Origin of the sequence: Sphingomonas rubra, from assembly GCF_900115745.1 — a bacterium.
Lineage (GTDB): Bacteria > Pseudomonadota > Alphaproteobacteria > Sphingomonadales > Sphingomonadaceae > Sphingomonas > Sphingomonas rubra.
The window spans coordinates 232,572-290,242 of sequence record NZ_FOXP01000003.1; the positions used below are offsets into that span (position 1 = coordinate 232,572).

A 57,671-nucleotide genomic window follows, 5' to 3' on the forward strand; every position below is an offset into this window, starting at 1 on the left:
GTCGGGCTGGGACGCAGCCACCATTATTTCCACTCCGGCTATGTCGATCTCGTCCTCGGCGGGCTCGTCGGCATCCGACCGCGCGCGGACGACGTGCTGGAGGTGAACCCGCTGCTGCCCGACGCGGGCGACCGCGAGGCGCTGGCGTGGTTCCGCGTGCAGGACGTGCCCTATCACGGGCGCCGCGTCGCCGTGACCTGGGACGCCGACGGGCGGCACTACGGTCGTGGAGCCGGTCTGGCGATCGAGGTCGACGGGGTCGAGGTCGCGCGTCGTCCGACGCTCGGCCGGTTGACCGTGCCGGTCGCTCGCGCCGCGACGCCGCCGATCGCGCGGCCGATCGACCGTGCCGTGCAGCTGGTACGCGGTCAGTTCCCCAAGGGAAGCGCCTCCACCGCGACGGGCGAGGAGAACGTCCACGACGCGATCGACGGACGCGTCTGGTTCTTTCCCGAACTCGGCAATGGCTGGTCGTCCGAGCCTGGTCCCGTGCGGCAATGGTACGCGATCGATTTCGGCAAAGCGATGCGGCTGGAACGGGCGGAGCTCGCCTTCTTCGCCGACGGTGGCCGCTTCGCCGCGCCCGCCGCGTACCGGTTGCAGGCGTGGAACGGCCGCGACTGGGCGGATCTGCCCGCGCGCGCCGACGCGCCCGTCGCCAACGGCATCACCCACGCGCGCTGGCCGAGCATGACGACGACCCGCGTCCGCATCCTCTTCGACCAGCAGCCCAACCGGGCGCTGCGGCTGGTCGAGGCGAAGCTGTTCTAGCGATCCGCGCCGCCGCCCGGCGCTGCCTCCTCTTGTCGTACAAGCCGTTAACAAGGCTTGCGTTCATCTGCATCTTCCTCATACATATGTCCGATCAATAGCCGCGATCGACGGCAATCAAGGGCAGGGGTAGGCCGCATGGCACGCACATCACTCATTCTCGGCACCGCCTCGGCGATGGCAATGCTGATCGCGAACGGCGCGGCCGCGCAGACGCCGCCGCAGACCGGTGGCGTCGTTCGCGACGGCGCCGAGCAGCCGTCGGACGGCACGCCCGCGCGCGGCACCGGCAGCGCCGCGCAGGATCAGGCGGGCGGCGCGGTCAGCGACGCCGCCGCCAGCCAGGCCGCGAACCCCGCCGCGGCGGCGGCCGATGCGCCGGAGGCGGCGGAAACGGGCGACGAGATCGTCGTCACCGGCGTGCGCGCGTCCATCGTCGGCGCGCTCAACGTCAAGCGCAACGCCGTGCAGGTGGTCGACTCGGTCGTCGCGGAGGACGTCGGCAAGCTGCCCGACAATAACGTCGTCGAGGCGCTGCAACGCATTACCGGTGTCCAGGTAACCAACCGTTCCGGCGGCGAGGCGGCAGGCATCGCGATCCGCGGCCTGCCCGACGCGCTGACGACGCTCAACGGACGCAACATCTTTACCGCGGCGGGCCAAGCCTTCGCGTTGCAGGACATCCCCGCCAACCTCGTCAAACGCATCGACGTGTACAAGACGCGCGCCGCCGAGCAGATCGAGACGGGCATCGCCGGGCAGATCGACGTGTTTACGCGGCGACCGTTCGATTTCGACGGTTTCGCGATCTCGGGCTTCGCGCGCGGCATCTACAACGAGCAGGCCGACACCTATAACCCCAACGTCTCCGCGCTCGTCAGCGACCGACGGACCACAGCGATCGGCGACATCGGCATCCTCGTCAACGCCAGCTACGCGCGTACCAAATATCGCGACATGGCGGTGACGTCGGGCGCCCAGGTCCCGTTCGCTAACGCCACGCCGACCGCCGGAACCGGGCTGGTGCCGTTCCAGCGCATCTTCCCAGGCGAGGGACCAGGCTTGGGTGCTTGGATGCCTGGAAGCGAACGCGGTCTTCCCGACACGGCCGGCTCGACGATGCTCGTGAACGGCATTTCCACGCCCTATTTGCTGTCGCGCGACGCGATCTTCTCGTCCGACCTGCGCGGCAAGCGCGAGCGGCCGTCGGCGAACATCGCGCTGCAATGGGCGCCGAACAGCTCGTCGGTCTACACCGCCGAGATGTTCTACTCGGGCTTCCGGGGTAACACCTTCAACAGCCTGCAGTTCAGCTTCGTCGATTTCTGGGTGCCGCCGCCCACCTCGGTCGAGTTGTACGAGGGCACCAACATCGTCCGCGCCCGCAACGCGTTCAACGTGTTCGGCTTCCAGAGCGGCGACTATGCCAGCAACAAGACCGACGGCTTCGTCTACGCGCTGAACGGCAAATGGGACGTGGGCGAGGGCGGCAAGATCGTCGCCGACCTGTCGCGCCAGACCAGCACCAACAAGACGACCTTCATCGCGCAGCGGCTGACGCGCGTCGCCGACCGGATCGACGTCAACTTCAACACGGGCAACGGCATTCCGTCGTACCATTTCGCTGACGACGCGCTGCTGACCCAGCCGGGGACGTGGACGGTCGGCGAGCTGTTCGACAACGCCGATACCAACAAGGGCGGCGCCTACACGCTGCACCTGGACGGCGAGTACAAGTGGGACCAGGGCTTCGTACGGCAGGTCAAGGCGGGCATCCGCTACGACGATCGCAGCGCGCGCTCCTTCTCGCGCACCGCCGATGCGGGCGTGCTGGGCGTGAACTTCGCGACGCTCGACCCGCAGTTCCAATACACCAACAGCGGCTTCTTCGACGGCCGCGCCGACATCCCGACGTCGTGGATCGCCCCCAACGGCTACGCGCTCTCCGCGAACGCCGACGCGATCCGCCAGCTCTATCTCGATCGCCAGGCCACCGCGACCAATCCGGGCGGCATCCGCGTCAACAACCTTCGCCTGAGCAACAATCTCGACTTCATCCCCGTGTTCCGGGTGAGCGAGGTCAACATGGCCGCCTACATCCAGGCGGATACGGAGGTGTCGATCTTCGGCCGGCCGCTCCAAGGGCAGTTCGGCCTGCGCTACGTTGACGTCGACACGAACGTTACCTTTACCGATCGGCTGCCGCCCCGGGCGACCACCGAGACGTCGGTCAACGCCAACCGCTTCCTGCCCGCGGTGACGCTGCGGTTCGAGCCGTTCGACGGCGTGCGGCTGCGCGCCAATTACGGCGAGACGCTGCGCCGCGCGGCGTTCGGCGACCTCAATCCGAACTTCACGCTGACCGGCGACCTGACGCAGATCGGCCGCGGGACGGGGTCGCAAGGCAACCCCACGCTTCAGCCGACCCGGTCCAAGAACTACGATCTCGGCGCCGAATGGTATTTCGACCGTGACGCCGCGATCTATACGACGCTGTTCCGGCGCGAGATCCAGGGGTTGGTGGTGCCGATCAGCTCGCTGTTCGTGATCCCCAACACCGGCCTCAATACCGACCGCTTCGTCATCACCCGGCCGGAGAACGCCTCGAATGGCGTCCTCAAGGGCGCCGAGGTGGGCTTCACGCTGTTCCCGCGCGGGCTGCCCGGTATCCTGAAGGGGTTCGGCGCGCAGGGGAGCCTCACCTTCCTCGACTCGCGCCAGAACATTCCGCAGGTCGACAGCGCCGGCAACATCACCGGCCAAACCAGCTCCGCCTTCTTCAACGTGTCGGACTTCTCGTACAATCTGACGGCTGCCTACGACCGCGGGCCGATCGGCGCGCGCCTGTCCTACGTGTGGCGCAAGGCGTTCCTGACGCGTAACGAGGCGCGGCTGTTCGCCAATCCGATCGGCGTGTGGCGCCGGCCGGAGAAGAGCCTCGATTTCCAGCTGACCGCGAACCTCACCGATCGGCTCGGCCTGACGTTCGACGCGGTCAACCTGACCAAGGCCAAGCAGCAGGAATATTACAAGTTCGAGGAAGCCGGCGGGTTCGAGCAGTATAATCTCGGCACCGTCCTCCTCGCGCGTACCTTCGCCCTGGGCATCCGCTACGCCTATGACTGATCGGGGCTGACGGGCGGAGGACGCGCCGTGGTGCGCCGCGCCCTCGGCTCACCCGCATATTGCCCCGGCTCGTCGTGCTGCTATACCTTGGTACAACACCGAGGAGAGAAGCATGCCGTCGAAGTTCGCCGCACTGTCGGGTGCCGCCGTGATCGCGCTGGCCGTACCGGCCGTCGCCCAGCAGCGGGCCGCCACTCCGGCGGCGGGCAAGCCGGCGCCGGTGGCGTCGCTGGTCGCGAAGGTCGACATTCCATATCAGCAGTTCACGCTGTCCAACGGCCTGCGCGTCATCGTCCATACCGACCGAAAGGCGCCGGTCGTCGCGGTCAGCGTGTGGTACGACGTCGGCTCCAAGAACGAGCCGAAGGGCAAGACCGGTTTCGCGCATCTGTTCGAGCATCTGATGTTCAACGGGTCGGAGAACGCGCCCGACGACTTCTTCGAGCCGCTGAAGCAGGTCGGCGCCACCAACTATAACGGCACGACCTTCTACGATCGGACCAACTATTTCGAGACCGTGCCCAAGGCGGCGCTGGAGCGGGCGCTGTTCCTGGAATCGGATCGGATGGGTTATCTGCTCGGCGCGGTGACGCAGGCCAAGCTCGACGAGCAGCGCGGCGTGGTGCAGAACGAGAAGCGGCAGGGCGACAACCAGCCCTATGGCCTGGTCGACTACAAGATCACCGAGGGGCTGTTCCCGGCGACCCACCCTTACGGCCACGATACGATCGGATCGATGGCCGATCTCGACGCGGCGTCGCTGCAGACGGTGAAGGACTGGTTCACCGACCATTACGGCCCCAACAACGCGGTGCTGGTGCTGGCCGGCGACATCGACGTCGCGACCGCGCGGCCGTTGGTGGAGAAATATTTCAGCGCGATCAAGCGCGGCCCGCAGAGCAAGGCGCCGCCCGCGCCGATCCCGACGCTGCCCGCACCCAAGGCCGAGACGATGACCGACCGGGTCGCGGCGGTGATGATTACCCGCAACTGGGCGGTCCCCGGCCTGAACGACAAGGACGCGGTACTGCTGGACGTCGCCGCGGGCGTGCTCGGCGGCCTGTCGTCGTCGCGCTTCGACAACATCCTGGTCAAGCAGGAGAAGCTGGCGGTGAGCGCCAGCGCGTCGAACAACAGCTACGCGCAGGTCGGCACCTTCGGCGTTAACGTGATCGTGCGGCCGGGCGTCGACCCGGCGCTGGTGTCGCGCCGGGTGGACGAGATCATGGCCGATTTCCTGAAGAACGGTCCCACCGCGGACGAGGTCAGTCGCTATGCCACCACCTCGGCGGCGCGGACGATCCGTGGGCTGGAGTCGGTCGGCGGCTTCCAGGGCAAGGCGGTGACGCTGGCCGAGGGGGCACTCTACTCGAACGATCCGGGCTTCTACAAGAAACAGCTGGAGCAGCTCGCCGCCGCGACGCCCGCCAGCGTCAAGGCGGCGGCCGACAAGTGGCTGTCGCGCCCCCCCTACGCGCTCACCGTGCTTCAAGGGCCGCGGGCCGCATACGAGGAGGCCGAGGTGCCGGCCAAGGCGGAGGTCGCGGTCGCGCCGGAGACGCCGGTCAAGGGCACGCGCGGGCCGCTGCCGGCGGTCGGCGAGATCGCCGGGCTGAGCTTCCCGGCGGTGCAGCGCGCGCGCCTTTCCAACGGTATGGAGCTGGTCTACGCGCAGCGCACCGCCGTGCCGGTCACGCAGCTGGCGCTGTCGTTCGACGCCGGCGTCGCCGCGGACGTGACCGGCAAGCTCGGCACGCAGCAGCTCGCGCTGAGCATGCTGGACGAGGGCACCACCACCCGCGACTCGATCCGCATCGCCGAGGAGAAGGAGCGGCTGGGCGCCAATATCGGCTCGGGCTTCAACAGCGACCGGACGACGCTCAACCTGGACGTGCCGAGCGCCAATCTCGGCCTCGCGCTCGACCTGTTCGCCGACATCGCGCGCAACCCGCGCTTCGATCCGGCCGAGACCGCGCGCGTGCGTAACCAGCAGCTGGCGCAGATCCAGCAGGAACTGACCAGCCCGGAAGGGTTGAGCGGCCGCGTCGTTCCCAAGCTCGTCTACGGCGCCGCCTCGCCCTACGCGAAGGCGCAAGGAGCGGGCGATCCGCGCGCGGTGGCGACGCTGACCCCCGCCGACCTGCGCGCCTTCCAGCAGGCGTGGCTGCGGCCCGACAAGGCCAAGGTCTTCGTGGTCAGCGACCGGCCGCTCGCCGAGGTGCGCGCCGCGCTCGATGCCCGGTTCGGCGACTGGCGCGCGACCGGCGCGGCGGGGACCAAGGACTTCTCGGCACCGTCGCGGCCCACGAGCCCCAAGGTGGTGCTGATCGATCGTCCCGACAGCCCGCAGTCGCTGATCGCCGCGGCGATCCCGACGGGGCTGCGCGGCACGCAGGACCTGCTGCCGGTCGCCACCGCCAACGACGCGCTCGGCGGCAGCTTCCTCGGTCGCATCAACATGGACCTGCGTGAGCGGCGGCACTGGTCGTACGGCGCGGGCGGCAGCTTCGTGCAGTCCGAACAGGCCGCGCCCTTCCTCCTCAACGCGCCCGTTCAGGCCGACAAGACCGGCCCGTCGATCGTCTCGGCGCGCGACGACATCGTGGCGTTCCTGGGCAAGGAGCCGATGACGCGGGTCGAGTTCGACCGCGCGATCACCGGCGCGACGCGCTCGCTGTCGGGCAATTTCGAGACCGCGGGCGCGGTGCTCTCGGCGATGCAGGCCAACGACCGCTTCAAGCGCCCCGACGATTATTACGCGACGATCACGCAGCGCTATCGCGGGTTCACGCTGCCGCAGCTCAACGCCGCGATCCAGGGTGCCCTCGATCCGGCCAAGACGATCTGGGTCGTGGTCGGCGACGCCAAGACGGTACGGCCGCAGCTCGACGCGGTGGGGCTGCCGGTCGAGCTGATGCCGGCGAGCGCGGTGGCCGGCGTGCCGGCGCAGCCCGCGGGCGCATCCGCCGCGGGGAACTGAGGAGACGGTCCTGTTTCCCGGCCTTTACCGGGGAACAGGATCGGAGCGAAGGAGTGAGAGTGGATCGACGTCAGGTCATCATGCTCTAGGTCGGATCGACATTCGGCATTTTTCCAACCCGGCGAAGGCAAGACCTCTGCGAAAGACGTTGTGTCTGGCGTTTTGGGCGAGATGGGCGAGCGTTGCATTTGCCAGGAGGAGTACTGCGAGTTGGTTCCTCGGTCTTGATGGGGGGTGGCGTCAGTTGGGTGGCGTGTTCGGGCGATCACCCGGCGGCACGTCGCAGATTGTAGGCGATGACCGAAAGGTCGAAATGCAGACGGCAGCGTGTCAGGCCGCGATAGCGCATTCGCACAAAGCCGTAAGGTCCGCGTTTCAGTTCGCTGAAGGTGCGCTCGACGGCGGTGCGCACACGGCCGATGAGCTTGTTGCGAATGGCTTGCCAGGGCGGCAGCGCGGGCTGGCCGCGTACGCGGCGATGCTGGATGCGGTCCTTAATGCCGCGCGCTTTCAGCGTCTCGTGCCGTGCCCGCTTCTCGTACGCCTTGTCGGCGTAGACCGCCTTCTCGTCGCCGATCACGAGATCATCGGCGACCTCGCTTTCATAGACCTTGGCCGGCGTCACCGTCCGGCTGCGGATGATCCCCGAGCCCTGGTCCACGCCGACATGCACCTTGTAGCCGAAGAACCGCTTCGTGCCGCATGCCGTGCGCGTCCAGTTGGCATCCGGGTCATGCGGCGAACGGCTCTCCTGCCCCATGGGGCTCGAGCCGTTCGGCGGTTGGCGTACCGTGGCCTGGACCAGCGAGGCGTCGATCAGCGTACCGGCCTTGACCATGAAACCTGCCGTCTCGAGCTGGCGCGACACCTCGGCGAACAAGGCATCGCCCAGACCCGCTTTCACCAGCGCCAGCCGGAACCGGCACAAGGTCGTCTCGTCCGGCGTCGGCTCCTCCAGCGCTAGCCCGCAGAAGCGCCGGAACGACACCCGGTCGGACAAGGCCTCCTCCAGCCCTGGGTCGGACAAGCCGTACCATTGCTGGAGCAAAAGCGCCCGCAGCATCGCGAGCGCCCTGTAAGGCGGGCGCCCCGTCTCCCCAGGCCGCACCTGTCGCACCAAAGCCTCCAGCGGTGCCCAGTCGATCAGCGCCGCGATCCGCTCCAGCCGCGCATTGCGCCCGAAGCCTGTCGGCAGAAACGCCTCAACAAACCGTCGCTGATCCATGACCCAGCCCTCCACTCCACGGACCATCGAATCACTTCCGTCTACATTCGTCAGCTACTTTCGCAGAGGTCTCGCGAAGGCCGGGGTCCAGTCGGGAAGGTCGTGGAAGAGGTGCGACGACCGATTGTTCGCGTCTCCCAGCGGGACCCCGGCCTTCGCCGGGGTGGATGATGAGGTGAAGCGTTGAATGTCGATCCGCCCTAGCTGCCCAGGCCGCGACGGAAGCGTGCGCGTCGCGCATCTACCCGGACAAGAGGGGCGAATGGGCACGTCGACGGTCTTGGTGGCATGGGTGGCGCGGCACGTTCTGCCGGCGGAGCCGGCCCTGCGCCGCTGGCTGCGCGGCGTCTTTCCGGGATGTGACGTGGACGACGTGGTGCAGGAGACATATTGCCGGCTGGCGGCCGTCCGCGATCTCGACCGGATCGAGGATCCGCGCCGTTACCTGTTCCAGACCGCGCGCAACGTCGTGCTCGTCGAGCTGCGGCGCCAGCGGGTGGTGCGGATCGAGGCGGCGGGGTCGGCCGCCGACATGGAGGCCGCGCTCGCCGCCGACGAGCTGTCGCCCGATCGCGTCGTCGGCGGGCGCTGGCTGCTGGAGCGGGTCGACGCGCTGCTTGCCGCCCTGCCGGAGCGGGCGCGCACCGCGATCCGCCTGCGCAAGCTCGACGGCCTGTCGCAGCGCCAGATCGCCGAGCGGCTGGGCGTCACCGAGACGGTGGTCGAGAACGACCTGTCGCGCGGCCTGCGCGCGCTGCTCGCCGGGCTAAGCGAGGGCGAGCGGGCCGAACTGCCGATGCGCCCGCGCGCGGGGAGGCGCGTTCGTGTCCGCCGTTGACGCGAGCGCCGCCGAGTGGGCGGTACGGCTCGACCGCGCGCCGCTCGACGACGAGGCGCGCGCCGAGCTCGACGCGTGGCTGGCGGACGATCCGCGCCATCGCGGCGCGCTGCTGCGCGCGCAGGCCGCCTGGGCGACGCTGGTGCCCGATCCGCTGCCGGCCGAGGAGCCGCGCGCGCCCGACCGCCGCCGCTGGCTGGCCGGTGCGATGCGCGGTGCCGCGCTGACGGCGGTCGCCGCGGTGGGGGCGTTCCTGTGGTGGCAACCGGGCGAGGACGACGTGGTGGCGACGCTACGCGGCGAGCAGCGTCGCGCTCGGCTCGCCGATGGGTCGACCATGCTGCTCAACACCGACAGCCGCTCGCGCGTCGCCTACACGGCCGAGCGGCGGCAGGTGACGCTCGACCGCGGCGAGGCGTGGTTCGAGGTGGCCAAGGATCGTGCCCGGCCGTTCGTGGTGGAGGTGGGGGCCGTGCGCGTCGAGGCGGTGGGCACCGCCTTCGCCGTCCGCCGCATCGCCGGCCGTGCCGAGGTGGCGGTGACCGAGGGGCGGGTGCGGATCTGGTCGCTCGCCGACCCGGCGCGCTTCCTGTTCCTGGACGCTGGCCGCCGCGCGAGCGTCGCCGAGGAGGCGGGCGCCGGCGCGGCGGTGGTGCGCGACGGCGGCGTCGCCGACGCACTCGCCTGGCGGCGCGGCGAGATCGTGCTGGACGGCATGACGCTGGGCGACGCGGCGGCCGAGTTCAACCGCTACAACGACCGGCAGCTGGCGGTGGAGGCGGCGCTGGCCGAGCGACGCATCGTCGGCTGGTTCCGGACACGCGACGTGGAGGGATTCGCCCGCTCCGCCGCGGCGATGACGGGCGCACGCATCGAGCAGCACGCCGAGGCGATCCGTATCGTGCAATAAATCTCGGTCGGCACCGACGGAAATGCGGCCCCCGCGCATCCGAGCAACGACAGGCGTGCCGCAGACGCGCCGAACAACGGGGAGTCTATATCATGCGCCTTCACACCTCGCTCACCATGGCCTCCGTCGTCGCCATGGTCGCCGCGACGCCGGCCGTCGCCTATGCCCAGTCGCGCAGCTTCGACGTCGCCTCGCAGGCCGCCGCCAGCGGCATCGTCAGCTTCGCGCGGCAGGCCGGCATCCAGATCATCGCGCCGGAGGATGCGACGCGCGGTCGCCGCGTCGCCGGGTTGCGCGGCACCATGCCGGTGGCGTCCGCCTTGCGCCGGCTGACCGCGGGAGCGGGCCTGCGCCTGGTCTCGTTCGACGGCCGCACCGCGGTGCTCGCCGCCGCGGCCCCCCGTGTCGCCGCGCAGCAGCCGCCGGCACAGAGCGCGACGCAGACCAGCCCGGCCGAGAACGCCGCCCAGCCGCAGGCCGACAACGTCAATCAACCGGGCGAGGCACCGACCGAGCAGGTCAACGACGAGCTGAACGAGATCGTCGTCACCGGCACCCGCGCACGCGGCACCACCGTGCTCACTTCCTCCTCGGCGATCACCGTGGCGACGCGCGAGGACCTGGACCGCAAGGCGCCCCGCTCGACCGCCCAGGCGCTGGAGCTGATCCCCGGCATCTTCGTCGAGGGGTCGGGCGGCGAGGTGTCGAACAACTTCTCGGTCCGCGGCCTCGCCGGCGGCGGCCAGCAGTTCGTGCAGTTGCAGGAGGACGGGCTGCCCGTCTTCTACATCAACGCGCTCAGCGACACGATCCTGAAGCAGGAGGTGTTCATCGACCGGCTGGAGGCGGTGCGCTCCGGCTCGTCGGGCATCCTGACGGTCAACGGCGCCGGCGCGACGATCAACTTCATCACCCGCAAACCGGATTTCGATAGGGCGGGCGGCACGTTCCAGCTGACCACCTCGTCCTTCGGCACCGCGCGCGTCGACGCGTTCATGACCAAGCCGATCGGCGAGAACACCGCGATCGCGCTCGGTGGCTTCTACCGCAAGGACGATGGCATCCGCGATCCCGGCTACGACGCCAATCACGGCTTCATCTTCCGCGGGGCGGTGTCGCAGCGGTGGAACACCGGCAAGCTGACGCTGTCGGCGAAAGTGGTCGACGACCACAACACCTTCTTCGTGCCGATCCCGGTCACCGGCGTCGGCAACCCCCGCTCGATCCCCGGCCTGTCGGCGCAGCACGGCCTGCTCCAGAGCCGCGACTTCGCGCTGGTCCGCACCCGCACAACGCCGACCACCGGGCGATCGTTCGAGGACATCGACCTGGAGGACGGCGTCCACACCCGCTCGCAATCCTACGGCTACGACCTGACGCAGGATTTCGGCGAGGACGTCAACTTCTTCGCGCGCGGCCGCTACACGCGGTTCCGCACCAACTTCAACTCGATCTTCTCCTACGACAATTCCGCGCTCCAGCTCGCCTCGGAGCGGCTCAACACCAACCCGCTCGCCGGGTCGGTCAACGCCACCTCGGCGCTGGCGCTCAGCACCTTCGCGCCGCGCGGGGCGGGCAGCCTGGCGCTCCGCTACGTCGACACCGGCCAGATCATCCAGGGCACGGCGGCGCTCAACGCGCTCAACGGCAACGGCCTGATCGCCGAGAGCGTGATCGGCGACAACAAGGCGCGGGTGAAGGAGTTCAACAGCGACACCGGCGTGACGTGGGAGACGCGCGGCGACAGCGTCAGCAACTCGCTGACGCTGGGCGGCCTGTTCACTCGCTCCAGCCGCTACAACGACGCGATCGGCGCAGCGACGTTCCTCTCCGACGTGCAGGACCGTGCGCGCCGGGTCGACGTGGTGGCGCTGAACGCGGTGGGCGGCGTCGTCGGGTCGCTGACGGAGAACGGCTTCCTCAACTACGGCACCTTCGGCGAGGGGGCGAGCATCGCCAAATTCACCTCGATCTCCGGCTACGCGACCGATCAGCTGACCCTGTGGGACCGGTTGCGCATCGACGGCGGCATCCGCTTCGAGCATTTCGTCTTCAACCGCCGCGGCGGCAACACGGTCGGCGCGACGCCGATCGTCACGGCGGGAACGTTCGCTCCAGGACCCGGCTGCGCGATCATCCAGGACAACGACAACATCATCGCCAACAACTGTATCGCGCAGTTCGGCGGCGGCAGCTTCGACGGGACCTTCTCGCGGCAGCGGCGCGAGTTCAACAAGATCGCCTGGACGCTGGGCGCCAATTACCTGCTGACCGATCGGCTGGCGGTGTACGGCCGCTACGCCACCGGCTTCCAGGCGCAGGAGCAGAACCGCCCGACCAACCTGCGCTTCGCCGAGGGCGGCGTGCGCTACGCGAGCCGCCTGGTCCAGGCATCGGTGACCGGTTTCTACACCAAGTTCCTCGATTACCCGCAGTCGCGCGACGTGCAGACGGTGGTGAACGGCGCCAGCGTGCTCCAGCAGCTCACCGCCAACGCCGGCATCAAGGTCTATGGCGGCGAGTTCGACGTGACGCTGCGCCCGGTCGACTGGTTCCGCATCCAGGCGACCGGCGTGATCCAGGATTCGAGCATCGACATCCGCTCGCTTACCGCCTTCCAGGCCGGCAACCCGATCGACGTCGGCCAGATCGCGCAATCCTTGCGCGACCAGGTCAACGGCTTCGACGGCAACAAGCCGGAGCGGACGCCGGCGGTGAACGTCAACGTCACGCCCTCCATCGTGCTGCCGAACGACATCGGCGAGATCTACGGCAGCTGGAAGCATATCGGGAAGATCTACGCCGACATCTCCAACTCGCTGGTGCTGCCCAGCTACGACGTGTTCGGCGCGGGCGTGCTGCTCAAGGTGACGCAAGGGGTGACGTTCAACGCCTCGGTCGAGAACATCGGCAACGCGGTCGGCCTGACGGAGGGCAATCCGCGCGCCGGCTTCGTCGAGAACACCGGCTCCAACTTCTACTTCGCACGGCCCATCAACGGCACCAACGCCATCGCGAGCCTGCGTTTCGATTTCTGATGATCGCTACCGGCCCCCGTCATGCCGGGCTCGTCCGGCATCCAGCGCGGCAGCCAATGCCGCCGCTTGGCCCTGGACCCCTGGAACAAGCCCGGGGTGACGATGGTGGATAGGCGATCGATCCTTTCGTAGCGGGGCGAGTGGTATCGTGTCGCGTCTCGTTATAGCAATTCGGGAGCTTCCATGATCCGTCTCGCCGCCGCGCTTCTCCTCATCGGAACCGGGGTCGCCGGGTCGGCGCAGCGTCCCGCGTCCGCGCCGCTCGCCTTCCGCATCGACGAGGGGCGCAACATCAACGCCTTCTTCCGGCAAGGCCCGATCGCCGCGCACCTGCTGCTGCGCGCCGGCACCGATCCGCGCATCCTGGTGGGGTTCCCCGCCGGCAACAGTGGTGTGGCCTTGTGGTTCGAGAAGACGGCCCGACCGGTGACGTGGACGCTGGACGCGCCGCCGCGCGTGTGGCCGGCCGGCGATGCCCGTGGCCGGCCGTTACGGGGCATTCGGGCCAGTGTCTCGGTCGACGCGCGCGAGTTGCGGTTCCGGCAGGGACTCGGCACCTCGATCCGCATCCTGCGCGACTATGAACTGCTCCGCCGTGCACCGGCTGAGGTGATCGTCGCGCCGAGGTTGCTCGGTGGTATGCACGGCGGCGGCGCCTCCGTGACCTGGGCGCGAGATCGGCTGGACGGTGCGCCGGGTTATCTCCTCCAGATCATCGGCCGTGGCGACACGGTGGTGACGGAGAGCGGGATCACCGCCGGGACGTCGGGGCGGATCAGCATCGACGTCGTGGCGCAAACCGGCGAGACGCCGCTGACGCCGCTGGCCGGCGCGGCGCTGCTCAACGATCGCGCGCGCGACGACCAGCGCACCCGCAACGCGCTGCAATTCCTGTCCTACGGCGAGAAGTATCTCGCGGGATCGTGGCGGTTCGATACCTATTTCGGGCGCGACACGCTGATGTCGCTGCGCCTGCTGATGCCGGTGCTGCAACCCGCCGCGGTGGAGGACGGACTGTCGTCGGTGCTCGTCCGGCTCGCCGCCAATGGCGAGGTCGCGCACGAGGAAGACATCGGCGAGTTCGCGGTGCTGCGCAATGCCAGGGAAGGGCGCGGTCGCACGGACGCGCCGATCTACGACTATGCCATGGTCGATGACGATTTCATGCTGGCGCCCGTCGCCCGTGCCTGGCTGCTCGAGCGCGGGCGGCCGCGTGCGGCGGCGTTCCTGGCGAGCCGTACCGCGGGTGGGGAGCGGCGCGGCGACCTGCTCGCGCGCAATTTCGCCTGGGTGGTCGGCCGCACCGCCGCCTTCGCCGCCGATCCCGGTTATCGCCGGCTGGTCGCGATCAAGGACGGTCGCCTGACCGGGCAGTGGCGCGACAGCGAGGAGGGGCTGGGCCGCGGTCGCTACGCCTACGACGTCAACGCGGTATGGGTGCCGGCCGCGCTCGGCGCGATCGGCGAGCTGGCGCCGCTGCTCCGCCCCTACGGCACTCAGGCCGAGCGCGCGGCGATCGCCCGTGCGGCGGCGCAGGCGCAGGTCTGGACAAGGGCTGCCCCACCGTTGTTCGCGCTGACGCTGCCCGCGGCGGAGGCGCGCGAGGACGTCCGGCGCTACGCCGCCAAGGTCGGCGTGCCCGCCGCGCCCGCGCTGGCCGCGCTCGGCACCGCACCGCTGTCGTTCAACGCGCTGTCGCTCGACGCGGCAGGACGGCCGGTGCCGGTGGTGCATTCCGACGACGGTTTCGCGCTGCTCTTCACCCGGCCGGACGCCGGTAGCCTGGACCGGTCGGTGGAGGCGATCGCCCGGCCGTTCCCGGCGGGGCTGATGACCGATGTCGGGCTGCTCGTCGCCAATCCCGCTTATGCTTCGGCCGAGGTGCAGGGGCGGTTCGGGGCGAACGCCTATCACGGTACGGTTGTCTGGTCGTGGCAGCAGGCGATCCTGGCGGCCGGGCTCGACCGGCAGCTGGCGCGTGCCGACCTGCCGGCGGCGACGCGGGCGCGGCTGGTGGCGCTGCGCACCCGGCTGTGGCGCGCCATCGGCGCGGCCGGGGAGGTACGGACGTCCGAACTCTGGTCTTGGGCCTATGCCGACGGCCGCTACCGTGTCGCGCCCTTCGGTGCCTCGGGCGCCGACGTCGACGAATCGAACGCGGCGCAGCTGTGGAGCACGGTGTTCCTGGCGCTCCGCCCGCCCACCCAATGACGTCCACCCGATGACCATCGATCGCCGATCGCTGCTCGTCCGCGCGGGGTGGCTCGCCGCGGGAGCGGCGATGCCGATGCCGGCGGGAGCGGCGGCGCGGCGGATCGACGACCTCCTCGCCGCCATGACGATCGAGGAGAAGGCGGGGCAGCTGTCCTGCTTCAACGACGAGATCAGGCCGGTCGGCGCCGTGTTCAACCCGGTGGTCAACGCGAGCGGGGCCGAGGCGCAGCTCGCCGCGATCCGTGCCGGGCGGGTCGGCATGCTGTTCAACGGCTACGGCGTGGCCGGTGCCCGCCGCGCGCAGGCGGCGGCGCTGGAGAGCCGCCTCGGCATACCGCTGGTCTTCGCCGCCGACGTGATCCACGGCTGCCGCACCATCTTCCCCATCCCGCTGGCCGAGGCCGCCGCCTTCGATCCCGATCTGTCCGGGCGCACGGCGCGGGCGATCGCGCGGGAAACCGCGGCGGGTGGCTTGCACTGGACCTTCGCACCCGTGGTCGACGTCGCGCGCGACCAGCGCTGGGGGCGCGTGGCAGAGGGGGCGGGCGAGGACGTCTACCTGAACCGCCTGCTCGCCGCCGCGCGCGTGCGCGGCTTTCAGGGCACCGACCTGTCGCGTGCCGACGCCCTTGCCGCCACGCCCAAGCATTTCGCTGGCTACGGCGCGGTCGTGGGCGGCATGGAATACGGCGCCGTCGACCTGTCCGACGCGCAGATGCGCGAGGTTTTCCTGCCGCCCTTCGCCGCCGCCTTTCGTGCGGGCGCGGCGGCGACCATCGCCTCCTTCACCGCGGTCAACGGCGTGCCCGCCACCGCCAATCGGCCGCTGCTGACCGACACGCTGCGCGAGGGCCTCGGCTTCGCGGGCGTTTGCGTCTCCGACTATGATGCCGATCGCGAGCTGATCGCGCACGGTGTCGCCGCGGACGAGGCGGACGCCGCCCGGCTCGCCATCCTCGCCGGGATCGACGTGTCGATGCAGAGCGGGCTGTTCAACGCGCACCTGCCCGGCCTGGTCGCCGCCGGCGCGGTGCCGATGGTGCGCGTCGACCAGGCGGTGCGGCGCGTGCTGGCGCTCAAGACCGCGCTCGGCCTGTTCGACGATCCCTATCGCTCGCTCGACATCTCGGCGGAGCGGCGGGAGACGCGCGCGCCCGCGATCCGCCGGATGGCGCGCGAGGTCGCCGCGCGCTCGATGGTGCTGCTGCGCAACGAGGGCGATCTCCTGCCCTTGTCGCCGGGCACGCGCGCCGCGCTGATCGGCCCCTTCGCCGAGGACACCGCGAACCTCAACGGTCCCTGGTCGTTCGCGGGTGCGACGGACGGCGTGTCGCTGGCGGCGGGATTGCGCCGTCGCATTCGTGACCTCGTGGTGGAGCCCGGCAGCGGCATCCACGATCCTCGACCGGGCGGGATCGACCGCGCCGTCGCCGCCGCCCGCGCCGCCGACGTGGTGCTGCTCGCGATCGGCGAGGCGGCGGACATGTCGGGCGAGGGCAACAGTCGCGTCGCGATCACCGTCCCGCCCGCGCAGCAGGCCCTGGCGGAGGCGGTCGCCGCGACCGGCACGCCCGTCGTCGTGCTGCTGCGCCACGGCCGCGCGCTGGCACTGGAAGGCGCGGTGCGCGACGCGCGCGCGATCCTCGCCTGCTGGTTCCTGGGTGAGGCGACCGGCGACGTGGTCGCCGACATGGTCACCGGCCGCGTCGCGCCGAGCGGCCGCCTGCCCGTCAGTTTCCCGCTCGCGACCGGGCAGCAGCCCTGGAGCTACGACCGTCCGCCCACCGGCCGGCCCGCCCCCGACGACGCGCCGATGCAGCCCGGCCGCGCCCATTGGAACGACGCACCCGACCGCCCGCTCTACGGCTTCGGTCACGGGCTGACCTATACCCGCTTCGCACTGGACGACGCGCAGCTGACGGTGCGGTCGCGCACTGCCGAGGTCGCCGTAACGGTCCGCAACCTGACTGCGCGGGCCGGGACGGCGGTGCTCCAGCTCTTTGTCCACGACCGCGTCGCCAGCCGTACCCAGCCGCGCCGCCGCCTCATCGCCCTCGCGCGCGTCGAGGTCGCGGGCGGCGCCTCCGCGCGGGAGACCCTGTCGCTGCCCCTCGCCGAGCTGGCGATCGTCACCGCCGACGGCCGCCGCCTGGTCGAGTCCGGCGAGTTCGACCTGATCGTCGCGCAGTCGAGCGCCGATCCCGGCGCGACCGTGCGGCTCGACGTGGACGCGGCCACCGCCGACGCCGTGTCGCGCGGCTTGCCGGCACTTGGTTAACCCTCTCGACGGACCAGCGCTCCGGGGAAGGTCAGGATTCTGCGAAGCGCAGCTCCTGGCGGGATTTCGCTCGATGATTAATCCAGGACATCGGTCCAACCGGTCGCACGTGCGTTGTAGCGCCGCGACGTCCTTGACGGACGAGGCGGATGCATGGGGACGATGATGACCGACACGTTCAAGCCGACGGCGAAGATGGCGGCGAACGCCAAGAAGGGGCTGAAGCTCCGCGAGGAGTTCCATCGCGGTGGCACGGACGTCGGCAAGCACCGGGCCGAACAGCTCGCCGCGCAGGAGGAGCTGACGGTGGAGGACGTCAAGTCGATGCACAGCTACTTCGCGCGGCACGAGGTCGACAAGAAGGGTAAGTCGCATGAGTGGGGATCGGACAGCGATCCGTCCGCCGGTTACGTCGCCTGGCTGCTATGGGGCGGCGACGAGGGCAAGGAGTGGGCCGACCGGCACGCGGCCCAACTCGATTGATCGCCTGAGCCGGACACCCGCTTCACGCTCACGTCTCGCGAAGATCCGGAAAGCCGAACGCGGACGGCTCGTCATCGGCGGTTCCGCGCGCGAACACTGCCACGTCGCCGGGCATCACCTCCAGCTTCGCCCAGCGGTCCCAGCCGATATGGATGAAGTCGGGCTCGCCGAAGACGCGGACGGCACGGCTGTATTCGTCCCCGCGAAAGCCGATGAAGTGCAGTGCCACCCGGTCGCCTAAGCGCCGCGTCGGCGTCCCCGGTTCCTCAGCGGCTCGGCCGCGCGAGCAGGCGCGATAGGCCGAACCCGGCGAGCGCGCCGATGCCGGCGATGCCACCGCCGACGCCTAGCTTGAGCAGGTCGCGCTGCCGCGAGGTGAAGAATTCGCGCCGGTTGTCGATCGCGCGGTCGGTCGCGTCGCCGTCGATGCGGGCGGGCCCCGGTACCGGCTGGTCGAGATTGCCCGGCTTGTCGCCGATCGGCCCGGCGAGCTGGCTCTCGCCGAAACCGCTCGCCTGCCGGTCGGCGAAGCCCGGCGCCAGCGCCTGCGCGACGGCCATCTTCAAGGTCGAGCGGCCGACCCAGATCTCCCGCTGGGGCTGGTCGATCGCGGACACGATCGCCTCCGCGCACAGTCGTGGGTCGAACAGCGGATCGGGCAGCACCTGTTCCCGACCCGTGTGATTGCGCGCCCAGCCGGGCTGCGGCGTGTTGACCGCGGGGAGGTAGACGACGGTGAGCGTCACCGGCACCTCGTCGGCGATCAACTCGGCGCGCAGCGAGTCCGTGAAGCCGGACACCGCGAACTTGGCCGCGCAATAGGCCGCCTGGAGCGGCACCGCGCGGATGCCGAGCCCCGATGATATTTGTACAATGGCGCCGCGCCCGCGCGGCTTCATGTGCCGGAGCGCCGCCAGCGTGCCGTGTACCTGGCTGAGATAGGTGGTGGCGGTCACGCGCTCATACTCGGCGGCGCTGATTCGATCGGCGGGCGCGACCACCGTCGACATGGCGTTGTTGACCCACGCGTCGATGGGGCCGAGCTCGCGCTCGATCCGCTCGGCGGCGGCGTCGATCGCGGCGGCGTCGGCCACGTCGGCGCCGATCGCCAGCACCCGTCCGCCCTGCCGCTCCAGCATGGCGCGCGCGTCCTCCAGCCGCGCCGCGTCGCGCGCGATGATCGCGACGTTCCATCCGGCATTTGCCAGTCGCTCCGCGGTTGCCAGGCCGATCCCCGCGCTGCCGCCCGTCACCACTGCCGTGCCAGCCATCATCCATCCTTTGCGCCGTTGCGTTCGTCGGACGCGCGGTGGCGCCGTTGGTTGCAGGCCGCGCGCGGCTACCTGCGACGAAGCTAACGCTGGTGCACCGGTCAGAAGGCGTAGCGGACCTCGCAATAGGGAAGCGCCTCGGCCAGCCAGCCGAGATACCGGTCGAGCCACTGCCGCTTCCAGCCGGCCTTGTAGCGGAGGTTGCGCATGCCCGACTGGCTCCACTTCGCCTCCTGGATGTCGGGCCGCCACAGCCACTCCTCCGCCCTGGGGTGCCAGCGCAGGTTGAGGTCGTGCAACCCTTCGTTGTGGGTCAGGAAGATCACCTCGCACTTGAGCTGCGCCCGCGCGGCCGGCGACAGCGCGGCGTCGAGTTGGGCGAACAACGCCTTCCACTCGGCTTCCCATCCTTCGTGGACGATGACGGGCGAGAAATTGACATGGACCTCGTACCTGGCGGCGACGAAGTCGTTGATGGCGGCGATCCGCTCGCTCATCGGCGAGGTGCGGACATCGACCACCCTGGCGATCGTCTCCGGCATCAGGCTGAAGCGGATGCGCGTCCGCCCTTGCGGGTCGTAGCCGAGCAGGTCGCGGTTGACGTATTTGGTCGCGAACGAGCCCTTGGCCCCCGGGATGCCGCGGAACGCGGCGACGAGGTCGCGAACGTTGTCGGACAGCGACGCGTCGACCGACAGGTCGCCGTTCTCGCCCAGGTCGTAGACCCAGTCGACCGGATCGATCGTGTTCGGCTCCGGCTTGAGACCAAGCTTGGCGGCGTGACGGGCGAGCGCGCGGGTGACGTCGTCGATGTTGACGAAGATGCTGATCGGATTGGCGTAGCCCTTGCGCCGCCCGACATAGCAATAGGCGCACGCCATCGCGCAGCCGTTCGACGACGATGGTGCGATGAAGTCCGCCGACCGGCCGTTGGGGCGCATCTGCATGCCCTTCTTGACCCCCAGCACCAGAATCTCGCGCTTCACCCGCAGCCAATCTTCGGCAAGTGCGGGATCGGCCAGCTGCGGGATCTTCCAATGGCTCGCCACTTCGACCAGCTCGGCATCGGGGAAGCGCGCCAGCACCTCCCGCCCGCGGCGATAGTCACGGATAGCCGGCTCCAGGTAGATCAGTCTGGGATCGATCAGCGTTCGCGGCAGCGCCATGGCAGGCATATGGGATCGCGGCCGCGCCGCGACCATGTCAGCCTGCCGCCCGCGGAACCCCGTCCGGCTGCAAGCGTCGTCCCGGCATGATCGCGATCGTCGCTCCGGGCACCGCCGCAAGCAGGCGAACCATGCACGCCGCCGGTTGCGCGCACCTGGCAGATCGGCCGTGAGCGACGCCCGCGCGCTCGGCTTGCCGGAACATGCCTTCGACAAGCAGGACGACGGCGCCGATCTCGATTTCTACGCGCCGCCCCGCCTGGTCACGCACATCGACGAGGACGCGGTGGCAGCGCTCACGCGCCATTATGCCGCGCTGCTGAAGGACGGGGACCGCGTCCTCGACCTGATGTCGAGCTGGGTCAGCCATCTGCCCGACGATCTCGACGCGGACGTCGTCGGCCACGGCATGAACGCGCAGGAGCTCGCGTCCAACCCGCGTCTCCGGCGCTGGTTCGTGCAGGACCTCAACCGCGACCCGACGCTCCCCGAACCGGACGCCGGTTTCGACGCCGTCCTGATCTGCGTCGGCGTGCAGTACCTGCAGCAGCCGCTCGCCGTCTTCCGCGAGGTGCACCGCGTCCTCAGGCCGGGGGGCCTGGTGATCGCCAGCTACGCCAACCGCTGCTTCCCGACCAAGGCGGTCGCGATCTGGCGCGCGCTCGACATGGAGGGTCAGGCCGCGCTCATCCGGCGCTACCTCGACGCGGCCGGTTTCCACGACGTCGCGGCGACGCTGCTGGCGGACGGCTGCGCGGGCGATCCACTCGTCGCCGTTACGGCCCGTGTGCCTTGCGGTCGATCGCGCTGATCTTGCGGCGAGCTACGAGGGGCATGTCGCGCTCGATCTCACCCGGCCGCCCCTCTGCCACTCCGCTGGCCGGGTTCAATGGTGCCGTCCTGCCGCTCGGCGCCCCGCCCGTTCCCGCGGACAGGCGCTCTGACGTGAAGTCGATCTCGAAGACGCGATGACGCCGGAGACCGGCACCCCTCCGAGATCGCGAGCTGTGGCGCTGCGTGGAAGAGCTACCGGAGCGGCGGCACCGATGCGCGCGTTACGTCGGCGAGGTCAGTCAATGCCCGGATCGGCTCAGCCTTCGGGATCGCGGCGGGCAGCGTTGCGCGCCGCGATCGTTTCCGCGAACTTAGCGCGTCGCTCGTCGGACCAGCCGCGAGACACGCCGGCGTCCGATCGCCGGGCGCGTTGACGCGGTTGCTTCAGCTCGCGTGCCGGCAGGCTCGCACCGGCGGGCGTGCTGCCTTCCAACTGGTTGTCGATCTCGCCGGCCCGCACCGCAGCTTCGAACGCGTCGAGGATGGAGGGAAAGTCGGCCGCTGGCCAGAAGGTCACCGACTGCCCGTCGATGACGATCGGCTGCCCGTCGACGCGGGTCGGGGTAAAGGCCACCATCGCGTTGTTGCCGATCTCGAACCACTTGCCGCCGCGAACCTTCTTGGAGGGATCGGCGAATGCCTCGCGGTTCTTGGCGATACGCTCCAGAACAGGCCGGCGGTCGGCGTCGGGATCGTGGTGGAAGAGCTTCTCGTTGTCCGGCGACAGCTTGGCGATAATGTCTTTCAGGGCCACTGCTAATTCCTTGCTGCTACCATGATACTTTCCCTGACAAGTAGTCCGATTAGCTGATAGAGCAAGGCCATTCGCGAAGTTCTTGGGGTCGAGGCATAACCATCGAAACTGCTCCGGCTCGGGCCCTCGTGCGTCACCTCGGTCCCGCTGCGGCGAGATTCGGAAAGGTGTTCGCCGGAAGCTTCGTCACCACCTCGCCGTCGCGCACCGTCACGTCGGACCATGGCAGCCGGTGCAGCGTCTCGGCGATACCTGCCAGGCCGCCGACGCGCACTACGAGATAGTCTATTCCGCCGCCCGCGCAGCTGGCGAGCGCGTCCACTGCGTGGGCTGCGACCGTGCCGTCAGCTGCCTTGACCGGCAGGCCATCGAGCGACGCGACCGAGAACAGCGTTTCTCCGGGCCGGGCCGTGCTGCGGTCTTCCTCCGCGCGGGACGCGTCGCTGATGCGGGCGCGGCGGCCCAGCCACCGCCAGACGCCGAACAGGTCGACCAGCCCGAGGAACAGGTTGGAGTAGAGCAGCTGCTGCTGACCGGTCGCGAACCCGACGACGATCCAGCCCACCGCACCGACGGTGAAGATGACGAAGCCCCAGCCGGTGACGCGCGCGCCGAGGTTGGACGCGGTCATCAGTGCCGCGACACAGGTCGCGACCAGCGCGACCCAGCCCGCCATATCCGCCATCCATCTTCTCCCGGTTCGAGCGACACACAACGCCCGCGACCGCCTCGACGCTCCCGCCGGTACGACGCCCGATCAGCCGCAGCAGCGCTTGTGCTTCCGGCCGGACCCGCAGGGGCAGGGGTCGTTGCGGCCGACCTTCGTCGTGGGCGTTGCGACCGCGGCGATCGCGGTCCCGCTCGCGACGCCATCGGCCGCCGCGTACAGGCGCTGAACGGCATCGGTGAGGTCGCTCACCGCACCGTCATGCAACGCGTTGACCGCGACGCTGTCGAGGTCGCTCTCGCCCTGCGCCACCTCGATCAGCGTCGCCAGGCGCGACCACGGTGCCGACCGTTCCGGATTGTCCGCCAGCGCCTGCCAGGCGTCCGGCCGCAACCCGATCGCCTCGGCGAAGCCGTCCACCCAATATTCCCACAACACCTCGCCGTCGCGCTCGTCAACGTCGAGGATCGGCTGGAGCTTGCCGCGGGCGAGGTCGCGCGCGATCTCGTCGTGCCGCGCCGCCACCGCGGCCGCGAACCATTGCACGTCCAGCGGGTCCTCGAACGGCGGGACACCGTCCGCCTCCATGCCCCAGACGACCGTCATCCACTCGGCCGGCGGGATCGCCTCGGGACAGACCAGCAGCCCGGTGAGGAAACCGTCGAGTTCGGTGAGCAGCATTGGCTCCTCGACCGGCAGGTCGGCGAGCGCGCCGTCGAGGCGCCGGAAGCGCGACGGAAGCCGCTTCACAAGGTGAGGCCGCGTCGATGCATCTCGGCCGCCGCCATCTCGCGCAGCGGCGTCGGATCGCCCGCCGCGAAGATGTCGGCGAGGTCGAGCAGATCCTCGTCGCCGAGCGCCGCCACCGACATCTCGACGGCGGCGAGGCGGTCGATCGCCCGCTCGGTCCGAGCATTCAAGCGTTTGATCCGCATCCTGAGCATGGACGTCCGCTAGCAGGATCGATCAGGCTTGGCAGCGCTCATTATACCACCACCTGGTCATCGCACGAGCGCGGGAGCATCGGGATCATGTGGCGCCGTTTCCGGCTGACGCTACGCTGGTCGCGCCGATCGGCATCGCTTGCCGCCATGACGCGTTGGTGGAGGACGAGCGGTCGAGGGGACGAAGATTGCAGGTAGGCGAGGTGATGAGCCGCGACGTCGAGTTCGCGGCGGCCGGGGACACGGTGCAGCAGGCGGCGACGTTGATGGGAGAGATCGACGTGGGCGCGCTGCCGGTGGGAAGCGCCGTGCGTACGCTGGGTGTGGTCACTGCGCGCGACCTGTTGCTGCGCGTCTGCGCCGCCGGCCGCGATCCCACGACGACGACGGTGACCGACGTCATGACTGCCGAGATCCATCATTGTCGCGCCGACGACGGGGTGGAGACGGCACTCGACCTGATGGCGAGCCGCCACGTGCGTCGCCTTCTGGTTCGCGACGGCCACGATGCGGTGGTCGGCTGGGTGACCTTGTCGGACATCTCGCGCCGTCTGCTCATCGACAGCGGCACGGTTCGCACCGCACTGGACGAGCTCAGCGGGCGGTGACGGTCGCACCGGCCAGCGTCTCGACGTCGCCGTCCAGGCGGATACGCACGTCGCCGGCCAGCCCCAGCCGCACCGCCAGATAATCGAGATAGGCGCGGCAAGTCGGCTCGTCGCGGCGGATGACCCAGGCCGATACCGCGTAGAAACGCTCGGCGGTGGGCGCATCCGCGACCTGGCGGACGAGTGCCTCGATCGAGGGCGGCTCCCTCAGCTCGGCGAGCAGCGCCGCGATACGGTCGCCCGAAATCGCGCTGGCGTGTGCCCGCTCCTCCAGCCTCGCGAGCTCGTCCGCCGCGACGCCGCCGTCGGCGTGGCCGGCCGCCGCCATGGCGCGGATCAGCAGCGTCGCGCGCTCCTCGTCCAGCCCGGACAGGTCCGTCGGCCGGATCGGCATCAGCTGCGACCGGTTGCTGAGATGCGCGCCGAGCAGCTTGGCCGCGAGCGACGCGTCGACCACCGACCGTCGCTGGTCCCGCGCGTCCGGTCGCTCGCGCGGCGGCGTGTCGCGACCGGCGACCGGCGCGCGCGCCCGTTCAGCCACGTCCATCACCCAGTCCGGCGAACCGACGCCGTCGGGGGTTGAGGCCAGCGCCTCCCGGCTCACGCGCTCCCGCCTGCGGTCGTGCCCGCCAAGGCGCCGTCGATCTGTTCGAGCAGGCGCGAGAAATCGATCGGCTTGGGATGGTAATCGGTGCATCCCGCCTCCAGCGCCTTGTCGCGATCGCCGATCAGCGCGTGCGCGGTCAGCGCGATCACCGGCAGCGCGCGGGTCGCCTCGCTCGAGCGCAGCTCGCGCACCGCGGCATAGCCGTCGAGCACGGGCAGGTTCACGTCCATCAGCACCAGATCATAGCCGCCGTCCCGCGCCGCCTCGACACCCGCGCGCCCATCATGCGCCAAATCCACTTCGTGCCCCTTGCGGCGCAGTCGACGCGACAGGAAATCCCAGATCTCCTCGTGATCCTCGACCAGCAGCAGCCTTGCCATCATTCACCGTCCTTCAATCCGGCGAGCAGCGCGCGCAGCTCGTCCGCGAGACCCGCCGCGTCGGCGGTCTCCACCAATTCCACGTCCGCCGCCTGCACCACGCGCCAGGGCGGCGAGGCGCTGCCATCGGACAAGGCGACGATCGGCACGCCCGCACCCAGCTCGCGCCGGATCGCAGGCAGGTCGCACAGCCGCTCCGTATCGGCGCCGACGTCGAGCACCAGCAGGTCCATGTCCGCCGCGACCAGCCTGTGCGCGCTGTCGGCGTGCCGCACCGTCCAGCCCTCAGCCCGCGCCGCCGCCTGCACCGCCGCCGCCGTCCCCTCGTCGGAGCCGACCAGCACCGCGCGTCGCGGTTCGGCGCCGCGATACCGGTCGAGCACCGTCTTCAGCCGCCGCCAGTCGATCGGCTTGGCCAGATGCTCGACCGCGCCCATCGACAGCGACAGACCACGCTCCGGACTGACCGTCACCATCACCACCGGCACCTCGGCGAGCGCGGGATCGGCCTTCAGCGTCTCCAGCACGGCCCATCCATCCATGCGCGGCATCATCACGTCGAGCATGATCGCCGCCGGCCGTCGCGCGCGCGCGGCGCGCAGCCCCGCCTCGCCGTCCGCGGCGGTGACCACCGCCAGCCCTTCGCGACGCAGGAAACGTTCCATGAGCTCGCGCATCGGCCGCTCGTCGTCGATGACCAGGATCGGCGCGGGGCCATCGAGCCTCTGGCCCACGGGCTCGATCGACCCCGGCGCCTCTTCCAGCACGTCGGCGACCGCCAGCGTGAAGGTGGACCCTTGACCTTCTTCGCTCTCCACCGTCACCGTCCCGCCCAGCCGTTCCGCAAAGGCGCGCGTGATCGCGAGCCCCAGGCCGCTGCCGCCGAACCGGCGCGTCACCGAACTGTCCGCCTGCACGAACCGTTCGAACAGGCGGTCGCGCTGCTCCGCCGTCATGCCGATGCCGGTGTCGGCGACGGCGAAGATCACCCGACCGGGCTCGCGCCGCGCCTGGATCGTCACCGTCCCCGCCTCGGTGAACTTCGCCGCGTTGCCGACGAGATTGAACAGGCATTGGCGCAGCTTGGTCAGGTCGGTACGCGCCGTGCCCAGCGGTTCCGCCACGTCGACCACCAGCCTGTTGTCGTTGCGCCGCACCAGCGGCTCGGCCGTCTCGGCGACGCCGCGGACCAGTGCGTCGAGATCGACCGCCTCGACGTGCAGCTCGTCGCGCCCGGCCTCGATCTTCGACAGGTCGAGCACCGCGTTGATGAGGTCGAGCAGGTGGCGCGCGTTGGCGGTGATCTTGCCCAGGTCGGCGCGCAGCTCGTCGGGCGGCACGTCGTCCAGATCCTCCTCCAGCATCTCGGCATAGCCGATCACCGCCGACAGCGGCGTGCGCAGCTCGTGGCTCATGTTGGCGATGAACTGGCTCTTGGCGAGCGCCGCCTCCTCGGCGCGGATCTTGGCGGCGGCGAGTGCGCGTTCGTTGGCCTTGCGCTCGGTCACCTCGAAATGGATGCCTACCCATTCGACGATCACGCCGCGGTCGTCGCGCACCGGCGCGGCGCGCACCTGCATGTCGACGTAGACGCCGTCGTGGCGCAGCACGCGATGCTCTACCTCGTAGACGCCGCCGCATTCCGCCGCACGCCGCCAGGCCGCGATCGTCGCGCCGCGGTCGTCCGGATGCACGGCCGCAAGCCAGCCTTCTGCCCGCATGCCGGCGAGCGTCTGGCCGGTAAATCGGGTCCATCCCGCCTGCTCGTCGTGGAACTCGCCGTCCGGTCCGGTGACCCAGACGATGGCGGCCGTCGCGTCGATCAACGATCGATAGCGCGCCTCGCTCTCGCGCCGCTCACGTTCCGCGCGTCTGGCGACGGCGATCGCATCGGCGCCGCCGCGCAGGCGTGCTCGGGCGACATAGGCCGCCGTTGCCGCACCGACAGCGGCGGTCGCGCCCAGCATCGTCCACCATGGCCGCCCAGGTGCGGCTTCGTCTCGATCGCTCACTCCATCACAACGCGCGAGGTCATCGTGGTTCCTCCCGGCGGAACGTCCGCGACGACCTTCTCGTTGAGGGGATCGGGCGAGGATGCCCGAGAGGGGGAGACACGTTCGGCATGACTTGGCAGCAGATCGCGTCGTTCGCGGTGATCGGGAGCGTCGTCGGCCTGCTGATCTGGGATCGCCTGCGCTACGATGTGGTCGCGGTACTGGCGCTGCTCGCCACCGTGCTGATGGGGCTGGTGCCCGCCAAGCAGGCGTTCGAAGGGTTCGCTGACGATATCGTCATCATCATCGCCTCCGCGCTGGTGGTCAGCGCCGGCATCGCGCGCTCCGGCATCGTCGACGTGGTGGTGCGGCCGTTCGCCGCGCGGGCGACCACGCCGGGTCGGCAGATACTGGGGCTGGGTGGCACGGTGGCGGTGCTGTCGGCGGTAATGAAGAACATCGGCGCGCTCGCCATCTTCATGCCGGTCGCCGCGCAGCTGTCGCGCCGCCACGGCACGCGCGTGTCGTCCGTGCTGATGCCGATGTCGTTCGCCAGCCTGCTCGGCGGGTTGATGACGCTGGTCGGCACCTCGCCCAACCTCGTGGTCAGCCGGGTGCGCCAGGATCTGGGCGGTGAGCCGTTCGGCATGTTCGATTACCTGCCGGTTGGCCTCGGCCTGACGGTCGCGGGCATGGCGTTCCTGACGGTCGGCTGGCGGCTGCTGCCGAAGGATCGGCAGGGGACGCGCTCGGCGGAGGACAGTTTCTCGGTGGAGGACTACGTCTCCGAGCTCCGCTTCGCCGCCGGCTCCGCCTTTGCCGGACGTACGGTAGCGGATCTCGAGCAACTCGCCGAGGGTGACGCCCGCGTGATCGGGCTGGTGCGCGAGCAGTATCGCCGTCTGGTCCCGGACGCCGACTGGACGCTGCACGCCGGCGACGTGATGCTGATCGAAGGCGACGCGCCCGCCATCCAGCGGCTGGTGATCGGTGGGGGCCTGGAGCCCGCCGACGCGCGCGAGGGCGACGGCGGCCAGCTCGCCATTGCCGAAGCGGTGATCCAGAAGGGATCGCCGCTGATCGGCGCCAGCGCGGCGACGGCGCGGCTGGCTGATCGCTTCGGGCTGGCGGTGGTGGCGGTCAGCCGCGGCGGTTACCGCCTGCGCCGCCGCCTGCGCCGCGTGGCCCTGCGCGAGGGCGACCTGCTGCTGCTGCGCGGCGCGGAGGAGGGGCTGTCCGACCGGCTGACCGCCGCCGGGCTGTTCCCGCTCGCCGAACGGCGGCTGCAGATCGGCAAGCGCCGGCCGATCTGGGTCCCCGCGACGATCCTGGTCGCGACGGTCGTGGCACTGGCCGCGCAGGTCGTGCCGGTCGCCATCGCCTTTCTGTGCGCGGCGACGGCGATGATCGTCACGGGCGTGCTCAAGCCGGAGGAGGCGTACGACGCCGTCGAGTGGCCGATCCTGGTGCTGATCGGCGCGCTGATCCCCGTCTCCGGCACGCTTGAATCCACCGGTGGCACGGCCATCATCGCCGCCGGTTTGTCGAGCGTGGCCGCGCACCTGCCGCCGTTCGCGGTTGTCGCGATGATTATCGCCGCGGCGATGGCGGTGACGCCGTTCCTCAACAATGCCGCGACGGTGTTGGTGATGGCGCCGATCGGCGCCACCATGGCGGAACAGCTCGGCATGCGCCCGGACGCGTTCCTGATGGCCGTCGCGGTCGGCGCCGGCAGCGATTTCCTCACGCCGATCGGCCATCAGTGCAACACGCTGGTCATGGCACCGGGCGGCTACCGCTTCGGCGACTACGCCCGTCTCGGCATACCGCTGTCGCTGATGATCCTGGCGCTGGGCACGGCGCTCATCATGTATTTCTGGCCGCTATAGCCCGCCTGTTTCGATGATCGCCTCAGCCTGTGCGGGACACCCGATCAGCCTCTGCCCGGCGGGCAAAGCTGGCGCGTCGGCCATAGGCGAAATAGGCGACCAGGCCGATCGCGTTCCAGACCAGAAAGCGGATCAGCGTCGCACCGGGTAGACTGTAGAGCAGGTAGAGGCAGCCGAGGATGGCCAGCGTGCCGACGAGATAGGGCGCCGGGCAGCGGAACAGGCGCGGGGCATCGGCGGCGTTGCGGCGCAGGACCATTAGGCAAGCCCCGACGGCGATGAAGGCGACCAGCGTACCGGCATTGGCGAGTTCCGCGATCTCGTCGAGCCGGAAGAAGCCGGCGATGGCGGCGATCGAGAGGCCGGTCAGCACGGTGATGCGGGTCGGTGCTCCGCTTCTCTTGCTGACGGTGGCCAGTTGCTGCGGCAGCAGGCCGTCGCGCGCCATCACGAAGAAGATGCGACTCTGCCCGTACATCATCACCAGAATGACCGAGGGCAGGGCGATCACCGCCGCCAGCGCGATCAACTGGGCGGCGAGCGGTTGGTTCAGGGTGCGGAGCACCAGCGCCAGCGGTTCGGGCGAGCTGGCGAGTTGCAGGAAGGGAATGGCGCCGATCGCGGCGACCGCGACCGCCATGTAGATGGCGGTGCAGACCAGCATCGACCCGACGATGCCGATGGTCAGATCGCGCCCGGGATTCTTCGCCTCCTCCGCCGAGGTGGCGACCGCGTCGAACCCGTAAAAGGCGAAGAATACGATAGCGGCCGCCGCCATCACGCCCCGCTTCGTTCCTTCCACCTCGGTGCTGCCAAAGCCGTAGGGCATGAACGGGTGCAGGTTCTGCGCGTCGAAGGCGGGCAGCGCGAAGAGGACGAAGACGGTCAGGGCGACGAGCTTGATGACGACCAGGACGATGTTCAGCGTCGCGCTCTCGCGCGTGCCCGCCACCAGCATGCCCATGACCGCCAATGCGACGAGCACCGCGGGCAGGTTGATGATGCCGCCGGCGTGCGGCCCCACCAGCAGGGTCGGCGGCAAGGCGACGCCGATTGCCTGGATCCAGCCGACCAGATAGCCGGACCAGCCGACCGCCACCGTGGAGCAGGCGAGCGAATATTCGAGGATCAGGCTCCATCCCACCACCCACGCGATCGTTTCGCCCAACGCGGTGTAGCTGAAGGTATAGGCGCTGCCCGCGGCGGGGATCATCGTCGCCAGTTCGGCATAGGCGAGGGCGGCGCAGGCGCAGATCGCACCGGCGATCGCGAAGGCGAGGATCACGGCAGGCCCGGCGCGTTCGGCACCGACCCCCGTCAGCGTGTAGATGCCCGTGCCGACGATCGCCCCGACGCCCAGCGCGATCAGGTGGGGCCAGCCGAGCGTCTTGGCGAGCGTCTCGCCTTGCGGTGCCTGGGCGCCCAGTGGCTTGCGCGGTCCGATGATCGACATTCCATCCCCTTTTTGACATTCCATCCGTCCGCCTTGTGGCGTGTCCGGATCAGTTGCCGGCCGCGGCGAACTGTGCCCGCAGGTCCCACAACGTGGCTTCGATATGCTGGTGGAGCAGTTTCTCCAGCACAGCCTGGTCGCGCGCCATCCACGCGTCGATCAGATGACGATGTTCCAGGTGCGCGCGTGCGTCGCGCCCTGCCGGCTCCAGATGGCTGATGACGTAGCGTTCGGCCAGGATCGACAGCCGTTCGACCAACTGGGTGGTCAGCAGGCGACCGCCGGGGCGCACCAGCGCAACATGGAAATGACGGTTGCGGACGGCGACTTCGGCGAGGTTGGTGTTCGCCGCCTCGTCCAGCGCCTGGAACGCGGCGACCGCCTCGGCCCGGTCGCGCTCGGTGGCATCGAGCGCGCCCCGCCCCGCGGCGGCAGGCTCGATCAGCAATCGCAACGCGTAGATCTCGTCGGCCTGCTCCGCCGACATCGGCCGAACCGAGTAACCGCGATTGGCCTGGCTGGTCAGGAATCCCTCCTGCTCCAGCCGGCCCAGCGCCTCGCGCACCGGAATCTTGCTGACCCCGAGTTCCGTCGCCAGGGCATCCTGCCGGATCGCCGCGTCGTCGGGCAGGCTGCCCGTTACGATCCGCTCGCGCACGATCTCGAAAACCTGGTCGGACAGGGTTCGGACGACGATGTTGTTGGAGACGGGCAAGGGGGCGGGCTCCGCGTCGACGAAGCGGGATCGCGCCGTCATTGGACGGCGAAACCTTTCCAGAACGGATCGGCCCGATCAATCCATATCGTATTGAAACCGGTCGCGATCGCCGATCCCTCGATGGACGGAACGATCGCGGGATGGCCGCCCAGCGACGTCGCCTCCTCGACCCGACCGATGAAACGGCTGCCGATATAGCTTTCGTGGACGAAGCGATCGCCGGGCGTCAGCGTGCCGCGGTCCGCCAGATGCGCCAGGCGGGCCGAGGTGCCGGTGCCGCACGGGCTGCGATCGATCGCGCCGTCGCCGTAGAAGACCGCGTTGCGGCCGTCGGCGCCTGGCCCACGGGGCTTGTCCGCCCATAGCACATGGCTGACGCCGCGGATGGTGGCGTCGAGCGGGTGGACCGGATCGACCGCGACCTGCATCGCGGCGCGCACCCGGCGACCCATCTCGACGAGCCATTCGGCCCCCATGTCGTCGAGGCCGGTATAAAGCCCCTGCGGTTCGACGATCGCGTAGTAATTGCCGCCATAGGCGACATCCACGGTCAGCGGGCCGATCCCCTCCACCTCGATCCGGACGCCCTTGGCCGCGACATAGGCGGGGACGTTGGTGATCCTGACCGCGGTCACCCGGTCGCCCTCGGTTTCGTAGGCGATGTCGATGACGCCCGCGGGCACCTCCACTTTCAGCCGTCCGGGGGTCGCGGGCTGAATCAGGCCGTGTTCCAGCCCGAAGGTGACCATTCCGATCGTGCCATGCCCGCACATCGGCAGGCAGCCGCTCGTCTCGATGAACAGGATGCCGATATCCGTGTCGGGGCGCGTCGGCGGATAGAGGAAGCCGCCCGACATCATCGCGTGGCCGCGCGGTTCGAAGCATAGCCCGGTGCGGATCCAGTCGAACCGCGCCAGGAAATCCTGGCGCCGCTCGGACAGCGACGATCCCTTGAGCAGCGGCGCGCCGCCGGCGACCAGGCGGACCGGGTTGCCGGCGGTGTGGCCGTCGATGCAGAAGAAGGTGTGGCGCATGGTGTGGCCCGCGGTCAGGCCGCCTGGGCCAGCCCGAGCGTCGGGCGCGTCGCCGCCGCCTTCTCCACCATCGCGATCACCTCGGCCCGGCGCGCGCCCTCCAGCGGATAGCGCGGCGGCAGCACCCGCTCCGACCCGCGGCCCATCACCTGCTCGGCCAGCTTGATCGACTGCACCAGATCATGCTCGGCATCGAGGTGGAGGAGCGGCATGAACCAGCGATAGATCTCCATCGCCTTGGCATGGTCGCCGCGCGCGAACGCGTTGACCAGCTCGACCGACTCCTTGGGGAAGGCGTTGGTCAGGCCCGAGACCCAGCCCTGCGCGCCCAGGTACAACCCCTCCAGCGCCACGTCGTCGAGGCCCGCGAACAGCACGTAGCGATCGCCGAACGCGGTCTTCACGTCGGTGAAGCGACGCGTGTCGGGGGCCGATTCCTTGATCGCGACGATGTTGGGCACGTCGGCGACCAGCGCCAGCACCTCGTTGTCGATCAGCGTGCGATAGGCCGGCGGATTGTTGTAGAGCATGATCGGCAGCCCGGTCTGCTGCGCCACGCCGCGGAAATGCGCCGCGAGTTCCTTGGCCTTGGGCACGTAGACCATCGGCGGCAGCAGCATCAGGCCGTCGGCGCCCGCCTGCTCCGCCGCCTGCGCGTAAGTGACGGCGCGGCGGGTGTCGTATTCGGACACGCCCGTCACCACCGGAATGCGACCGTCCACCACCTCGACGATGGCGGTGAGGACCGATAGCTTCTCCTCGAAGGTCAGCGAGTTGTTCTCACCCACCGTGCCGAGCGCGATCAGGCCGGTGATGCCGTCGCGGATCAGATCGTCGACGACGCGCTGCGTGTCGGCGAGGTCGATCGACAGGTCTTCTCGAATCTGAGTCGTCACCGCGGGAAAAACGCCCTGCCAATCGATCGTCATCACACATCCTACTGCTTGTCTGGGAATATCGTATACGATATTGCGGGAACATGAGCAAGCGGCAAAACAGTAGATCCGGGGCAGCGCGATGACGATCGCGGTGGTGGGGGGCGGCATCATCGGCCGATCGGTGGCGCTGTCGCTTGCCCGGCAAGGCGCCCCGGTGGTCATCGTCGACCCGATGCGCGACCTGTCGGCGGCATCATGGGGGAATGCCGGGCATCTGGCGACCGAACAGGTCGCGCCGCTCGCGTCGCTGGCGATGCTCCGCAGCGTCCCGCGCCGTCTGTTCGCGCTGGGCGGGGCGCTCGACCTGCCGCCGGCGCAGGCGTCCGCGTGGCTGCCGTTCGCGGGGCGGCTGCTGGCGGCATCGACGCCGGGGCGGTTCGCGGCGGGGTCGGCGGCGCTCGGGCGGTTGCTGGGCGGGGCGATGCCGGCGTGGCGCCGCTTGGTCGCGGCGATCAGCGCGCCCGATCTGCTGCGCGAGGAGGGGCATTTCGTCGCCTGGCCCGATGCGCCGCGCGCCGCCGCCGGCCGCGCCGCCTGGCACGCGGCGGACACCGGCACCGTGCGGATCGACGACGCGTCCGCGGCGGAGATGGCGCAACTGCACGCGCTGTCGCCCTCGGTCGCGGCGGCGATCCGCTTCACCGGCAGCGGACAGGTCGGCGACCTGAACGGGCTGGCCGCGGCGCTGGAGGAGGCGCTGGCCACGGCGGGTGTCACCATCGTCCGCCGCCAAGCGACGCTGGTCCGGAACGGCGACCGGGTGGAGGTGCCCGGCGTCGCGGCGGACCGGATCGTCGTCGCGGCCGGCATCGGCTCACGGACGCTGATGGCGGCTGCCGGTCACCCCGTGCCGCTGATCGCCGAGCGCGGCTATCACATCCGCGGTGCCGCCGACCGCTGGCCCGCCGACCTGCCGCCGGTGGTGTTCGAGGATCGATCGATCATCGTCACCCGCTACGCCGATGCCGTGCAGGTGGCGGGCTTCGTCGAACTCGGTCGCGCCGATGCGCCCCCCGACCCGCGCAAGTGGCAGCGGCTGGAGCGGCACGTCGCCGAACTCGCCCTGCCGATCGCCGGGCCGTTCACCCGCTGGATGGGCGCGCGGCCGACCCTGCCGGACTATCTGCCGGCGATCGGCCGCTCCACGCGCGCCGCCAACCTGTTCTACGCCTTCGGCCACCAGCATCTGGGATTGACGCTGGCGCCGGTGACGGGGGAGATGGTGGCCGACATGATCGCCGGCAGGACACCGACGATCGATCCGGCACCGTTCGCCATCGACCGTTTCCGAAGGATATTCGCATGACCATCGGCACGTCCGACGCGACCACCCAGCTCGCGGCCATCGCGCCGCCGCCCGTGCGCGTGCCGCCGATCGCGCGTGCCGAATACGCCGCCCGGATCGACCGCGCCCGCGCGCTGGTCGCGGCGGCGGGCGCGGGGGCGCTGCTGGTCAATGCCGGTGCGTCGCTGCGGTATTTCACCGGCGTGCCATGGGGCATGACCGAGCGGCTGGTGGCCATGCTGCTGCCCGTATCGGGTGAGCCGGTGCTGATCTGTCCGCGGTTCGAGCGGGGGTCGCTGGAGGCGGACCTGACGATCGCCGCGGACCTGCGCTTCTGGGAGGAGGACGAGGACCCGGTCGCGCTGGTCGCGGAGGCGGCGCGTGGGTTGGGGCCGATCGCGGTCGACCCGCTGATGCCGTTCGCCTGGGCCGAGAAGCTGCGCCGCACGGCCACGACGCTGGTCGACGGCGCGCCCGCGATCGACGGGTGCCGCATGGTCAAGTCCGCCGCCGAGATCGCCTGCCTGGGCGAAGCGAAGGTGATGACGCTGGAGGTGCAGGCGCGCGCCGCCGCGATCCTGCGCCCCGGCATCGCCGCCAGCGAGGTGATCCGCTTCATCGACGCCGCGCACCACGCGATCGGCGGCGGCGGGTCGTTCTTCTGCGCGGTGCAGTTCGGCCGCGCCACCGCCTTTCCGCACGGCCTGCCCGGCGACCAGCGCCTCCGCGAGGACGAGCTGGTGCTGATCGACACCGGCTGCCGCGTCCACGGCTATCACTCCGACATCACGCGCACCTACGCGTTCGGAAAGGTCGGCCAGGAGGTCCGCGACCTGTGGGACGTGGAGCACGAGGCGCAGGCCGCCGCCTTCGCCGCCGCGGGCCCGGGCGTGCCGTGCGAAGCCGCCGACGCGGCCGCGCGCGTCGTGCTGGAGCGCGCCGGGCTCGGCCCCGATTACCGCTTGCCCGGCCTGCCCCACCGTACCGGCCACGGCATCGGCCTGTCGATTCACGAGCCCGCCAATCTGGTCCGGGGCGACATCACGCCGATGGCCGCGGGCATGTGCTTCTCGAACGAACCGATGATCGTGGTGCCCGACGCCTTCGGCATCCGGCTGGAGGATCATTTCCACGTGACCGATGACGGCGCCGCATGGTTCACGCGGCCGCAGCCTTCGATCGATCGGCCGTTCGGGTGATGGGGGAGGCATAAACAGGACCGTTCGTCCTGAGGCGCCATTGAGCATCGAGCGCGACATCCGACCCACTGCCGTTCGCCCTGAAGAGAGGCTGAGCTTGTCGAAGCCTCGTCTCGAAGGGCATGTGCCCTTCGGCCGGCCGGCACGGCCGGCCGCTCAGGACAGGCTTCGAGACGGCATTTCGACGGGCTCAATGGCTCTCCTGAGCCGGCCTTGCATGCAGTCGAAGGGCCTCCTCCACACGAACGGGTCAGGTATAAGGCTCGATGCTCTAGCGCCGATCGACATTCAGCGAAGACGCCGCGTCATCCAGGGCTTGCCACCCCGGCGAAGACCGGGGTCCAGGTGGAGAACGGGTATGAGAGGCGTCGCGCTGTTCCAACAGCCCTCTCCCACCTGGGCCCCGGCCTTCGCCGGGGTGGCAATCCGTAAATGTCGATCGGTTCTAGCATCGTCGCAATGGCCTCTCGAAGGATAGCTTGGCGCGCGGGACCTGTCCTTCGAGACGGGTCTTCGACTGTGCTCAGCTCCTCCTCAGGACGAACGGGTTTGCTCTTGGCGGTGATGCTCGGCGCCGGGTCGGTGGAGCGCGTCGTCCCCTATTTCAGCGGATAAGGCCCTTTGCCGCCCTCGGCGATGAACCGGTCGACACGCGCGTCGACCATCGGCAGCGGGACCGATCCGAGCGACAGCATGGCGTCGTGGAAGGCGCGGATGTCGAACTTGTCGCCCAGCGCCTTCTCCGCCTTGGCGCGTCCGGCGAGGAAGGTCAGCTCGCCCATGTAGTAGCTGAGCGCCTGGCCCGGCCAGGCGATGTAGCGGTCGACCTCGGTCGTGATCTCGTGGTTCGACAGGGCGGTGTTGTCGCGCAGGAAAGCTTGCGCCCGTTCGCGGCTCCATCCTTGCGCGTGGATGCCGGTATCGACCACCAGTCGCGCCGCGCGCCACATCTGGTAGCTGAGCATGCCGAAGACCTCGTAGGGCGTGTGATACAGGCCCATGTCCTCGCCCAGCGCCTCGGCATATAGCGCCCAACCCTCGCCATAGGCGGAGAGATACGTGTCGCGCCGGTAATCGGGCTGCCCCTCCAGCTCCATCGCGAACGGCATCTGCCAGGCATGGCCCGGCGCGCTCTCGTGCAACGTCAGCGCGGGCAGCGAGTAGAGCGGCCGGGCGGGCAGGTTCCAGGTGTTGACCAGGTACATGCCCGGCCCCCCGCGCCCGCCGGTGTAGAAGGGGGCGAGGTCCGCCGGAACCGGCTCGATCGCGAAGCGCGCGCGGGGCAGGCGGCCGAACCAGCGCGCCGCCTTGCCGTCGAACTCCTTGGCGGTCCACGCCGCGCGGTCGAGCAGCGCCTGCGGCGTCTTCACGTAGAATTGCGGATCGGTGCGCAGGAAGTTCAGAAAGGCGGGCAGGCCCCCCTGCCACTTAACCTCCCGCATCACATCGGCCATGCGCGTGCGAATCCGCGCGACCTCGGCCAGGCCGATCGCGTGGATCTGCTCGGCGGTGAGGTCGCGGGTGACGAACTCGGCGATCTTGGACGTGTAATAGGCACGGCCGTCGGGCAGGTCGTAGGCGGCGAGCGTCCGCCGCGCGCCGGGCACGTACTCGTCGCGCAGGAAGGCGAGCAGCGTGGCGTGAGCGGGCACCACCGATGCCGCGATCACGCGCTTCGCCTCCGCCCGGAGCGCCGCCTGCCTGCCTGCGGGGATGGCGGCGGGCATGGTCCTGAACGGCGCGTAGAAGGGCGACGCGTCGGTGGCGCCCGCCTTCACCACCTCGGCGACGCCGATGTCGCGGCCCTGCAGCGTGATCTGCGGCGGGGTGAAGCCGCGCTTCAGCCCGGCGCGCATGTTGGCGATGTTCCCGTCGAAATAGCGGGGGATGTCGCCCAGCATCTTCAGATAGCCGCGATACTCGTCCTCGGTCCGGTACGTCGCGCGTGACGCGTAGCCGAGATCGATCCAGAAGCTGGAATCGGCGTTCAGCGGCTTCTCGTAGTCGCGGAATTGCTGCTGGGCGAGCAGCGCCTCCACCTGGCCGCGATAGACGGTGTAGTTGTCGCGCGCGGCCGGCGACAGGCGGGCGACGGGGATCGCGTCGAGCGCGGCGATCGTCTCCGTCCAGCGCCTGGTCTTGGCCGCCTGCGTCGCGGGGCCGACGTCGGGCAGGCCGCGCCGTTCGTCCTTGGGCGTATCCTCGCTGCCCGCCGACAGGGTCTGGCGCCACTTGTACTCGGCCTCTGCCAACGCGTCGAAGCGCGCGTCGGCCGAGCCGGCGGGCGCGGCGGCGGCAGGCGTCTGCGCGGTGGCGGGGAGGGGAGCGAGCGCGGTGAGCAGCAGCGCGGGCAGAAGCGTCATGCGATGTCCTTGGTCACGGCGTCGATATCGGCGATCAGTTGGCGCGCGATCGCCACGCCGTCGCGTTGGCTGACGATGCGCGCGGCGTGGCGGCGCGATCCGGGCAGGCGGGCGCCCTGTGCCTCGATCCCGGCGAACACCGCCTCGGCGCGCGCCAGATGGTCGGCGGCGGCGGCGCCCAGGAAGCCCGCAGGATCGATCGCCAGGATCAACTCGCCGCCGATCGGCGAACCCTTGCGGCCCGCGTCGGCGGCGAGCGATTCGGCGCTGGTCAGGTCGCCGATCAGCGGCCCGGCGATCAGCTCCACCATGGTCGCCAGCGCCGAACCCTTGTGTTCGCCGAAGGTGCGCATCGCGCCGGCGAGCACCGCTGCGGGGTCGTCCGTCTCGCTGCCGTCGGGGGCGTGGCCCCAGTCGGTCGGCACGCGCTTGCCGGCGCGGCGGTGCAGCTCGATCTCGCCGCGCGCGACCATCGAGGTCGCGAAGTCGAACACGAACGGGGTGCCGCCCGGCCGCGGCCAGCCGAAGGCGATCGGGTTGGTGCCGAACAGCGGCGTCGTGCCGCCGGCGGGCGCGACCCAGGCATGGCTGGGCGTGAAGGCGAGCGCGACCAGCCCGTCGGCGACCAGCGCCTCCACCTCCGGCCACAAGGCAGCGAAGTGGACGACGTTGTTGAGCGCCAGCGCGGCGATCCCGTGGGCGCGCGCCGCCTCGACCAGCGCGGGCCGACCGGTGTCGAACGCCAGTTGCGCGAACCCACCGCCACCGTCGACGCGCACCAGGGCTGGTTTCGGACGGGACAGCACCGGCACCGCGTCCGGCACCACCACGCCGACGGCGACCGAGTGGGCCGCGACTAGCAGCCGGTACAGCCCGTGCGATCCGCAGCCGTCGCGCTCGCCTGCGACCATCGTCTCCGCGACCGCGGCGACGTGCGCGGGCGACAGGCCGACCCGCGCCAGCGTGGCGCGGGCGTAGTCGCGCACCTCCGCCAGCGTCATCCTGACCGTATCGTCGCTCACGTCGTCGACGCCGCGGCCGGCTTGGCGGTGAACAGCTTCATCCCGAACACGGGGCCGGCGGTGTTCTTGTCGTGCGGCACGACGCGGACCTTGACCTGCTTCTTGCCGCGGGTCAGCGCCGGGGGAAGCGGATAGTCGACGTCGAAGAACTCGCCCGGCCGATCCCCGTCGAGCCGCTGGGTCGCGACGCGCATGTTGTCGACCAGGATGTCGAAGCTGCGCGGCCGCTCGTCGCCCCAATAGGTCGCCTGCAGGATCAGCGGGCCGGGCTTCACCGCCATCACGAACTCGAAGAACCCGCCGGTGCGCGCGTCGCGGCCCGAGCGACCGCGATAGGAGACCGGGTAGGAGATGTCGGAGGTGAGCTGGTGATCGCGCTCCGGCTGCATCTCGCCCAGGTGCATTACGTCGACCGAGCGGGCGGCGAGATCCTTCTGGCGCGCCTGCTCCTTCAGGAAGGCCGCTTCCTCGACCGACCACTGTGCGTCGGTGAAGCGCTTGAAATAGACCGCGCTGCGCCGGTCGTGCTGGCGGTAGAAGGGGACGAAGCTGAGGTCGCCGGGCCGGATCAGGCCGTCGGTCTCGTACTGCGCCTTCTCGGGCGCGACGGGGCGGAACTGCGCGAGGAGGTCGCTGCCGACCATGGCGGGGTCGGGCCGGTCCCACTCGCCGTCGGCGCGGCCCAGGTCGCCCGCCAGCACCAGCGGCCCGCGCAGCACCGCTACCACCTGCTCGTCGCCCGGCGGCGATTCGAGGCGCAGGTCGAGCGGCATGCGGATGGTCAGCGCATCGCCCTTCTTCCAGCGGCGATCGACGATCGCGTAGCCGCCGGCGCGCGCGGCCGTCACCGGCTCGCCGTTGACGAACAGCTCGGCGGTCTTCGCATAGGCCGGGACGCGTAGCGCGACCGGGAAACTGCCCGGCTTGTCCAGCGCGTCGAAGCGCAGCGTCGCCTCTCCCTCATAGGGCCAGGCGGTCGCCAGCCCGACCCTGGCGCCGCGCGCGGCCCAGGTCGCGTCGGCGGGGATGTAGAGGTTGACGATCAGCGTGTCGTCGCCCTGCCAGAAGATGCTCTCGCCATGCTTGGCGTGGCTTTCCATGCCGGTGCCGACGCAGCACCAGAACTCCTCGCCGTCCATCTCGGAATAGCCGCGCTTGGCGCCCGTCATCAGCGGCGTCATGTAGGTGAAGCCGCCGTTCACCGGCTCCTGCTGCGCCATGACGTGGTTCAGGTGGGCGCGTTCGTAGAAGTCGAACAGCGCGCCGTCCGGCTGCCACGAGTAGAGCTGCCGGGTCAGCTTCAGCATGTTGTACGTGTTGCAATGCTCGCACGTCTGCTCGGTGATGTGCTGCGCGATGGTGTCCGGCGCGGTGAAATATTCGCGGTCGGCATTGCCGCCGATGACGTAGCTGTGGTGCCGCGTCACCTGTTCCCAGAAGAAGCGCGCGGCGGTGCCGTGGGCGGGATTGCCGGTGATCTCGTACAACCGCGCCAGTCCGATCAGTTTCGGCACCTGCGTGTTGGCGTGGATGTTGGCCAGCTCGTCGCGCTTTTGGCTGAGAGGGACCAGCACCTTCTTGTGGTAGATGCGCTCGGCCAGCTTCAGCCAGCGCGGATCGCCGGTGCGCGCGTGGAGCTCGGCGAAACTCTCGTTCAGGCCGCCATGCTCGCAGTTCAGCACCGTCTGGACCTGATCGTCGTTCAGGCTGGCGAACACCGTTTCGATATAGCCGCCCAGGCCGGTCATGATCGCCATCGCCTTGGGGTTGGGCCCGATATGGTCGATGACGTCGAACAGCCCGGTGTACATCTTGTGCCAGTTGTACAGCGGCACCCAGCAGCCGTTGAGGTCGAAGCCGGCGGAGCGGATGTCGCCGCGCATGATCTCCGGAAAGATCTCCTTGCCGTCGACGACGGTGCCGTCCTTGCGCTTGCGGGTGAAGCCCGCGACGTAGCCGTCGCCGTTCTTCGCCTGGCACGCCGCCAGCTCGTCGATGATGTAGGCTGCGCGGGTCGCACATTCGGTGCAGCCGATCTGCGCGTGGGTCAGCGCCAGGCCGGACAGATAGTGGCCCAGCGTATGGCCGGCGATCGTGTCGCTTTCCCAGCCGCCATAGACCTTCGCCTTGGGCGCGATGCCGGCGAACTGGTGGAAATTGTGGAGCAGCCGATCGGGTTCGAGCCGCAGCAGATAGGCGCGGTTGACCTCGACCGCGTGGGCGAAGTCGGAGGGGCGCAGTCGTACGGCCGATAGGGGCAGCGGCTTCGCCTTGGCGGGCATCGCGCCGCGGATCGCGCCGATCGCCGCGGCGGGCATCGCGGCGAGCGGCAGGGCTGCGCCGTTCATCAGGAACGTGCGTCGACCAATCGCCATTTCCATCTCCTAATAATACCGTATACGATAAGAGGGTGCGGCAGACGGGTCAACCGACATGGGACCTGGTGCCGCGTCGAAGATGGATGGGGGAGATCGACCGTGCGAACCGACAAGCTGTTTCCCGCGGTGTTGCTGACATTGCCGGCGATGCTGGCCGCGGCACCCGCGCCCGTGACGCCCGCCGCGCCGGCGGAGGATCGCTTCGTCATCGGCGCGTTCGACCTGGCGCTTCGCCGCGATACGCAGACGCTCGCCCGCCTAGCGCCGCGGGCCGAGCGCGGGTTCGACTTCGTGCCGTCGAACCGCGCGGGCGAGCGGCGGGGCGACGGCTTCAACCATGTCGGCGACGTGCACCTGCGATTGCGCCGCGGCGCGGGCGCCTGGCAGGATTACTCCTCATCGCGGCAGCGCCGGCCGATCAAGGCGCTGGCGGCGGGCGGCGCGGTGATCGCGCGCGCCGACATCACCGGCACGATGGGTGCAGGCATTCCGCTGACGGTGGAACGCGCCTGGGTGCGGCAGGACGGTGTTCCCGCGCTGCGCATCACCCTGGCCAATCCCGGCACCCGCCCGGTCGAGGTCGGCGCGATGGGATTGCCGATGGTGTTCGACAACATCATCAGTGGCCGATCGCTGGAACAAGCGCACGCGCGAGCGAGCTTCGTCGATCCCTATATCGGCCAGGACGCGGGCTATCTTCAGGTGACGCGCCTGAACGGCCGGGGGCCGGCGCTGCTCGTCCTGCCGGAGGCGCGGACCCCGCTGGAGGAATATCGCATCCTGCGCGAGCGGGGTCGTGCTCCTGCCGCCGGCATCTTTACCGATCGCAGCCCGCGCGAGCAGACTGCCGAGGGCTTCTACGACTGGATGGTCGCGAGCCGCGCGGTGGCGGGGGAGGCGCCGAACCCGATCGCGGGCAAGGCGGGGGCGCCGTGGAACCCGGCCACCGGCTTCACGCTGGCGCCGGGCGAGCGGCGGACGATCGGCATCCGCTTCGTCGCCGCCCCCTCGATCCGCGCGATCGAGCCGACGCTGACCGCCGCCGGCCGGCCGCTCGCGGTGGGCATCCCCGGCTATGTCGTGCCGACCGACGCGCCCGCCGACCTGTTCGTCAAGGCGGCGCAGCCGATCCGCTCGGTCGCGGTGTCGCCCGCCGGCGCGATGACGCTGGCGCCGGTGGCGGCACCGGCGGGCTGGGCGCGCTACCGCGTGACGGGCAGCGGCTGGGGCCGGGCACGCGTCGCGATCACCTATGCCGACGGCAGCGTGCAGGCGGTGCATTACTACGTCACCAAGCCGCTGGCGCAGGTCTCCGCCGACCTCGGCCGGTTCGCGACCACGCGGCAGTGGTTCGACGACAGGGCCGACCCGTTCGGCCGTGCCCCCGCCATCCTGTCCTATGACCGGCAGGCCAACCGCATCGTCACGCAGGACCAGCGCATGTGGATCGCGGGAATGAGCGACGAGGGAGGCGGCGGCGCCTGGGTGGCGGCGGCGATGAAGCAGCTCGACCATCCCGAGCCGGCGGAGGTCGCGCGGCTGGAGCGGCTGGTGAACGAGACAGTGGTGGGCAAGTTGCAGATCGCCGACGGCCCGCATGCGGGGGGCGTGAAGAAGAGCCTGTTCTGGTACGATCCCGCGCGCTTCCCGACCTATTACGCCAAGGACGTCGACTGGACGACCTGGGCGTCGTGGAAGAAGAAACAGGCCGACGATCTCGGCCGCTCCTACAATTACCCCCATGTCGCCGCCGGGCACTGGGTGCTGTACCGCCTCGCCCGCAACCATGTCGGGCTGGTCACCCGCCACGACTGGCGCTGGTATCTGGGCTGGGCGCACAAGACCACGGTCGCGATGATGCGCGATGCGCCGCATTATGCCCAGTTCGGGCAGATGGAGGGCGAAATCTTCCTCGAAATCCTGCTCGACCTGCAGCGCGAGGGGATGACAACGGAGGCGAAGGAGGTCGAGGGGCTGATGCGTAAGCGCGCCGACCATTGGCGCACGCTGGCCTTTCCCTTCGGCAGCGAGATGGCGTGGGATTCGACCGGCCAGCCCGAGGTCTACGCGTGGATGCGGTATTTCGGCTTTCCGCAGAAGGCCGCGGTCACGCGCGAGGTGATCCTGGGGTACGACCCGACCGTGCCGCACTGGGGCTATAACGGCAACGCGCGTCGGTACTGGGACTTCCTGTACGGCGGCAAGATCAAGCGGATCGAGCGGCAGCTGCACCATTACGGATCGGCGCTGAACGCGGTGCCGCTGTTCGACGCGTTCCGCCGCGATCCCGCCGACCTCCACCTGCTGCGCGTCGCTTATGGCGGGTTCATGGGCGGCATCACCAATGTCGACCGCGACGGTTTCGCGTCGGCGGGCTTCCACTCCGAGCCCGACGTGATGGACTGGGACCCGCTGACCGGCGATTACGGCATGGGTTATTTCGGCCATGCCTATGCCGCCGCTACCTATCTGGTGCGCGATCCGGCGCTCGGCTGGCTGGGCTTCGGCGGAACGGTGGACGAGCGCGGCGAGGGCGTCGCCATCACCCCGCGCGACGGCGCGCGCACCCGGCTGTTCGTCGCACCCGCCGGCCAGTGGATCACGCTGGCCGCGGGCACGATCGCGCGCGCCGAGTGGCAGCCGGCCGAGCGGCGCATCGTCCTGACGCTCGACCCCGCCACCGCCACCACGCCGGCGGCGCGCCTGTCGGTCGAGGCGCCGGCGGGGGGCCAGGGCTTCGCGCCCGACACCGGCCGGAGCGAGCGGGGCGGATGGACGATCCCGCTCGGCCGGCGTGCGACCACCGTGACGCTCAGGGTCCGGTGATGGACCGCCGCCAGTTCCTCGCCGGCGGCACCGCCGCTGCGGCGATCGCGCCGGCCGCGGCGACCTTGCCGCTTCGCCCCATCGGGGCCGCCGCCGCGCTGCCGGTCACCGACCGGTTCACCGTGGACGGCACGGCGTGGCAGGTGCGCGAGGACTGGTCGACGCGCGACGGCCTGCTCGCGCTGGTGCGCGGCGACGCGGCGGTGCTGCTGCCGAAACGGACCGAGGCGATGCACGCGACCGTGCAGCCGCCCTATCTGGGGCTGGAGCTGAAGGCGATCGCGATGGCGGACGCCGACCTGCTCGCCGATGCGCTGCTGGCGGGCGGGGGCGACCCCGATCCGGCAAGGGTTCGCGACGCCGCACCGCCGTCGGGATCGCGGTTCGAGGCGGACAAGCTCAGTGCGCGGCTCGGCTGGACCAGCTTCGTCGGCACGCGGCAGGCGGGCGACACCATGCCGGTGTTCCCCAACGGCCGCACCCGCGGCTATCGCCCCGAGCACGTCTTCCCCGCGCTGGAAGGCGACAAGGGCGTGGTGACCCGGTTCGAAGGGCTGCTCGGCGGCTGGCTGCCGGCGGTGCACAAGGCGATCCCGATCGCGGAGGGCGGCTGGTACGACCTCCTCGTCTTCGCCGACGTCGATGCCGACGATCCGCTGCTCGTCCAGACCTGGCACCGCACCGTGCGTGTCGAGGGCGGCCGGCCTGTGGAGGTGCATTACGGCCACAGCTACGCGCCGTTCCCGCCGCGCCGGCAGAACCCCGACGCCGCCGCCTTCTACCGCGCGCTGCTCCGCTTAGCGACCGTGTGGCAGGGCGAGCTGGCCGACCTGGCGCCGGCGGCGCTGCCAGACCCCGCGCTCACCGACATGGTCGCCCACGCCTTTGCCAAGGAGATCGTGGTCCGGCCGGGCGGCACCTATCCGAAATACGGCGTCGTCGACCGCGATTATGTCGGACCGGAATATGACGGGTTCCAGGATACCTTCACCAGCTCGGTCTACGCCAATCTGGAATGGGGCCGGTTCGCGCAGGCCAAGGCGGTGTTCGACCAGTATTTCGACGCGTTCGTCGGCGCGGACGGCATGGTCGACATGCGCGGGCCGGAGGTGGCGCAGTTCGGACTGACCCTGTCGCTTGCCGCGCGCTACCTGCGCTACACCGGCGACGTTGCGACGATCGCGCGGGTGAAGGGCAAGCTGGCTGCGACCGCGCAGATCCTGGCGGAACTGCACGATGCCTCGCTGGCGCTGCCCGCGGGCGAGCGCGGGCACGGCCTGCTCCACGGCTGGAGCGAGTCCGATGCCTGCCTCCATCCCGATCCGTCGCTGTGGTGGAAGCCCTATTGGAACAACAGCGCCTGGGCGGTGCGCGGCTGGCGCGACATCGCGGGCGTCTGGCCGGCGATCGGCACCGCGGGCGAGGCGGCCGACTGGTCGCGCCGGGCCGACCGGTTGCAGGCGCATCTCGTCCGCCGCATCCGGCAGGAGGTACGCCGCGACCTGACGCCCGCCTATCTCGGCCCGCTGCCGGGGGCGGAGGGAACGTGGCGGCAGGCGCTGGCGACGGGCAAGCGGAGCGAGCAGGGCTGGTCGCACCGCGTCTATGCCGAGCTGCTCCAGGCCGATGTGCTGCCCGCCGATCTGGCGAATCTGGTGGCCGATTGCGTGCGCGGGCATGGCGGGACGTGCATCGGCGTGACCGCCAATTTCGCGCCGGCGAACGACGATCATCGTGACCAGCTGGGTTTCATCTCCTACGGCCACGCGCGGGCGCTGCTGCGGCTCGACCGGATCGAGGAATATCTGCTGTTCCTCCATTCGCACCGCTTTCACTCGCATTCGCGCGGGAGCTGGGTGGCGGGCGAGGTGTCCGGCATCACCGGCGACCTGCCGCTGTTCTGCATCCCGGCGCAGCTGACGGTGCCGCTGCTCGTCCGCTGGCTGATGGCGATCGAGGACGACGAGGCCGACCGGCTCGACCTGGGCCGCGGCATCCCGCGCGCCTGGTTCGCGAGCGGCGAGGCGGTGACGCTGAACCGGGCACCGACGCGCTGGGGGCGGGTGGACTACACCACCCGCTTCGACCGCGCAGGCCGGCAGGCGACGGCGACGATCGGCTTTCCCGCGCGGGGGCCGAGGGAGGCGCGGGTACGCTTCCGCCTGCCGGAGGGGGCGCGGCCGGTGTCGGCGACGGTCAACGGCCGGCGCGCGCGGCTGGATAGCGATACGGTGGTGATCGACGCGCGGGCGGGTGGCCGGTTCGAGGTGAGCGTGCGGACCAGCTGATCCGGTCGACGCCCATCGTCATGCCGGATTTATTCCGGCATCCACCGTGCCGCAGATCAATAAGCCCTCGATCTCGCGGCACGGTGGACCCCGGAACAAGTCCGGGGTGACGGAGAAAGAGGTGTCTTGGAGGGAGTTTCGCAGAGGTCTCGCTCAAGGCCGGGGCGACGTCGGACCGTTCCAGTCCGCCACGCCCTCGCCGCGAAGGCTGCGCAGGAAGAAGTCGTACTGGCGCTTCATCGCGTAGGGCACCGGGCCGCTGCTGCGTCCCGCGCTATGCTCGCCGTTGGGGATGACCAGCAGGTCGAAGGTCTTGCCCGCCTGGATGAGCGCGTCGGCCACCTGCATCGTCGAGGCGGGATCGACGTTCGAATCCTGCTCGCCGACCACCAGCATCAGCTTGCCCTGCAACTTGCCGGCATGGACCACGCCGGACGCGTCCAGATAGCTCTGGTCGACCGGCCAGCCGAGCCATTGTTCGTTCCAGTCGATCTTGTCCATCCGGTTGTCGAAACACCCGGCATAGGCGACCCCCGCCTTGTAGAAATCGGGGTGGAAGAGGAGCGCGTTGAGCGTGCTCTGCCCGCCGGCTGACCCGCCATAGATGCCGACCCGCGTCGCATCCACCGCCGGGTCCCTGGCGGCCAGCGCCTTGATCCAGGCGATCCGGTCGGGAAAGCCCGAATCGTCCAGGTTCTTCCACGCGACGTCGTGGAACGCCTTGGACCGGTTCGCCGTGCCTATGCCGTCGATCTGCACCACGACGAAACCGAGATCGGCGAGCTGCTGCATCCCCATCACCTTGTCGCCGCCGGCGAAGCCGCCGAACGGCCAGAACGCCTTGGGCACGAAGCTGTCGTGCGGGCCGGCATAGATGTTCTCGATCACCGGATAGCGTTTCGCCGGGTCGAAATCGCGCGGACGCACGACGAGGCCGTAGATGTCGGTGCGTCCGTCGCGCCCCTTGGCGGTGAAGCGTTCGGGGGGGCGGAAGCCGGCGGCGGTGAGCCGCGTGATGTCGCCTTGCTCCAGCGTTTCGATCAGGCGGCCGTCGGCGGCGTCGTGGAGTTCCGTCGTCTCGGGCAGGTCGGTGCGCGAGTAGACGTCGACGTAGCGGGTCATGTCGGGGGAGAAGCGCAGTTCGTGCGTCGCGTCCGCGTGCGTCAGCCGGGTCAGGTTGCGGCCGTCGAAATCGACGCGGAACCATTGTTTGTAATAGGGGTCCTGGCCGGGCACGTAGCCGCCGGCGGAGAACCAGATCCGGCGCCGGTCGTCGTCGACCCTGGCGATGTCGCGGACGGTCCATGATCCTTTCGTGATCCGGCGCTTCACCTTGCCCGTCGCGGCATCCACCAGATAGAGGTGGCGCCAGCCGTCCCGCTCCGACGCCTGGACGATCTCGCGGCCCAGCCCGCCGACATCGTGGCCGAAGATGCGGTCGCGGAACACGAAGGTCGCGGGATCGTCGGAGGCAGCGACATGCGCCGCGCCGGTCTCCGCATCGACCGCGATCGTGCGCGCCTGGCCGAACCCGCGGCGCAGGTAATCGAACGCCACGCTGCGCCCATCCCTCCGCCACGTCAGCTCGGACAGGTGATAGGGATTGGGAAACAGCGTGTCGGCGACGTCGGTCCGGCGCCCGTCGGCGACCGCGAACAGCACCGGCCGCTCCTGATCCACCGCGTCGCCGGGCTTGGGATAGAGTTGCTCCACCAGCTCGGGCTGCACCTTGCCCGGCGGGGAGGAGACGACGCGCGTGACCATGCGGGGATAGCCGGGGCGGACGCGATAGACGGCGAGGTGGCGCCCGTCCGGTGACCAGGCGATCGTCTCGGGATCGTAGAAGTCGCCGGCGCTGCCGTCCTGGCTGCGCCACACCTCCTTGCCGCCGCCGGCCGCGCGGACGACCAGATTGTGATCGACCGCCAGCGCCTCCAGCGTCTTGTCGGGCGAGAGGCGCGGATGGTTGTCGGCGGGCACGCGCAGATCGCGCACGACGCCGAACCCGCGCGGGCGCGGCTGAGGCCCGGGCGGAACGACGGTGCAGACGGCCTGCACCAGCGTGCAGCGTACCCGGTCGTCCTCGATCTGCGCGACGATGGCGGTGCGGTTGTCGGCATAGTCGAACGCGTCGAACGGCAGCCGCAGCGGATCGACCGGCTTGCCGCGGAGCGTCGCCAGCGCGCGGGCGAGCGCGACCGCGTCGAACGCCGGGCGTTTGTCCCCGCCGTCGCGCGCGACATCGACGAAGGCGTAGCCGCCCTCCACCGTCTTGCGATAATGGAAGCGGCGGCCGTCCGCGTCCCAGTCGGGCGGGGTGGCGATGTCGCGGGTCAGCCATTGCCACCGCTCGCGCAGGTCGATCGACGCCTGGATGCGATCCGCGACGCCGGGCTCCTGCGCGGCGGCGATCTGCGACAGGGCGAGGAGCGCCGGCGCCAGCGCGCGCCTCATCGATCGGCACCGATGGTGAAGGCGTAGGTCATGGGCTTGAGCGGTATCCTGTATTGCATGTGCGGCCTGCCATCGAGGTTCCAGCCGGTGTCGCCACCGACGCCGGCCTGGGCCGCGTCGATCATCAGCGTGCCCTGCCCGTGCGGGCGGATGTCGCTGCTGCGCCGCATGGTCGACAGGTCGGAATAGGGGAAGGGCAGGGCGTTGACCGATAGCGGCCGATCCCCCGTCACGCGCACGCCCGGCAACCGACCGCCGGTCAGCGCGATCCAGCGCACGTCCTGCTTGCTGCCCGATTCCTGCGGCCGGGCATAGCCGTGATACTGGTCGGCGAGCGCGCCCTGCCAGATCGCGATCTGCCCGCTCGTCTTGCGGTCGGCATAGGTCTCGTGCGCCCCGCGCCCGTACCAGCGCACCCGGTCGAACGCTTCCGGCGTCCGGAACGTCAGACCGACGCGTAAGGGATCGGGCAGCGTGTCGCGCACCGGCGTGAAAGTCATCTCGGCGTGCACGGTGCCGTCCGCCGCCATCGTCCAGCGGGTGACGGTCTTGACCGATCCGACGCCCATGTCGTGGCGGACGACGATCGCGTCGCCCTCCGCGGCGACGGCGTCGACGCGGCGGTGCTCGGAGAAATGTTTCCACATCGCGTGGCTCTTGGGCACGCCGGTACCCAGGTCGTTGTCGGTCGGCGCCCGCCAGAAATCGGGCGTGCCGCCGGTCAGCAGCGTGGTGCCGCCGCGCGCGTAGCGGCGGACGAGGCCGGTGGCGCGATCGATCTCCAGCGTCGCGCCGCCCGCCGCCAGCGTGAGGGCGTCGGGCGTCTCGGCGGGGAGCACGCCGCGCGCCGCCAGCGGTAATGGCGCCGGCGGTGTCGCGGCGTTCAGCACGAATTGTTCCCAGCCGACGACATGGCCCGCCTCGACCATCGGGATCGCGCCCGCCATCGTCCGCGCGCGCAGGACCAGGATGCGCTCGGCGCCCGCGCGCCGGGCGGGCGGCGGGGTGAAGTCGAGCGGTGCCCGACCGCCCGGCGCCACCACCGGCGTCGGGATCGTGCCGGTCGCGACCGCCCGGCCGTCCTCCATCATGGTCCAGTCCAGGGCGAAGCGTGACAGGTCGATATGGTCGTGGCGGTTCTCGACCACGTAGCCCGGCCGTTCCTGCGCGAACGCGATCGGCGACTGGACCTTGGCGAGCTCGTGATATTCCGGGTCCGGCGTCCGGTCCGACCGGATCACGCCGTCGCCGACCGGGCTGTCGTCGCCGCCCTTGTTGGCGAAGTCGGGCCCTTGCGCGAAATAGTCGCGGCCGTGCTCGTCCTGCCGGATGATCGTCTGGTCGACCCAGTCCCAGACGAAGCCGCCCTGTAATTTGCGATGCGCGCGCATCGTGTTCCAGTAATCGGCGAAATTGCCCAGGCTGTTGCCCATCGCATGGGCGTATTCGCACAGGATCAGCGGCTGGGTCAGTTCCGCCTGCCCGGCATAGTCAACCATCTTGCCGATATCGTCGTACATCGGCGCGAAGATATCGACGTACGCGTTCACCGGGTGCCGCCAGCCGCTCATGCTCCAGCCGAGAAAGCTGACGAGGCGCGACGGATCGCGCGCCTTTACCCATTTGGCGGCGGCCTCGAAACTGGAGCCGATGCCCGTCTCGTTGCCCAGCGACCAGAAGATGATCGAGGGGTGGTTCTTGTCGCGTTCCACCATCCGCTCCACCCGGTCGAGATGCGCAGGCTTCCATTCGGGCTTGTTGCCGAGCAGCACGGAGGGGTCGTCGCCGTTCTGCTGCGAGAGGCTGAGATAGCCGTGACTCTCGATATCGGCCTCGTCCATCACGTACAGGCCGTACTCGTCGGCCAGGTCGTACCAGCGCGGATCATTGGGGTAGTGCGAGGTGCGGACGGCGTTGACGTTCGCCTTCTTCATCAGCTCGATGTCGCGGCGCATCGTCGCCTCCGACACGATGCGGAAGGTCTTGGGATCATGTTCGTGGCGGTTGACGCCGCGGATCATGATGCGGGCGCCGTTGACGCGCACCTCGCCCCCTGCGACCTCCACCGTGCGGAAGCCGATGCGGCGGCTGGTCGCCTCGATCAGGCGGCCCTGCCCGTCGAGCAGTTCGACGAGCAGCGTGTAGAGGTCGGGCGTCTCCGCGCTCCAGCGGCGGACCGCGGGCAGCGTCGCGGCGATCGTCGCCTTGCCCGACGCGACGGCGGTGTCGCGCGTTGCGATCGCGCGGGTGCCGTCCAGCACGGTGGCGCGCACCCGCGTCGCGGCCGGGCCGGCGACGTCGACGTTCAGCGTCAGCCGTCCGTCGCGATAGGCGTTGGCCAGCCCCGCCTCGACCGACAGGTCGCGGATGCGGGTGGCGGGCGCGGCGTAGAGCGTGACGCTGCGCTCGATCCCGTTGACGCGCCAGAAATCCTGATCCTCCAGATAGCTGCCGTCGGCGTAGCGATAGAGTTCGATCGCGACGGTGTTGCGGCCCGGCCGCGCGGCGGCGGTGACGTCGAACTCGGCGGGCAGCTTCGAGTCCTCCGAATAGCCGACGCGGACGCCGTTGACCCAGAGGTAATAGGCCGCGCCCGCCGCGCCCACCGTCAGCAGCAGCCGGCGGCCGGCGAAACGGGCGGGCACGATGAAATCGCGCCGGTATGAGCCGACCTCGTTCAGGCGGTGGTCGATCCAGGGCTGGTTGCGCGGGAACGGGTAGCCGCTGCCGACGAACACCGGCCCGCCGTGGCCCGCGGCCTGCAGGATGCCGGGCACGCGCATCGTGCCCCAGCCGGACACGTCGTAGCCGGGTTGGTAGAAGTCCGTCGGCCGTGCCTCCGGCGTCGGCGACAATCGGAAGCGCCAGTCGCCGTCGAGCGACAGGTGATAGCGCGACCGGCGTACGTCGCGGGACAGGGCAGCGGCGCGACTCTCGAACCCGTCAAAGGTCGCGCACATCGGTTCGGCACCTTGGCGAATCACCTCCGGCCGTTCCCATTCGGCAGGGGCAGGGGCAGGGGCAGGGGCAGGGGCAGGGGCAGGGGCAGGGGCCTGGCCCGTGGCCGGAGCGGCGACGCCCGCGACAAGGAGGGCGATCGTCGTGCGGTACGGGTGCAGGATCATGGTCGGGCTCCGCCACCATCAAGGGCGCGGCGGACCATGACGGTCCACCGCGCCGAACGCCATCAGAACTGGGCGTTGATGCCGACGAACAGGTAGCGGCCGACCACGTCGTACACCCCCGGATAGGTGTTGCCGTTGCCGAACACCGCGAGCAGCCCCTGCGCGATCGCCGGCGGGTCCTTGTCGAACATGTTGTTGACGCCGGCGCGCAGGACGACCTCGTCGGACAGCTTCATCGTGCCGGCCAGGTCGAAATAATTGTAGCTCGGCAGGCGCGCGTTGATGGCGTAGCGCTGGGCGCTGAGGCCGACGATGTCGGTGTTGTTGGTCAGGCTGACCGGGCCGATATAGCGCCAGTTGAGCGACAGCGACGCGAGCTGGCCGATCTCGCTCCAGGTCAGGCGGGCCTGGTGCCGCCATTCGGGCTGCGGCTGCCCGCAGACCGGGCCGAACAGCCCCTTGCAGTCGTACGAGCCGAGCCCCGGCAAGGGCTGCGTGACGAGTTCGTTCAGCCAGGTGCCGGTCGCCGCCGCCGAGAAGCGGCCGATGCCGGTCGGTACCGCGTAGTTGAGCCCCAGATCGATGCCCGAGGTGCGCAGCGACCCGGTATTCTGCGTGGTGGAGATGATGTAGCCGTCCGCCCCGAAGATCGTGCCGGTGCGCGGATCGCGCCGGAACAGGCCGCAGAAGAACGGATCGCCGGTCCGCTGGCACTGGTTGATCGTCTGGAACGGATCGATCGACGAGATATAGTCGCGCACCCGGATGTTGAAATAATCGACCGACAGCGACAGGCGCGGCACGAAGTGCGGCTCGATCACGGCGCCGGCGGTATAGGTGTCCGCCGTCTCCGGCTTCAACGCCAGGTTGCCGCCGAACTGGCCGCTGCACAAGGCGGTGGGACATTCGATGATCCGGCCGTACTGCGCCGCCGTCACGCCGGTCAGCGCGCAAACCTCGCGCGAGGCGGTCGGGCTCGCGCCCGAACAGGGGTCCTGCGCGGACACGTTGCCGACGGAGATCGGGCCGAACAGCTCGCTGACGTTGGGCGCGCGGATCGCGCGGTTGTAGCTGCCGCGCAGCCGCAGGTCGCGAACCGGCGCCCATGACGCTTCGCCCTTGTAGGTCGAGACGCCGCCCGCGGTGGAATAGTCGGAATAGCGATAGCCGCCGGTCAGCGACAGTTCGTGGAAGAACGGCCGGTCCGAGGCGATGGGCACGCGCACCTCGGTAAAGGCCTCCGTCACGTTGAAGCGGCCCTGGCTGTCGCGCGATCCCTTGGCGCGGCCGACATCGTCGAAACGGACCTTCAGGCTTTCCCGGCGATGCTCGGCACCCACCACAAAGGCGATGCCCTGCTCGGCCCAGGGCAGCTTGATGCCGTAGGAGGTCAGGTCGGTGCTGACGGTGCCGGTGAACACCAGCATCTCGTCACGACCGCGCGTGACGGTGGGCACGTAGATATAGTCGAACCCTTCCGCGCTGATGCCGTTCAACCGGAAGATGTCGATCGGGACGCAGGCCGGATCGGTGCCGTCGATCACCGACTTGCACGTCGGCGTGCCGCCGCGGTTGACGACCTGGAGCGCGCGATTGGCGCGGAACGGGTCGATGTCGTTCAGATAGGTGTCGTTACGCAGCACCTGGGCGTAGAGGCCGCTGACGTCGTAGCTGATCCCTTCGGCGATCTTGCCGCGTAGGCCAGCGGAGAAGCGCGCGTCCTTCAGGTTGATGTCGTTGCGCCGCGGCTGTGCCTGGCCGCCGACGGGGCGTGCGCCGATCAGCACGTCCTGCGTGACGTTCGTCCCGAGCGCGGCGCCGCACAGCAACTGCCCCTGCTGTGCGCCGAGCAGCGGATTGTCGCAGTTGATCTGGTAGGGAAAGCCCAGGAACAGCGCCGAGGGCGCGACCTGGGAGAAGGTGTGGTCCTTCATGAACATCGCGCTGCCGTAGATTTCCGCGGCGGGCACGATCTCGTACTTGCCGAACGCGCCGAAGGTGAAGCGTTCGTCGTCGCGCTGGAAGAAGTTCAGCGGCGCATAATTGTAGCGGAAGCTGGAGTCGTACGGCACCCAGGTCTTCTGCCCGTCGCGCGTGTTGTTGAACGCGGTGCCTTCGTTGGGGCCGCTGATCGGTTGGAAGTAGCCGAATTCGTTGTTGATCGATCCGCCGCAGGTGAAGCCGGTGCCCACCGGAGGCGTGCCGGTGAAGACGGGGTCGAGCGCGCAGGCCGACACGTCGCGGTTCGCCTGGTTGATCGGCTGGACGCGGCGATAGCCCAGATAGGTGGTGATGTTGCCCTTGCCGCCGCCGATGTTCTGGCCGAACGCGATGTTGGCGTCGAAGCGCTGGCCGTCGACCGGCGAGGGCAGCGCATTCTGGAACCCGGCGCGGTTGATGAGGCTCCGGCGCTCGTCATTGTCGTTGCGGTGGTTGGCGAGGCCGTATTGCACGTCGCCGCTGAAGCCGTTCAGGTCGTTGCGCATGATGAAGTTGACGACGCCTGAGATCGCGTCGGACCCGTAGACGGCGGATGCGCCGCCCGTCACCACGTCGACCCGGCGGATCAGCGCGGCCGGGATGAAGTTCACGTCGTTGGCCTGCACCGGCAGCATGCGCTGGCCGTTGATGAGGACCAGGTTGCGCTGTGAGCCGAGATTGCGGAGGTTGATCCGCGCGGTGCCGTCGGAGCCGTTGGAGACGTTGTCGTTGGCGTCGGGCGTGACCTGCGGCAGGCGGTTCAGCACGCTCTCGATATTAGTCGCGCCCTGAAGGCGGACCTCCTGCGCGTCCACCGCGGTGATCGGGCTGTTGCTGGCCAGACCGGGTTGCTGGATGCGGGTGCCGGTGACGACGATCGTCTCGTCGGCGGCGGATTCCTCGGGCGTCGGTGTGGTCTGGGCCGATACCGGTTGAACCATCCCCATCGCCAGCGCCGCACCGGCGGCCGTCGCCAGCAGCTTCGTCGACCTTATCATCGTCTGCCCTCCCCATTTATGGTCTGGGCGAAGGCATACCGTATACTTTTATTGGCTGTAAATACCTTATACGGATCGCCTGACGGGAGGCTTGAGCACGAGAAATGCCGCATAACAGCGACTTAGCCGATGCTCGTCGTACGTGCCCGCCAAGAGAATCATCATAGAGGCTCCTCGACCAGGCCGAGTCGAACATCCCGGAGTGCCTGGTCGAGTCCGCCCGCGCGCATTCTATTGCCGAGTTGCCGCCGCGACCTCTCGCTCGGCTTGCACGAAGCCATAAGGCGGTACGATCTCGCCGCTGCGATCGACGACGTCGGACCACTGCGCCTTCACCTTCTCGCCGGCGTCGCGATCGCTGCCGATGAAGACGCCAGTGGTGAGCGTCACGTGAGCGGCGGCGAAATGGCCCGCGCCCGCGCACAGGATCGCCCGTGTCGGGGCGTCCTCTCCCACCAGCGTCAGCAGCGCCGGCGACACGCGCTCGGGCGCGAGCCGTGCCAGCGCCGCCTCGTCCAGCACGCCCTCGGTCATCGCGGTCGCGGCGGTGGGGGCGAGGCAGTTGACGCGGATGCCGTATTTCTCGCCCTCGATCGCCAGCGTCTGCATCAGGCCGACCAGCGCCATCTTCGCCGCGCCGTAGTTCGCCTGGCCGAAATTGCCGTACAGCCCGGACGAGGAGGTGGTCATCACGATGCGCCCGTAACCACGCTCGCGCATCGGCTGCCATACCGCCTTGCTGCAGATCGCGGCGCCGATCAGGTGCACGTCGACCACCGCACGGAAATCGTCCAGCGTCATCTTGGCGAAGCTCTTGTCGCGCAGGATGCCCGCATTGTTGACGAGGATGTCGACGCGATCCCAGCGGGACAGCACCGCCTCCACCATGGCGCCCACCGCGTCCTCGTCGGTGACGGAACCGGCGAAGGAGGTGGCGGTGCCCCCGCTCGCCTCGATCTCCGCGGCGACCTGCGCCGCGGCCTCGGCCGACACGTCGTTGACCACGACCCTGGCACCCTTGCCGGCGAGATAGAGCGCGTGCGCGCGTCCCAGCCCGCCTCCGGCGCCCGTGACGATCGCCGTCCGTTCTTGCAGCATCACCCTCTCCTTCATTCGCTAACACGATAGCGAATGATTGGCATGATGCAACGGCGCTCCAGCGCTCCTTAGGTGCAGATCGAGCGGAAGCCTGCGGCCATGAAGGTGGCCATGACTTCCTTGACCGCGACGAAGTCGTCCGAGCGGCACAGCCCGCCCGACAGCTTGTCGATCCGCCCCGTCCGCGCGAGCGTCAGCATCAGCGAGCCGGTGACGAAGTGATACCCCCAGAAGATGCGCTCCTCCGGACAGTCGGGCAGGGCGCGTTTCAGCAGCGCGATCAGCCGCAGCACCACGGGATCGAAATGCTGGTCCATCAGGTCGGCGCCCCATTCGGGCGTGTTGGCGACCTGCGCCCCCAGCTTGGCGTAATTCCGCCAGCCCTCGCCCCCGTCGATATAGGTGTCGAGATCGGTGTCGAGGAACGCGTGCAGCGCTCCTTCCACCGTCGGCGCATCGCCGGCCGCGGCCTCGTAATCGTCGAGCGCCTTCATCCGCCGCTCGCTGGTGACGGCGGCACGGCGCGAGAAGACGGCGTCGAACAGCGCCTTCTTGTCGGTGAAATAATAGTTCAGCAGCGTGTGATGGACGCCGACCTGCTTGGCCACGTCCTTGAAGGTCACGCCGTGCAGTCCGTGTTTGGAGAAGAGCTCCTCCGCGGCATCGAAGATCTGCTCCATCGTCTCGGCGCGCTGGTCTGCCTTGCGCGAGCGTCTGGCGGGTTTGTCGGTCTGCGTCACGCGCCATCACTCCGGCGTTCCGGCGCAAGCGTCAACCCGTGCGGATATATTCACGCGCGTGAGAGTGTGCATTGACAGCCTCGCGCGGCTGCATCATCCTCGCCCCATACACCACGACACGTGGGAGAGGAACATGGCGGTCGTCGGCAGCGCGGTGCATCCCGCGACGGAACCCGGAAGAGGCGCGGCACGCGTGACGCGATCGCCCGGCATCGTGCTGGCGATGCTGACCTTCGTGTACGTCCTCAACTTCCTCGACCGGCAACTGCTCGGCATCCTCGCCAAGCCGATCCAGGACTCGCTCAATATCACCGACGGGCAATTGGGGCTGATCGGCGGCCTCTATTTCGCGATGTTCTACTGCTTCATCGCGATCCCGGTCAGTTGGCTCGCCGATCGCACCAGCCGCGTCGGCGTGCTGACGGTCGCCTGCGCGATCTGGAGCGCCGCGACGATCGCGTGCGGCCTGTCGCGCACCTACCCCCAACTCGTCGTCGCGCGGATGGCGGTGGGCTTCGGCGAGGCGGGCGGGGTGCCGCCGTCCTACGCGCTCATCACCGACACGTTCGCGCCGGGCAAGCGCGGCGTGGCGTTCGGCATCTACAATCTCGGGCCGCCGATCGGCGCGGCGCTCGGCATCGCGCTGGGCGCGTCGATCGCGGCGATGTTCGACTGGCGCGACGCGTTCGTGTTCATCGGCGTGGTCGGGATCGTCGCCGCGGCCGCTTTGCCCTTCGTCGTGCCGGAGCCCGGACGCGGCGCCGCCGACACCGAGGCCGGGGCCGCCGCATCGGT

Annotated in this window: 40 protein-coding genes (2 of these 40 cut by a window edge); 17 read left to right on the plus strand and 23 right to left on the minus strand. The window is 69.7% G+C overall.

Translation table 11 applies throughout. The features are described 5' to 3' along the window. From BM145_RS05490 to BM145_RS05500, 3 genes are all read left to right on the plus strand, one after another. Window positions 1-771: the end of a discoidin domain-containing protein gene (locus BM145_RS05490; protein ID WP_093332299.1), read on the plus strand. The gene continues 1,254 nt to the left of window position 1, outside the view; the window shows 771 of its 2,025 coding nt (coding positions 1,255-2,025); its start codon lies off the left edge, out of view; its stop codon occupies window positions 769-771. A 138-nt stretch (window positions 772-909) separates the two neighbouring features. Beyond that, entirely contained in the window at window positions 910-3,897 is a 2,988-nt protein-coding gene (locus BM145_RS05495) for a TonB-dependent receptor (protein WP_245739095.1), read from the plus strand. Window positions 3,898-4,009: 112 nt separating this feature from the next. Further along, window positions 4,010-6,877 (plus strand): M16 family metallopeptidase, encoded by a 2,868-nt coding sequence (locus BM145_RS05500; protein ID WP_093332302.1) that lies wholly within the window; start codon window positions 4,010-4,012, stop codon window positions 6,875-6,877. Window positions 6,878-7,142: 265 nt separating this feature from the next. On the opposite strand, the gene BM145_RS05505 is transcribed toward BM145_RS05500, so the two are convergent. Then, complete coding sequence (locus BM145_RS05505; protein ID WP_218149614.1) at window positions 7,143-8,129, minus strand: IS5 family transposase; 987 nt, start codon at window positions 8,127-8,129, stop codon at window positions 7,143-7,145. Window positions 8,130-8,364: 235 nt separating this feature from the next. Here BM145_RS05505 and BM145_RS05510 point away from each other — a divergent pair, with 235 nt between their 5' ends. The 6 genes from BM145_RS05510 to BM145_RS05535 all read left to right on the plus strand — a co-directional run bounded on the left by BM145_RS05510 (window position 8,365) and on the right by BM145_RS05535 (window position 17,863). Then, a complete protein-coding gene (locus tag BM145_RS05510; protein WP_245739097.1) occupies window positions 8,365-8,940 on the plus strand; it encodes an RNA polymerase sigma factor in 576 nt (191 codons plus the stop codon). After that, window positions 8,927-9,850: a FecR family protein gene (locus BM145_RS05515; protein WP_093332314.1), complete on the plus strand. Its 924-nt coding sequence runs from the start codon at window positions 8,927-8,929 to the stop codon at window positions 9,848-9,850. Before BM145_RS05510 ends, BM145_RS05515 begins: the two co-directional genes overlap by 14 nt. A gap of 92 nt (window positions 9,851-9,942) precedes the next feature. Then, entirely contained in the window at window positions 9,943-12,888 is a 2,946-nt protein-coding gene (locus BM145_RS05520; protein ID WP_093332315.1) for a TonB-dependent siderophore receptor, read from the plus strand. A 183-nt stretch (window positions 12,889-13,071) separates the two neighbouring features. Further along, on the plus strand, window positions 13,072-15,099 hold the full coding sequence (locus tag BM145_RS05525; protein ID WP_093332318.1) for a hypothetical protein: 2,028 nt from the start codon (window positions 13,072-13,074) through the stop codon (window positions 15,097-15,099). Window positions 15,100-15,109: 10 nt separating this feature from the next. Continuing rightward, entirely contained in the window at window positions 15,110-17,380 is a 2,271-nt protein-coding gene (locus tag BM145_RS05530; RefSeq protein WP_093332319.1) for a glycoside hydrolase family 3 N-terminal domain-containing protein, read from the plus strand. A 153-nt stretch (window positions 17,381-17,533) separates the two neighbouring features. Then, window positions 17,534-17,863 carry a hypothetical protein gene (locus BM145_RS05535; RefSeq protein WP_218149615.1) on the plus strand — a complete coding sequence of 110 codons (330 nt, stop codon included), beginning with the start codon at window positions 17,534-17,536 and terminating at the stop codon, window positions 17,861-17,863. 28 nt (window positions 17,864-17,891) lie between these two features. Here the strand turns inward: BM145_RS05535 and BM145_RS05540 are convergent, their stop codons facing one another. From BM145_RS05540 to BM145_RS05550, 3 genes are all read right to left on the minus strand, one after another. Beyond that, a complete protein-coding gene (locus BM145_RS05540; protein WP_177200092.1) occupies window positions 17,892-18,092 on the minus strand; it encodes a hypothetical protein in 201 nt (66 codons plus the stop codon). 37 nt (window positions 18,093-18,129) lie between these two features. Beyond that, window positions 18,130-19,134 (minus strand): SDR family oxidoreductase, encoded by a 1,005-nt coding sequence (locus BM145_RS05545; protein WP_177200093.1) that lies wholly within the window; start codon window positions 19,132-19,134, stop codon window positions 18,130-18,132. 101 nt (window positions 19,135-19,235) lie between these two features. Further along, complete coding sequence (locus tag BM145_RS05550) at window positions 19,236-20,300, minus strand: spore photoproduct lyase family protein (protein WP_093332324.1); 1,065 nt, start codon at window positions 20,298-20,300, stop codon at window positions 19,236-19,238. 169 nt (window positions 20,301-20,469) lie between these two features. Here BM145_RS05550 and BM145_RS05555 point away from each other — a divergent pair, with 169 nt between their 5' ends. Continuing rightward, window positions 20,470-21,111, plus strand: a complete 642-nt coding sequence (locus BM145_RS05555) for a class I SAM-dependent methyltransferase (RefSeq protein WP_218149616.1) — start codon at window positions 20,470-20,472, stop codon at window positions 21,109-21,111. 279 nt (window positions 21,112-21,390) lie between these two features. Here BM145_RS05555 and BM145_RS05560 read toward each other — a convergent pair whose 3' ends face one another. The 4 genes from BM145_RS05560 to BM145_RS05575 form a co-directional block, all read right to left on the minus strand. After that, the gene (locus BM145_RS05560; protein ID WP_093332325.1) at window positions 21,391-21,888 is read right to left on the minus strand and encodes a hypothetical protein; all 498 of its coding nucleotides are present in this window, start codon (window positions 21,886-21,888) and stop codon (window positions 21,391-21,393) included. 133 nt (window positions 21,889-22,021) lie between these two features. Then, entirely contained in the window at window positions 22,022-22,573 is a 552-nt protein-coding gene (locus BM145_RS05565; RefSeq protein ID WP_177200094.1) for a PRC-barrel domain containing protein, read from the minus strand. A gap of 72 nt (window positions 22,574-22,645) precedes the next feature. Beyond that, window positions 22,646-23,305, minus strand: a complete 660-nt coding sequence (locus tag BM145_RS05570) for a UPF0149 family protein (protein ID WP_093332327.1) — start codon at window positions 23,303-23,305, stop codon at window positions 22,646-22,648. After that, window positions 23,302-23,475 (minus strand): hypothetical protein, encoded by a 174-nt coding sequence (locus tag BM145_RS05575; RefSeq protein WP_245739099.1) that lies wholly within the window; start codon window positions 23,473-23,475, stop codon window positions 23,302-23,304. Before BM145_RS05575 ends, BM145_RS05570 begins: the two co-directional genes overlap by 4 nt. Before the next feature lie 113 nt (window positions 23,476-23,588). On the opposite strand from BM145_RS05575, the gene BM145_RS05580 reads away from it, so the two are divergent. Continuing rightward, window positions 23,589-24,107: a CBS domain-containing protein gene (locus BM145_RS05580; RefSeq protein WP_218149617.1), complete on the plus strand. Its 519-nt coding sequence runs from the start codon at window positions 23,589-23,591 to the stop codon at window positions 24,105-24,107. On the opposite strand, the gene BM145_RS05585 is transcribed toward BM145_RS05580, so the two are convergent. Genes BM145_RS05585 through BM145_RS05595 form a run of 3 tightly spaced genes read right to left on the minus strand, consistent with a single transcriptional unit; the run spans window position 24,094 to window position 27,061 of the window. Then, complete coding sequence (locus BM145_RS05585) at window positions 24,094-24,711, minus strand: DUF533 domain-containing protein (protein WP_177200095.1); 618 nt, start codon at window positions 24,709-24,711, stop codon at window positions 24,094-24,096. The two genes, BM145_RS05580 and BM145_RS05585, sit on opposite strands and share 14 nt — an antisense overlap. Beyond that, window positions 24,708-25,097, minus strand: a complete 390-nt coding sequence (locus BM145_RS05590; RefSeq protein WP_218149618.1) for a response regulator — start codon at window positions 25,095-25,097, stop codon at window positions 24,708-24,710. The genes BM145_RS05585 and BM145_RS05590 overlap by 4 nt, the downstream gene beginning before the upstream one ends. Continuing rightward, entirely contained in the window at window positions 25,094-27,061 is a 1,968-nt protein-coding gene (locus BM145_RS05595) for an ATP-binding response regulator (protein WP_093332342.1), read from the minus strand. Before BM145_RS05595 ends, BM145_RS05590 begins: the two co-directional genes overlap by 4 nt. A 155-nt stretch (window positions 27,062-27,216) precedes the next feature. On the opposite strand from BM145_RS05595, the gene BM145_RS05600 reads away from it, so the two are divergent. Then, window positions 27,217-28,977 (plus strand): SLC13 family permease, encoded by a 1,761-nt coding sequence (locus BM145_RS05600; protein ID WP_093332345.1) that lies wholly within the window; start codon window positions 27,217-27,219, stop codon window positions 28,975-28,977. 22 nt (window positions 28,978-28,999) lie between these two features. Here the strand turns inward: BM145_RS05600 and BM145_RS05605 are convergent, their stop codons facing one another. From BM145_RS05605 to BM145_RS05620, 4 genes are read right to left on the minus strand one after another with little or no spacing between them, the layout of a single operon-like run. Next, window positions 29,000-30,430, minus strand: coding sequence for an amino acid permease (locus tag BM145_RS05605; RefSeq protein WP_093332348.1), 1,431 nt, complete (start codon window positions 30,428-30,430; stop codon window positions 29,000-29,002). 49 nt (window positions 30,431-30,479) lie between these two features. Continuing rightward, window positions 30,480-31,187: a GntR family transcriptional regulator gene (locus BM145_RS05610; protein WP_093332351.1), complete on the minus strand. Its 708-nt coding sequence runs from the start codon at window positions 31,185-31,187 to the stop codon at window positions 30,480-30,482. Further along, a complete protein-coding gene (locus tag BM145_RS05615; protein WP_093332354.1) occupies window positions 31,184-32,182 on the minus strand; it encodes a 4-hydroxyproline epimerase in 999 nt (332 codons plus the stop codon). Before BM145_RS05615 ends, BM145_RS05610 begins: the two co-directional genes overlap by 4 nt. A gap of 14 nt (window positions 32,183-32,196) precedes the next feature. Beyond that, window positions 32,197-33,111 (minus strand): dihydrodipicolinate synthase family protein, encoded by a 915-nt coding sequence (locus BM145_RS05620; protein ID WP_093332357.1) that lies wholly within the window; start codon window positions 33,109-33,111, stop codon window positions 32,197-32,199. Window positions 33,112-33,199: 88 nt separating this feature from the next. Between BM145_RS05620 and BM145_RS05625 the strand changes: the two genes are divergently transcribed. Then, window positions 33,200-34,426 (plus strand): NAD(P)/FAD-dependent oxidoreductase, encoded by a 1,227-nt coding sequence (locus BM145_RS05625; protein ID WP_093332364.1) that lies wholly within the window; start codon window positions 33,200-33,202, stop codon window positions 34,424-34,426. Next, on the plus strand, window positions 34,423-35,604 hold the full coding sequence (locus tag BM145_RS05630) for a M24 family metallopeptidase (RefSeq protein WP_093332367.1): 1,182 nt from the start codon (window positions 34,423-34,425) through the stop codon (window positions 35,602-35,604). The genes BM145_RS05625 and BM145_RS05630 overlap by 4 nt, the downstream gene beginning before the upstream one ends. A 599-nt stretch (window positions 35,605-36,203) precedes the next feature. On the opposite strand, the gene BM145_RS05635 is transcribed toward BM145_RS05630, so the two are convergent. Genes BM145_RS05635 through BM145_RS05645 form a run of 3 tightly spaced genes read right to left on the minus strand, consistent with a single transcriptional unit; the run spans window position 36,204 to window position 41,364 of the window. Then, complete coding sequence (locus tag BM145_RS05635) at window positions 36,204-37,967, minus strand: DUF885 domain-containing protein (RefSeq protein ID WP_093332369.1); 1,764 nt, start codon at window positions 37,965-37,967, stop codon at window positions 36,204-36,206. Then, window positions 37,964-38,968, minus strand: a complete 1,005-nt coding sequence (locus BM145_RS05640; protein WP_093332441.1) for an Ldh family oxidoreductase — start codon at window positions 38,966-38,968, stop codon at window positions 37,964-37,966. The genes BM145_RS05635 and BM145_RS05640 overlap by 4 nt, the downstream gene beginning before the upstream one ends. 17 nt (window positions 38,969-38,985) lie before the next feature. Then, complete coding sequence (locus BM145_RS05645; RefSeq protein WP_093332370.1) at window positions 38,986-41,364, minus strand: glycoside hydrolase family 127 protein; 2,379 nt, start codon at window positions 41,362-41,364, stop codon at window positions 38,986-38,988. A 102-nt stretch (window positions 41,365-41,466) separates the two neighbouring features. Between BM145_RS05645 and BM145_RS05650 the strand changes: the two genes are divergently transcribed. Together BM145_RS05650 and BM145_RS05655 are read left to right on the plus strand one after the other, a co-directional pair. After that, entirely contained in the window at window positions 41,467-44,193 is a 2,727-nt protein-coding gene (locus BM145_RS05650) for a DUF5695 domain-containing protein (protein ID WP_218149619.1), read from the plus strand. After that, a complete protein-coding gene (locus BM145_RS05655; RefSeq protein WP_143090109.1) occupies window positions 44,193-46,481 on the plus strand; it encodes a Tat pathway signal protein in 2,289 nt (762 codons plus the stop codon). Before BM145_RS05650 ends, BM145_RS05655 begins: the two co-directional genes overlap by 1 nt. Before the next feature lie 153 nt (window positions 46,482-46,634). Here BM145_RS05655 and BM145_RS05660 read toward each other — a convergent pair whose 3' ends face one another. From BM145_RS05660 to BM145_RS05680, 5 genes are all read right to left on the minus strand, one after another. Continuing rightward, on the minus strand, window positions 46,635-48,935 hold the full coding sequence (locus BM145_RS05660; protein WP_093332373.1) for a S9 family peptidase: 2,301 nt from the start codon (window positions 48,933-48,935) through the stop codon (window positions 46,635-46,637). After that, window positions 48,932-52,060, minus strand: a complete 3,129-nt coding sequence (locus tag BM145_RS05665) for a glycoside hydrolase family 2 TIM barrel-domain containing protein (RefSeq protein ID WP_093332374.1) — start codon at window positions 52,058-52,060, stop codon at window positions 48,932-48,934. Before BM145_RS05665 ends, BM145_RS05660 begins: the two co-directional genes overlap by 4 nt. A gap of 62 nt (window positions 52,061-52,122) precedes the next feature. Beyond that, the gene (locus tag BM145_RS05670) at window positions 52,123-55,038 is read right to left on the minus strand and encodes a TonB-dependent receptor domain-containing protein (protein ID WP_093332376.1); all 2,916 of its coding nucleotides are present in this window, start codon (window positions 55,036-55,038) and stop codon (window positions 52,123-52,125) included. 231 nt (window positions 55,039-55,269) lie between these two features. After that, window positions 55,270-56,136, minus strand: coding sequence for an SDR family NAD(P)-dependent oxidoreductase (locus tag BM145_RS05675; RefSeq protein WP_245739100.1), 867 nt, complete (start codon window positions 56,134-56,136; stop codon window positions 55,270-55,272). A 68-nt stretch (window positions 56,137-56,204) separates the two neighbouring features. Further along, window positions 56,205-56,876: a TetR/AcrR family transcriptional regulator gene (locus BM145_RS05680; protein ID WP_245739101.1), complete on the minus strand. Its 672-nt coding sequence runs from the start codon at window positions 56,874-56,876 to the stop codon at window positions 56,205-56,207. 193 nt (window positions 56,877-57,069) lie between these two features. On the opposite strand from BM145_RS05680, the gene BM145_RS05685 reads away from it, so the two are divergent. Then, a protein-coding gene (locus BM145_RS05685; protein WP_245739102.1) for a spinster family MFS transporter crosses the window boundary here: on the plus strand, window positions 57,070-57,671 show its beginning. The gene runs 655 nt beyond the window's last position; only the first 602 of its 1,257 coding nucleotides appear in the window; it begins with the start codon at window positions 57,070-57,072; the stop codon falls past the right edge of the window.

Coding starts and splice junctions, on each gene's coding strand:
- BM145_RS05670 (WP_093332376.1), bottom strand. CDS start 55,038: ATGATAAGGTCGACGAAGCTGCTGGCGACGGCCGCCGGTGCGGCGCTG.
- BM145_RS05525 (WP_093332318.1), top strand. CDS start 13,072: ATGATCCGTCTCGCCGCCGCGCTTCTCCTCATCGGAACCGGGGTCGCC.
- BM145_RS05660 (WP_093332373.1), bottom strand. CDS start 48,935: ATGAGGCGCGCGCTGGCGCCGGCGCTCCTCGCCCTGTCGCAGATCGCC.
- BM145_RS05535 (WP_218149615.1), top strand. CDS start 17,534: ATGGGGACGATGATGACCGACACGTTCAAGCCGACGGCGAAGATGGCG.
- BM145_RS05625 (WP_093332364.1), top strand. CDS start 33,200: ATGACGATCGCGGTGGTGGGGGGCGGCATCATCGGCCGATCGGTGGCG.
- BM145_RS05610 (WP_093332351.1), bottom strand. CDS start 31,187: ATGACGGCGCGATCCCGCTTCGTCGACGCGGAGCCCGCCCCCTTGCCC.
- BM145_RS05510 (WP_245739097.1), top strand. CDS start 8,365: ATGGGCACGTCGACGGTCTTGGTGGCATGGGTGGCGCGGCACGTTCTG.
- BM145_RS05655 (WP_143090109.1), top strand. CDS start 44,193: ATGGACCGCCGCCAGTTCCTCGCCGGCGGCACCGCCGCTGCGGCGATC.
- BM145_RS05600 (WP_093332345.1), top strand. CDS start 27,217: ATGACTTGGCAGCAGATCGCGTCGTTCGCGGTGATCGGGAGCGTCGTC.
- BM145_RS05605 (WP_093332348.1), bottom strand. CDS start 30,430: ATGTCGATCATCGGACCGCGCAAGCCACTGGGCGCCCAGGCACCGCAA.
- BM145_RS05615 (WP_093332354.1), bottom strand. CDS start 32,182: ATGCGCCACACCTTCTTCTGCATCGACGGCCACACCGCCGGCAACCCG.
- BM145_RS05500 (WP_093332302.1), top strand. CDS start 4,010: ATGCCGTCGAAGTTCGCCGCACTGTCGGGTGCCGCCGTGATCGCGCTG.
- BM145_RS05595 (WP_093332342.1), bottom strand. CDS start 27,061: ATGCTGGGCGCGACCGCCGCTGTCGGTGCGGCAACGGCGGCCTATGTC.
- BM145_RS05665 (WP_093332374.1), bottom strand. CDS start 52,060: ATGATCCTGCACCCGTACCGCACGACGATCGCCCTCCTTGTCGCGGGC.
- BM145_RS05640 (WP_093332441.1), bottom strand. CDS start 38,968: ATGACGCTGGCGGAGGTGCGCGACTACGCCCGCGCCACGCTGGCGCGG.
- BM145_RS05545 (WP_177200093.1), bottom strand. CDS start 19,134: ATGGCTGGCACGGCAGTGGTGACGGGCGGCAGCGCGGGGATCGGCCTG.
- BM145_RS05505 (WP_218149614.1), bottom strand. CDS start 8,129: ATGGTCCGTGGAGTGGAGGGCTGGGTCATGGATCAGCGACGGTTTGTT.
- BM145_RS05630 (WP_093332367.1), top strand. CDS start 34,423: ATGACCATCGGCACGTCCGACGCGACCACCCAGCTCGCGGCCATCGCG.
- BM145_RS05495 (WP_245739095.1), top strand. CDS start 910: ATGGCACGCACATCACTCATTCTCGGCACCGCCTCGGCGATGGCAATG.
- BM145_RS05675 (WP_245739100.1), bottom strand. CDS start 56,136: ATGCTGCAAGAACGGACGGCGATCGTCACGGGCGCCGGAGGCGGGCTG.
- BM145_RS05645 (WP_093332370.1), bottom strand. CDS start 41,364: ATGGCGATTGGTCGACGCACGTTCCTGATGAACGGCGCAGCCCTGCCG.
- BM145_RS05590 (WP_218149618.1), bottom strand. CDS start 25,097: ATGATGGCAAGGCTGCTGCTGGTCGAGGATCACGAGGAGATCTGGGAT.
- BM145_RS05620 (WP_093332357.1), bottom strand. CDS start 33,111: ATGACGATCGATTGGCAGGGCGTTTTTCCCGCGGTGACGACTCAGATT.
- BM145_RS05635 (WP_093332369.1), bottom strand. CDS start 37,967: ATGACGCTTCTGCCCGCGCTGCTGCTCACCGCGCTCGCTCCCCTCCCC.
- BM145_RS05565 (WP_177200094.1), bottom strand. CDS start 22,573: ATGGCGGATATGGCGGGCTGGGTCGCGCTGGTCGCGACCTGTGTCGCG.
- BM145_RS05550 (WP_093332324.1), bottom strand. CDS start 20,300: ATGGCGCTGCCGCGAACGCTGATCGATCCCAGACTGATCTACCTGGAG.
- BM145_RS05520 (WP_093332315.1), top strand. CDS start 9,943: ATGCGCCTTCACACCTCGCTCACCATGGCCTCCGTCGTCGCCATGGTC.
- BM145_RS05530 (WP_093332319.1), top strand. CDS start 15,110: ATGACCATCGATCGCCGATCGCTGCTCGTCCGCGCGGGGTGGCTCGCC.